Origin of the sequence: Microvirga calopogonii (assembly GCF_003347665.1) — a bacterium.
In the GTDB taxonomy this organism is placed as follows: domain Bacteria; phylum Pseudomonadota; class Alphaproteobacteria; order Rhizobiales; family Beijerinckiaceae; genus Microvirga; species Microvirga calopogonii.
Window position 1 is genome coordinate 1 of sequence record NZ_QDGA01000005.1, and the last position, 57,028, is coordinate 57,028.

Annotated in this window: 53 protein-coding genes (1 of these 53 cut by a window edge); 35 read left to right on the top strand and 18 right to left on the bottom strand. The window is 65.0% G+C overall.

The window, feature by feature from the left end; all coding sequences use genetic code 11:
• The 4 genes from DDF70_RS06900 to DDF70_RS06915 form a co-directional block, all read left to right on the top strand.
• On the top strand, positions 1 to 1,077 hold a 1,077-nt coding region (locus DDF70_RS06900; RefSeq protein ID WP_281024344.1), incomplete at its 5' end, for a DNA translocase FtsK.
• Positions 1,078 to 1,285: 208 nt separating this feature from the next.
• The gene (locus tag DDF70_RS06905) at positions 1,286 to 2,209 is read left to right on the top strand and encodes an outer-membrane lipoprotein carrier protein LolA (protein WP_245435397.1); all 924 of its coding nucleotides are present in this window, start codon (positions 1,286 to 1,288) and stop codon (positions 2,207 to 2,209) included.
• A gap of 149 nt (positions 2,210 to 2,358) precedes the next feature.
• On the top strand, positions 2,359 to 3,174 hold the full coding sequence (gene xth / locus DDF70_RS06910) for an exodeoxyribonuclease III (protein WP_114944141.1): 816 nt from the start codon (positions 2,359 to 2,361) through the stop codon (positions 3,172 to 3,174).
• Positions 3,175 to 3,261: 87 nt separating this feature from the next.
• A complete protein-coding gene (locus tag DDF70_RS06915) occupies positions 3,262 to 4,971 on the top strand; it encodes a methyl-accepting chemotaxis protein (protein WP_114944142.1) in 1,710 nt (569 codons plus the stop codon).
• Positions 4,972 to 4,983: 12 nt separating this feature from the next.
• On the opposite strand, the gene DDF70_RS06920 is transcribed toward DDF70_RS06915, so the two are convergent.
• Complete coding sequence (locus tag DDF70_RS06920) at positions 4,984 to 5,478, bottom strand: cyclic nucleotide-binding domain-containing protein (protein WP_114944143.1); 495 nt, start codon at positions 5,476 to 5,478, stop codon at positions 4,984 to 4,986.
• 3 nt (positions 5,479 to 5,481) lie between these two features.
• Positions 5,482 to 6,168 (bottom strand): response regulator transcription factor, encoded by a 687-nt coding sequence (locus DDF70_RS06925; protein ID WP_114944144.1) that lies wholly within the window; start codon positions 6,166 to 6,168, stop codon positions 5,482 to 5,484.
• A 235-nt stretch (positions 6,169 to 6,403) separates the two neighbouring features.
• Here DDF70_RS06925 and DDF70_RS06930 point away from each other — a divergent pair, with 235 nt between their 5' ends.
• Complete coding sequence (locus tag DDF70_RS06930) at positions 6,404 to 6,937, top strand: L,D-transpeptidase family protein (RefSeq protein WP_114944145.1); 534 nt, start codon at positions 6,404 to 6,406, stop codon at positions 6,935 to 6,937.
• 192 nt (positions 6,938 to 7,129) lie between these two features.
• On the opposite strand, the gene DDF70_RS06935 is transcribed toward DDF70_RS06930, so the two are convergent.
• Complete coding sequence (locus DDF70_RS06935; protein WP_114944146.1) at positions 7,130 to 8,644, bottom strand: ABC-F family ATP-binding cassette domain-containing protein; 1,515 nt, start codon at positions 8,642 to 8,644, stop codon at positions 7,130 to 7,132.
• Between the two features lie 315 nt (positions 8,645 to 8,959).
• Positions 8,960 to 9,850, bottom strand: a complete 891-nt coding sequence (locus tag DDF70_RS06940) for a LysR family transcriptional regulator (protein WP_114944147.1) — start codon at positions 9,848 to 9,850, stop codon at positions 8,960 to 8,962.
• A 117-nt stretch (positions 9,851 to 9,967) separates the two neighbouring features.
• Here DDF70_RS06940 and DDF70_RS06945 point away from each other — a divergent pair, with 117 nt between their 5' ends.
• Complete coding sequence (locus DDF70_RS06945) at positions 9,968 to 10,963, top strand: aldo/keto reductase (RefSeq protein ID WP_114944148.1); 996 nt, start codon at positions 9,968 to 9,970, stop codon at positions 10,961 to 10,963.
• Between the two features lie 207 nt (positions 10,964 to 11,170).
• Here the strand turns inward: DDF70_RS06945 and DDF70_RS06950 are convergent, their stop codons facing one another.
• The gene (locus DDF70_RS06950) at positions 11,171 to 11,857 is read right to left on the bottom strand and encodes a YggS family pyridoxal phosphate-dependent enzyme (protein ID WP_114944149.1); all 687 of its coding nucleotides are present in this window, start codon (positions 11,855 to 11,857) and stop codon (positions 11,171 to 11,173) included.
• Positions 11,858 to 11,982: 125 nt separating this feature from the next.
• Between DDF70_RS06950 and leuS the strand changes: the two genes are divergently transcribed.
• From leuS to holA, 3 genes are read left to right on the top strand one after another with little or no spacing between them, the layout of a single operon-like run.
• On the top strand, positions 11,983 to 14,604 hold the full coding sequence (gene leuS, locus DDF70_RS06955) for a leucine--tRNA ligase (RefSeq protein ID WP_114944150.1): 2,622 nt from the start codon (positions 11,983 to 11,985) through the stop codon (positions 14,602 to 14,604).
• A complete protein-coding gene (gene lptE / locus DDF70_RS06960) occupies positions 14,591 to 15,127 on the top strand; it encodes an LPS assembly lipoprotein LptE (RefSeq protein ID WP_114944151.1) in 537 nt (178 codons plus the stop codon). Before leuS ends, lptE begins: the two co-directional genes overlap by 14 nt.
• Positions 15,128 to 15,131: 4 nt before the next feature.
• The gene (gene holA / locus DDF70_RS06965) at positions 15,132 to 16,151 is read left to right on the top strand and encodes a DNA polymerase III subunit delta (protein WP_114944152.1); all 1,020 of its coding nucleotides are present in this window, start codon (positions 15,132 to 15,134) and stop codon (positions 16,149 to 16,151) included.
• A gap of 258 nt (positions 16,152 to 16,409) precedes the next feature.
• Here the strand turns inward: holA and DDF70_RS06970 are convergent, their stop codons facing one another.
• The 5 genes from DDF70_RS06970 to mnmE all read right to left on the bottom strand — a co-directional run bounded on the left by DDF70_RS06970 (position 16,410) and on the right by mnmE (position 22,281).
• Positions 16,410 to 17,291, bottom strand: coding sequence for a ParB/RepB/Spo0J family partition protein (locus DDF70_RS06970; protein ID WP_114944153.1), 882 nt, complete (start codon positions 17,289 to 17,291; stop codon positions 16,410 to 16,412).
• Positions 17,292 to 17,309: 18 nt separating this feature from the next.
• Entirely contained in the window at positions 17,310 to 18,149 is an 840-nt protein-coding gene (locus tag DDF70_RS06975; protein WP_114944154.1) for a ParA family protein, read from the bottom strand.
• The gene (gene rsmG, locus DDF70_RS06980) at positions 18,146 to 18,760 is read right to left on the bottom strand and encodes a 16S rRNA (guanine(527)-N(7))-methyltransferase RsmG (RefSeq protein WP_114944155.1); all 615 of its coding nucleotides are present in this window, start codon (positions 18,758 to 18,760) and stop codon (positions 18,146 to 18,148) included. Before rsmG ends, DDF70_RS06975 begins: the two co-directional genes overlap by 4 nt.
• An 11-nt stretch (positions 18,761 to 18,771) precedes the next feature.
• A complete protein-coding gene (gene mnmG / locus DDF70_RS06985) occupies positions 18,772 to 20,655 on the bottom strand; it encodes a tRNA uridine-5-carboxymethylaminomethyl(34) synthesis enzyme MnmG (protein ID WP_114944156.1) in 1,884 nt (627 codons plus the stop codon).
• A 315-nt stretch (positions 20,656 to 20,970) separates the two neighbouring features.
• Entirely contained in the window at positions 20,971 to 22,281 is a 1,311-nt protein-coding gene (mnmE, locus tag DDF70_RS06990) for a tRNA uridine-5-carboxymethylaminomethyl(34) synthesis GTPase MnmE (RefSeq protein WP_245435398.1), read from the bottom strand.
• Positions 22,282 to 22,389: 108 nt separating this feature from the next.
• Here mnmE and DDF70_RS06995 point away from each other — a divergent pair, with 108 nt between their 5' ends.
• The gene (locus tag DDF70_RS06995; RefSeq protein ID WP_425374060.1) at positions 22,390 to 24,555 is read left to right on the top strand and encodes a thioredoxin domain-containing protein; all 2,166 of its coding nucleotides are present in this window, start codon (positions 22,390 to 22,392) and stop codon (positions 24,553 to 24,555) included.
• A gap of 187 nt (positions 24,556 to 24,742) precedes the next feature.
• Here the strand turns inward: DDF70_RS06995 and rho are convergent, their stop codons facing one another.
• The 3 genes from rho to hemE form a co-directional block, all read right to left on the bottom strand.
• Positions 24,743 to 26,008, bottom strand: a complete 1,266-nt coding sequence (gene rho / locus DDF70_RS07000) for a transcription termination factor Rho (protein WP_114944157.1) — start codon at positions 26,006 to 26,008, stop codon at positions 24,743 to 24,745.
• Positions 26,009 to 26,373: 365 nt separating this feature from the next.
• On the bottom strand, positions 26,374 to 26,799 hold the full coding sequence (gene hemJ / locus DDF70_RS07005) for a protoporphyrinogen oxidase HemJ (protein ID WP_114944158.1): 426 nt from the start codon (positions 26,797 to 26,799) through the stop codon (positions 26,374 to 26,376).
• Positions 26,800 to 26,804: 5 nt separating this feature from the next.
• Positions 26,805 to 27,842: a uroporphyrinogen decarboxylase gene (gene hemE / locus DDF70_RS07010; RefSeq protein ID WP_114944159.1), complete on the bottom strand. Its 1,038-nt coding sequence runs from the start codon at positions 27,840 to 27,842 to the stop codon at positions 26,805 to 26,807.
• A gap of 380 nt (positions 27,843 to 28,222) precedes the next feature.
• Between hemE and DDF70_RS07015 the strand changes: the two genes are divergently transcribed.
• The 5 genes from DDF70_RS07015 to dnaQ are packed head-to-tail and all read left to right on the top strand — an operon-like array spanning position 28,223 to position 31,873.
• Positions 28,223 to 29,053, top strand: coding sequence for a pyruvate, water dikinase regulatory protein (locus DDF70_RS07015; protein ID WP_114944160.1), 831 nt, complete (start codon positions 28,223 to 28,225; stop codon positions 29,051 to 29,053).
• 4 nt (positions 29,054 to 29,057) lie between these two features.
• On the top strand, positions 29,058 to 29,675 hold the full coding sequence (locus DDF70_RS07020) for a Maf family protein (RefSeq protein WP_114944161.1): 618 nt from the start codon (positions 29,058 to 29,060) through the stop codon (positions 29,673 to 29,675).
• A gap of 12 nt (positions 29,676 to 29,687) precedes the next feature.
• Positions 29,688 to 30,536, top strand: coding sequence for a shikimate dehydrogenase (locus DDF70_RS07025; protein ID WP_114944162.1), 849 nt, complete (start codon positions 29,688 to 29,690; stop codon positions 30,534 to 30,536).
• Positions 30,533 to 31,141: a dephospho-CoA kinase gene (gene coaE, locus DDF70_RS07030; RefSeq protein ID WP_114944163.1), complete on the top strand. Its 609-nt coding sequence runs from the start codon at positions 30,533 to 30,535 to the stop codon at positions 31,139 to 31,141. The genes DDF70_RS07025 and coaE overlap by 4 nt, the downstream gene beginning before the upstream one ends.
• Before the next feature lie 12 nt (positions 31,142 to 31,153).
• The gene (dnaQ, locus tag DDF70_RS07035; RefSeq protein ID WP_114944164.1) at positions 31,154 to 31,873 is read left to right on the top strand and encodes a DNA polymerase III subunit epsilon; all 720 of its coding nucleotides are present in this window, start codon (positions 31,154 to 31,156) and stop codon (positions 31,871 to 31,873) included.
• Positions 31,874 to 32,116: 243 nt separating this feature from the next.
• Here dnaQ and secB read toward each other — a convergent pair whose 3' ends face one another.
• On the bottom strand, positions 32,117 to 32,599 hold the full coding sequence (secB, locus tag DDF70_RS07040; RefSeq protein WP_114944165.1) for a protein-export chaperone SecB: 483 nt from the start codon (positions 32,597 to 32,599) through the stop codon (positions 32,117 to 32,119).
• 262 nt (positions 32,600 to 32,861) lie between these two features.
• Here secB and DDF70_RS07045 point away from each other — a divergent pair, with 262 nt between their 5' ends.
• The 13 genes from DDF70_RS07045 to trmB all read left to right on the top strand — a co-directional run bounded on the left by DDF70_RS07045 (position 32,862) and on the right by trmB (position 45,376).
• Positions 32,862 to 33,584, top strand: coding sequence for a Tim44/TimA family putative adaptor protein (locus tag DDF70_RS07045; RefSeq protein WP_114944166.1), 723 nt, complete (start codon positions 32,862 to 32,864; stop codon positions 33,582 to 33,584).
• A 50-nt stretch (positions 33,585 to 33,634) separates the two neighbouring features.
• A complete protein-coding gene (gene mltA, locus DDF70_RS07050) occupies positions 33,635 to 34,750 on the top strand; it encodes a murein transglycosylase A (protein WP_245435400.1) in 1,116 nt (371 codons plus the stop codon).
• Entirely contained in the window at positions 34,747 to 35,316 is a 570-nt protein-coding gene (locus DDF70_RS07055; protein ID WP_114944168.1) for a Smr/MutS family protein, read from the top strand. The genes mltA and DDF70_RS07055 overlap by 4 nt, the downstream gene beginning before the upstream one ends.
• A 4-nt stretch (positions 35,317 to 35,320) precedes the next feature.
• Positions 35,321 to 35,728, top strand: coding sequence for a helix-turn-helix domain-containing protein (locus DDF70_RS07060; RefSeq protein ID WP_114944304.1), 408 nt, complete (start codon positions 35,321 to 35,323; stop codon positions 35,726 to 35,728).
• A gap of 71 nt (positions 35,729 to 35,799) precedes the next feature.
• Complete coding sequence (locus DDF70_RS07065) at positions 35,800 to 36,801, top strand: adenosine kinase (protein ID WP_114944169.1); 1,002 nt, start codon at positions 35,800 to 35,802, stop codon at positions 36,799 to 36,801.
• Between the two features lie 205 nt (positions 36,802 to 37,006).
• Positions 37,007 to 38,365 (top strand): tRNA (N6-isopentenyl adenosine(37)-C2)-methylthiotransferase MiaB, encoded by a 1,359-nt coding sequence (gene miaB, locus DDF70_RS07070; protein WP_114944170.1) that lies wholly within the window; start codon positions 37,007 to 37,009, stop codon positions 38,363 to 38,365.
• Positions 38,366 to 38,401: 36 nt separating this feature from the next.
• Positions 38,402 to 39,529, top strand: coding sequence for a PhoH family protein (locus tag DDF70_RS07075; RefSeq protein ID WP_114944171.1), 1,128 nt, complete (start codon positions 38,402 to 38,404; stop codon positions 39,527 to 39,529).
• Between the two features lie 14 nt (positions 39,530 to 39,543).
• Positions 39,544 to 40,002, top strand: coding sequence for an rRNA maturation RNase YbeY (gene ybeY, locus DDF70_RS07080; protein ID WP_114944305.1), 459 nt, complete (start codon positions 39,544 to 39,546; stop codon positions 40,000 to 40,002).
• 20 nt (positions 40,003 to 40,022) lie between these two features.
• The gene (locus DDF70_RS07085) at positions 40,023 to 41,054 is read left to right on the top strand and encodes a hemolysin family protein (RefSeq protein ID WP_114944172.1); all 1,032 of its coding nucleotides are present in this window, start codon (positions 40,023 to 40,025) and stop codon (positions 41,052 to 41,054) included.
• A gap of 101 nt (positions 41,055 to 41,155) precedes the next feature.
• Positions 41,156 to 42,790 carry an apolipoprotein N-acyltransferase gene (gene lnt / locus DDF70_RS07090; protein WP_114944173.1) on the top strand — a complete coding sequence of 545 codons (1,635 nt, stop codon included), beginning with the start codon at positions 41,156 to 41,158 and terminating at the stop codon, positions 42,788 to 42,790.
• 49 nt (positions 42,791 to 42,839) lie between these two features.
• Positions 42,840 to 43,253, top strand: a complete 414-nt coding sequence (locus DDF70_RS07095; RefSeq protein ID WP_114944174.1) for a helix-turn-helix domain-containing protein — start codon at positions 42,840 to 42,842, stop codon at positions 43,251 to 43,253.
• Positions 43,254 to 43,356: 103 nt separating this feature from the next.
• Positions 43,357 to 44,535, top strand: coding sequence for a methionine adenosyltransferase (metK, locus tag DDF70_RS07100; protein ID WP_114944175.1), 1,179 nt, complete (start codon positions 43,357 to 43,359; stop codon positions 44,533 to 44,535).
• Between the two features lie 157 nt (positions 44,536 to 44,692).
• Positions 44,693 to 45,376 (top strand): tRNA (guanine(46)-N(7))-methyltransferase TrmB, encoded by a 684-nt coding sequence (gene trmB / locus DDF70_RS07105; RefSeq protein ID WP_114944176.1) that lies wholly within the window; start codon positions 44,693 to 44,695, stop codon positions 45,374 to 45,376.
• An 8-nt stretch (positions 45,377 to 45,384) separates the two neighbouring features.
• Here the strand turns inward: trmB and DDF70_RS07110 are convergent, their stop codons facing one another.
• The 3 genes from DDF70_RS07110 to DDF70_RS07120 are packed head-to-tail and all read right to left on the bottom strand — an operon-like array spanning position 45,385 to position 48,330.
• Positions 45,385 to 46,086, bottom strand: coding sequence for an ABC transporter ATP-binding protein (locus DDF70_RS07110; RefSeq protein WP_114944177.1), 702 nt, complete (start codon positions 46,084 to 46,086; stop codon positions 45,385 to 45,387).
• Positions 46,083 to 47,330 carry an ABC transporter permease gene (locus DDF70_RS07115; RefSeq protein ID WP_114944178.1) on the bottom strand — a complete coding sequence of 416 codons (1,248 nt, stop codon included), beginning with the start codon at positions 47,328 to 47,330 and terminating at the stop codon, positions 46,083 to 46,085. Before DDF70_RS07115 ends, DDF70_RS07110 begins: the two co-directional genes overlap by 4 nt.
• Position 47,331: 1 nt before the next feature.
• On the bottom strand, positions 47,332 to 48,330 hold the full coding sequence (locus DDF70_RS07120; protein ID WP_114944179.1) for an efflux RND transporter periplasmic adaptor subunit: 999 nt from the start codon (positions 48,328 to 48,330) through the stop codon (positions 47,332 to 47,334).
• 245 nt (positions 48,331 to 48,575) lie between these two features.
• On the opposite strand from DDF70_RS07120, the gene rimP reads away from it, so the two are divergent.
• The 6 genes from rimP (at position 48,576) to truB (ending at position 55,914) form a co-directional block, all read left to right on the top strand.
• Positions 48,576 to 49,205: a ribosome maturation factor RimP gene (rimP, locus tag DDF70_RS07125; protein WP_114944180.1), complete on the top strand. Its 630-nt coding sequence runs from the start codon at positions 48,576 to 48,578 to the stop codon at positions 49,203 to 49,205.
• 12 nt (positions 49,206 to 49,217) lie between these two features.
• Entirely contained in the window at positions 49,218 to 50,837 is a 1,620-nt protein-coding gene (nusA, locus tag DDF70_RS07130) for a transcription termination factor NusA (RefSeq protein WP_114944181.1), read from the top strand.
• Positions 50,838 to 50,865: 28 nt separating this feature from the next.
• Positions 50,866 to 51,537, top strand: a complete 672-nt coding sequence (locus DDF70_RS07135) for an RNA-binding protein (RefSeq protein WP_114944182.1) — start codon at positions 50,866 to 50,868, stop codon at positions 51,535 to 51,537.
• Positions 51,534 to 54,413: a translation initiation factor IF-2 gene (infB, locus tag DDF70_RS07140; protein WP_114944183.1), complete on the top strand. Its 2,880-nt coding sequence runs from the start codon at positions 51,534 to 51,536 to the stop codon at positions 54,411 to 54,413. Before DDF70_RS07135 ends, infB begins: the two co-directional genes overlap by 4 nt.
• 149 nt (positions 54,414 to 54,562) lie before the next feature.
• Positions 54,563 to 54,997, top strand: a complete 435-nt coding sequence (gene rbfA, locus DDF70_RS07145) for a 30S ribosome-binding factor RbfA (protein WP_114944184.1) — start codon at positions 54,563 to 54,565, stop codon at positions 54,995 to 54,997.
• Entirely contained in the window at positions 54,994 to 55,914 is a 921-nt protein-coding gene (gene truB / locus DDF70_RS07150; protein ID WP_114944185.1) for a tRNA pseudouridine(55) synthase TruB, read from the top strand. The genes rbfA and truB overlap by 4 nt, the downstream gene beginning before the upstream one ends.
• A 166-nt stretch (positions 55,915 to 56,080) precedes the next feature.
• On the opposite strand, the gene DDF70_RS07155 is transcribed toward truB, so the two are convergent.
• A complete protein-coding gene (locus tag DDF70_RS07155; RefSeq protein ID WP_114944186.1) occupies positions 56,081 to 56,617 on the bottom strand; it encodes a ferritin-like domain-containing protein in 537 nt (178 codons plus the stop codon).
• A gap of 297 nt (positions 56,618 to 56,914) precedes the next feature.
• Between DDF70_RS07155 and rpsO the strand changes: the two genes are divergently transcribed.
• On the top strand, positions 56,915 to 57,028 hold the 5' end (the start) of the coding sequence (gene rpsO / locus DDF70_RS07160; RefSeq protein ID WP_009490692.1) for a 30S ribosomal protein S15. 156 nt of this gene lie beyond the right edge of the window; 114 of the gene's 270 nt are visible here — the first part of the coding sequence; it begins with the start codon at positions 56,915 to 56,917; the stop codon falls past the right edge of the window.

A 57,028-nucleotide genomic window follows, 5' to 3' on the forward strand; every position in this document is an offset into this window, starting at 1 on the left:
CTGCTCGTCGCCGGCACCACCGGCTCGGGCAAGTCGGTGGCGATCAACACCATGATCCTGTCGCTGGTCTACCGGCTCTCGCCGGCCGAGTGCCGGCTGATCATGGTCGACCCCAAGATGCTCGAGCTCTCGGTCTACGACGGCATCCCGCACCTGCTCACCCCGGTGGTGACCGACCCGAAGAAGGCGGTCGTGGCGCTCAAATGGGCGGTGCGCGAGATGGAGGACCGCTACCGCAAGATGTCGAAGCTCGGGGTGCGCAACATCGACGGCTTCAACGCCCGCGTGGTCGAGGCGAAAGCCCGCGGCGAGACCATCACCCGCACGGTGCAGACCGGCTTCGACCGCGAGACCGGCGAGGCGGTCTACGAGGACGAGGTGATGGATCTCGACGCCTTGCCCTACATCGTGGTGATCGTCGACGAGATGGCCGACCTGATGATGGTGGCCGGCAAGGAGATCGAGGGCGCGATCCAGCGCCTGGCCCAGATGGCGCGGGCGGCGGGCATCCACGTGATCCTGGCGACGCAGCGCCCGAGCGTGGACGTGATCACCGGCACGATCAAGGCGAACTTCCCGACAAGGATCTCGTTCCAGGTGACGTCGAAGATCGACAGCCGCACGATCCTCGGCGAGATGGGCGCCGAGCAGCTCTTGGGACAAGGCGACATGCTGTACATGGCCGGCGGCGGGCGGATCACGCGCGTGCACGGGCCGTTCTGCTCCGACGAGGAGGTGGAGAAGGTGGTGGCGCATCTCAAGCGCCAGGGCCGGCCGCAGTACCTGGAGGCGGTCACGGCCGAGGAGGACGAGGGCGGCGCGGCGGCCGGCGACGCGCCGGTGTTCGACCAGGGCGAGTTCGGGGCGCCGGGCGGCGACCTGTACGACCAGGCGGTGGCGGTGGTCTTGCGCGACAAGAAGGCCTCGACGAGCTACATCCAGCGCCGGCTCCAGATCGGCTACAACCGCGCCGCCTCGCTGATGGAGCGCATGGAAAACGAGGGCATCGTCGGGCCCGCAAACCACGCCGGTAAACGCGAAATTCTGCTTGAAACCCCAGGGATGGGAGAGGATTAGGGCTTCCGAGCATCGGACCCGAAAGCAGATTTGTACTTTCGGGGCCGATGCGAATCCTTTGAAATATGCATTGTTCAGAACCGAAAACCGGCGCCCCTTTTCGGCACAATGCACTAATCGGAACCTTGGCCGCTGGTCTGCGTCATTCTTTCGGGCCATGTACAATGGCCAAGCATCGGTCATGATGCTTCGAAGGAGATTGATCCGGATGCGTCCCATCCCTCTCGTCAGCCTGGCGACCGCCCTCTGCGCGGGGGCCCTGCCGGCCGTGGCACAGACGCTTCCGATCGACATGATCCTGGCTCCGACCCGCCCGGCGGCGGCCCAGGCCTTCGGTCCTTCTCTCCCTCACCTGCCGACCGCCTCGTTCCACCACGCACGTCCGGCGGTCGCCGAGATCCCGCCGTCCCGGCCCGTGATCCCGAGGCCGGCCAATGCGGAGCAGGTTCTGGCCGCAACCGCGCCCCTGCCGCCGAGCCGCCCGGCCGTGACGGAGGTCGAACGCCCGTCGGAAGCAGAGCCCGTCGCCATCGCGCCAAGACCCGTCGTGACCGCGGCGGTGGAGCCCGTGGCCCTCGGCCAGCCCCTGCCGAACAGCACGGTGGTGGAGCGGGCGAACGCCTATTTCACGAACCTGACCACGCTGGTGGCCGATTTCACGCAGATCGGCGGTGACGGACGGCGGCAGGGCGGCACCCTCTACCTCCAACGCCCCGGCAAGGTGCGGTTCGAATACGATCCACCCGCGACCCTGGAGGTGATCGCCGACGGGCGTTCGCTTGCCGTGCGCGATCGCAAGCTCGCTACCCAGGATCTCTATTCGATCTCCCAGACCCCATTGAAGTTCCTCCTACGCGAGCAGGTCAATCTCGGCCGGGACATCCGGATCACCGGCATCACCAACGACGGCGATTCGGTGCGCATCGGCCTGGAGGATTCATCGACCCTGGGCGGCACCTCGCGTATCACCCTCACTTTCGACCCCCAGGTGGAACACCTGAGCCAGTGGCGCATCGTCGACGCGCAAGGGTTCCAGACGGTGGTAGTGCTGGGCAAGACCGAGCGCGGCCGAAGGATCGACCAGGACCTGTTCAAGATCCAGTACGACATCCTCGTGGGTGGGAATAAGTAGGTCTCTCTGGTCGATGTCATGGCCGGCCTTGTGCCGATGATGACATGAGAGAACCAATCCCGGCTTTTTGGTGCGGGGATGCCGAGCTCGCCCTTCCCTCCGGCTGAAATCTGTCGTAGCCCGAGGAGGTCTTCCGAGGGGCTTTCTCCGTGCAACTGACCGTCTCGACCTGGAACATCAATTCCGTTCGCCTGCGCCTCGATCAGGTGGGCCGCTTCCTGAAGGAGCGCCGCCCGGACATCCTGTGCCTGCAGGAGACCAAGTGCCCGAACGACAAGCTGCCGCTCAAGGACCTGCAGGCCTTCGGCTATCCCTTCGTGGTCCATATGGGCCAGAAGGGCTATAACGGCGTCGCCATCCTGTCCCGCTATCCGTTCTCCGAGACGAGCGTGATGGAGATGTGCGGCCGTCAGGACGCCCGCCACATCACCGTGACCCTGAGCCGCGAGGCCAAGGCGGCGGCGGGCCTCACGATCCATAACTTCTACGTCCCGGCGGGCGGCGATATTCCCGATCCGGACCTCAACGAGAAATTCCGGCACAAGCTCGATTTCATGGCCGAGATGCGCTCCTGGGGCGGCCGCGCGAAGCCCACTTCGGGTCCGGCGATCCTGGTCGGCGATCTCAACGTGGCGCCCCTGGAGCACGACGTGTGGAGCCACAAGCAGCTTCTGGACGTGGTGAGCCACACCCCGGTCGAAACGGACGCGCTGGAGGAGTTGCGCCAGGAGGCGGAGTGGATCGACGCCATGCGGGTCCTGCGCCCCGAGCCCGAAAAGATCTATTCCTGGTGGAGCTACCGTTCGCCCGATTGGGCCGCCGCCGACAAGGGCCGCCGGCTCGATCACATCTGGCTGTCGAAGGGCATGCAGGACAGCCTGCGCTCCATCGACGTCACCCGCGAGACCCGCGGCTGGGAGCGTCCCTCGGATCACGCCCCCGTGACGGCGGTGCTGGAGCTGTGAAAGTATAGTTCCGTCCTTATGCCTTTGAGATCTTATTAACCGCTTTTTGCGAAAGGTTCTGCACGACATTCCCTAAGGTAAATAGCCGTGCAGTTCTTCGCCAATCGGAAGCTTTCCCACCTCACGACGGCCGCCATGGTGGCGTTCGTCGTCCTGACCGCCGCCGCTCTCTTCGCGGTCGTGTCCCTTCAGACCCGCTCGGACGTCCAGACCAAGGCGCTGGCCCAGCTGCAATCCAACGTGCGGACCTTCGTGGGCATCCTGCGCGGCTCCATCGACAGCCTTAACGTGAAGAAGGACGGCACGGGCGCCGTCACCGGGATCACGGTGAACGACGACGCGGTGTTCTACAGCGACGAACTCGCCGACCGGATCGCCGAGGCGACGCAGGCCCCCGCCACGCTGTTCGTGAAGGATTCCAATGGAAACTTCATTCGCCGCGCCACCAACATGCGCAATCCCGACGGCTCCCGCGCGGTCGGCACGGCCATGGATCGCAACGGCGTGATCTTCCCCGTCGTGTCGGCGGGAGGCACCTATGTGGGCAAGGCCACGATCCTCGGAGCCGACTATCTTCTGGTGAACCTGCCTGTCTTCGGCCAGTCCGGACAGGTTCTGGGCGTCCTCGGCAGCGGGTATCAGGTCACCGCGCTCGAAGCCTCGGCAAACCGCCTCATGTGGCAGATGGGGATGGTCTCCCTCGCGGCCGTCCTCATGCTGACGCTGGCGGCGATCCTGTCGGCCCGGATGCTGTTCCGGCCGATTCCGAAACTGGCTCAGACCATGAAGAGCCTGGCCCATGGGGAGACGGCCCTGACGGTCCCGTACGTGGCCTGGAAGAACGAGATCGGCGAGATGGCCCGGGCGGTGGAGATCTTCCGCGGGAACACGGTGGATCGTCAGCGGCTGGCCGCCGAGCAGGCCACCGAGAGCGACGCGAAGATGCAGCGCGCCCTGAAGCTCGACGAGCTGACCCGCCATTTCGAGGCCAATGTCTCGGCCCTAACGCAAGGGCTGGCCGCTGCGGCCTCGGAAATGGAGGCGACCGCCCAGACCATGACGGTCACGGCCGACCGGACCAACCGGCAATCCGTCAGCGTGGCGGCAGCCGCCGAGCAGACCTCGAGCAGCGTGCAGACCGTCGCGGCGGCGACCGAGGAGATGTCGATCTCGATCCGGGAGATCGCCCGGCAGGTCAACCAGTCGTCCCAGATCTCGTTCGAGGCGGTCGAGAACGCCAAGCGGACGAACGGCATCGTGCAGGCCCTGTCGAGCAGCGCCGAGCGCATCGGCGACGTGATCACGCTGATCAACAACCTTGCCGCCCAGACCAACCTGCTGGCGCTCAACGCCACCATCGAGGCGGCCCGCGCGGGAGAAGCCGGCAAGGGTTTCGCCGTGGTGGCCTCCGAGGTGAAAAACCTCGCGACCCAGACCGCCAAGGCGACCGAGGAGATCGGCTCGCAGATCGCCCAGATTCAGGGAGCCACCCAGGAAGCCGTGGGCGCGATCCATGGCATCCAGACCATCATCGACCAAATCTCGGCCATCTCGACCGGGATCGCGGCCGCCATGGAGGAGCAGGGCGCCACGACGGGCGAGATCTCGCGCAGTGTTCAGGAGGCCGCCCGCGGCACGGGCCAGGTGACGGAGAGCATCGACAGCGTGAAGCACGGTGCGGGCGAAACGGGCACTGCGGCCACGCAGGTTCTCGGCGCGGCCCAGGAACTCGCCCGCTACGCGGAAAACCTCAGCCGCGAGGTCGACGTCTTCCTGTCGGACGTGAAGGCGGCTTAAGGGGGATCCCCCTTAAGCCTCGTCCGGCGCCTTCGCGGGAATTTCCTCGCCGTCGATGGCGATGAGCTGCTGGCGGACCCGCTCCAGGCCTTCCGTGAGGCGGGCCAGCTCGTCCGCCATGGCGTCCTGGATGGCCGCGGCGGCGTCGGGGAACTCCTCCAGCACCCGGCGCATGAGGCTCGGCGTCACGCGGATGATGGCCGAGGGTTCGCGGGCGGTGGCGGTCGCGCGACGCTCGATGCGGGCGAACAGGGCCGTCTGCCCGATAAGGGCGCCGGGACCGGCCACGAAGGCCTCGGGCGAACCGTTCTCGCTGGCGTCGAGCGCGATGGCGCCGCGGCTCACCACGTAGCCGCCATCCGAGCGGTCACCCTTGCGGAACAGCACGTCGCCCTCGCGATAGGTCCGGCTTTCGGACGCGAAGGCGACGAGGCGCAGGGCATCCCGCTCCAGCAGGTTGAACAGCGGAGCCTGGCTCAAGACCGCGATATCGTCGTCGAGCGCCATGATCTAAGGGATCAGCTTGTAGCCGCCGGGCTCGGTGACCAGGATGCTCGCGTTGGACGGATCGGCCTCGATCTTCTGGCGCAGACGGTAGATATGCGTTTCGAGGGTGTGGGTGGTCACATTGGAATTGTAGCCCCAGACCTCGGTGAGCAGCGTATCGCGCCCGACCACCGCCTGACCGGCGCGGTAGAGATAGCGCAGGATCGCCGTTTCCTTTTCCGTCAGCTTGAGCTTGGAGCCCTTGTCGGTGGTGAGCAGCTTGGAGCCCGGTCGGAAGATGTAGGGGCCGATCTGGAACACCGCGTCCTCGCTCGCCTCGTATTGGCGCAGCTGGGCCCGGATGCGGGCGAGCAGCACGGCGAACTTGAACGGCTTGACCACGTAATCGTTGGCACCGGCCTCGAGGCCCATCACCGTATCGGTGTCCGATCCTTGCGCCGTGAGCATGATGATCGGGCTGCGGAAGCCGTTCTGGCGCATGACCTTGACCGCCTCCCGCCCATCCATGTCGGGCAGGCCCACATCCATGATGGCGAGATCGATCCGGTCCCCCTTCACCGCCTCAATGGCGCCGGTGGCCGTGTCGGCGGTCGCAACCTGAAACTCGTCATAAAATCCGAGCTGTTCGGCTAGGGTGTCGCGCAGGTCCTGATCGTCATCGACGACGAGGAGGCGGCTGGCATTCGACATCTCAAACCCTTCAACACGAGGAACCGCGACATGGCAGAAGCGGCCTTCCAATAGCGAAAAATCCTCAAGCCTCAAGCCGGTTCGTTCGCTCTCTTGTCGCCGCGCACGATCCGGTTCGACCATCGCCGCCCGGGTTTCGCCGGCGCAAGCCTTGAGCTTCGGATCATGCTCGACGCATAAGAGTAGTCATTCCCAGCTTGACAACAAGAGGGACCTCCCGTCCCTTCCACTGCCGATGAAACGTTCTCGCGTCAATGTCATCCGCGTCTTTCGCTCCCCGCTCGACCACCGGCGCGGGCGCCTCGAGGCCGGCAACCTCGTTGTTCCCTGCGCCCTGGGGCGTTCCGGCACGAGCCATGCCAAGCGCGAGGGCGACGGCGCCTCGCCGGTCGGGCGCTTCCGGATCCTGCAGGCCTTCTACCGGCCCGACCACGGCCCACGCCCCCGGACCGGCCTCGGCTTAAGGCCGATCCGCCCGAGCGACGGCTGGTCGGACGACGTGAGGGACCGCCGCTACAACCGGCTCGTGCCCCTGCCCTGCCCGACCAGCCATGAGACGATGTGGCGGGACGATCATCTTTACGACGTGGTGCTAGACATCGCCTGGAACCGCGGGCCGATCGTCAAGGGCCGCGGCAGCGCCATCTTCCTCCACCTCGCCCGCCCGGGCTTCCTGCCCACGGAAGGCTGCGTCGCCGTCGACAAACGCATGATCCGCCGCCTGCTGGAGCGGATCGGGCCCAAGACGCGGATCGAGATCCTGGGGTAATGCCAGTCGTCATGGCCGGCCCGGTGCTGGTGATGACATGGAGTGTATTCATCGCGGCGCTTCCCGACGTGAAGGCGCTTCCCTTAGCCCTCGTCCTTCGAGACGGTCACTGACGTGACCTCCTCAGGATGAGGTCTGAGGTGAGCCAGCAAGGCTTCATTTCCGCAACTCATGAAGCGCGTCAGCCACCCCTCACCCAACCACACTCTCATAAAACTCCTCCGGCCCATCGATCTCGCGCAGCCTGCCTCTTTCGATGAGCAGAAACCGCGTGCCGATGGTTTTGACGAAGCTGCGGTCGTGGGACACGACGATGCAGGTAGCCTGCGCGTCGAGGATTTCGGATTCCAGCTGCTCGCGGCCTGAAATGTCCACGTGGTTGGTGGGCTCGTCCATGAGATAGACGTTCGGCTCAGACAGGCGCAGGGCGAGCAGGCCGAGCCGTGCCTTCTGGCCCGGCGACAGTTTCGCGATGGATAAATCTTGCCTCTCGATGGAAAAGCCCGCTTCGGCCAGCACCGCGCGGCTGCGCTGATCGCCTAGGCGGAAGCGCGACAGGATGAAGTCGTGCGCGGTGCTCCTTTCCGGCAACTGCGCCATGTCCTGGTCCACATAGCCGAGGGCGAGGCTCGGATTGACGCGAATACCGGGCAGCCCGTCCGGACGGTTCATCGCTCCGTGCAGCAGGCGCACGAATTGCGATTTACCCGCGCCGTTGCGGCCGAGCACGACGATGCGCTCACCCTGCGCCACATCGAGTTTCGGAATCGTGAAAAGATTTCGCCCATCCGGCGCCTGCACGGTGACGGTCTCCAGCGCCACGAGAACCCGCGCATGGGTGCCGCGATTGGCAAGCCTGATCTCGCCCGGCCGCTCCTTGTGCACGGAACGCGCGGTCTGCTCCAAGGCGTCCGCGCGGCGCTTGATCTGCGCGGATTTGATCTGCGCCGCATCGCTGCCGCTGTTGATGCCCACATTGCGCAACACCGAGGCGCTTTGGCGAAGGCGCTTGACCTCGCGCAGGGTCTTGTCGCGCTGCGTCTGCGCCGCCGCATCATGCCCGTTGAGCAAGGCGCGGGCGCCACGATAGGAATGCGAGAAGACAACGGATTCCTCGGGCCGCAGGAAAAGGGTTTTCGTCGTACAGGCATCGAGGAAGTCGCGGTCGTGGCTCGCGACCACGATGGGCGCGGTATAGCTCGCCGCATTGATCCAGGCTTCCAGCTTGAAGAGCTTTTCGAGGTCGAGATGGTTCGTGGGCTCGTCGAGCAGAAGCAGATCCGGTTGGGTGATCCACGCCCGCGCGATGAGCGCGAGGCGCTGCCAGCCGCCGCTGAGCGCGCGCATCGGCAATGTGCGCAGGTCGGCGGGCGCTTTGAACTCGTCGAGCACCATGTCGACGCGCCATTCCTGACCCTCGCGCTCGTTCGCCGGCAAGGCCCGATGCAGCATGTCATGCAGGGACAGGTCGAGCAGGTTCGCGGGTACGTCCTGCTCCACGAGCGCGATGCGCAATCCTCGCGAGCGGACGATGTCGCCATGCGTCGGTTCGACAAGACCGGCGAGACATTTGAGAAGCGTCGATTTTCCGGCGCCGTTGGCGGCCACGAGACCGAGGCGGTCGCCCTCGCCGATGACGAGGTTCAAGTTCTGAAAAAGGGGTGTATGGGCAATGACGGTGACATTGCGAAGGCTCAAAGCGGCCATGGAGACATCTCATTGGTGCGGCGCGTTCGGGCAGAAGCCATCGGAAGCGCGAAAAATCTTGAACGTGTCAGGCGCCTGAATCCTTGCGGAGCCAAAAGCGCGATGAGCCGTTCAGAGCTGACCAGAATGAGATGGAGACAGAGAGAAGGCTGTCAGATCCGTTCGACGGTCGGCCCTGCAACAAGCTGCTGCAGGGCGTGCCAGGGGCCGAACTTGCGTTGATGCATTGCTTCAAACATGCAGCCCTCCCTGGTTCGAATGCCGATCGAAAATTTAAGCTTAACCGGGATGCGCCAGAGATGCAATCTCGAGACGTTATCGCCTCTTGATGAAGTCCACGAAGGCGCGCAGGGGAGCCGGCATGTGGCGGCGGCTCGGGTAGTAGAGAAAGGGCCCGGAGAACGGCTGCAGCCAATCCTCCAGCACCGGCTCGAGGACGCCGCTCTTCAGCTCCTGCTCCACGAAGCCCTCGAAGGTGGCGATCAGGCCGAGCCCCTGGATCGCCGCCGTGACCTCCAGGTCGATGCTGTTGGCGATCACCCGCGCGGTGGGCGTGATCTTGATGACCTCGCCGTCTCGCTCGAATTCCCAAGGGTGCATCACGCCGCTGGCGAAGCGATGGCGGATGCAGGCGTGGTTCAGAAGCTCCTTCGGATGCGTCGGTCGGCCATGGGCGGCGAAATACGCCGGCGACCCGGCCACGACGAAGCGCTGCACGCGCGGGCCGATGGACACGGCGATCATGTCCTTTTCCAGCCGCTCGTCGTAGCGGATTCCCGCATCGAACCCGGCCGCCAGGACGTCGACGAAGCTGTCATCGCTGATCACCTCCAGAACGATCCCGGGATGTTCAGCGAGAAAGGGGCCGATGATCGGCGGCAGCACAAGGCGGGCCACCGCCGTGGGCACGTTGAGCCGCAGCGTTCCGGTCGGTGAGTCGCGAAAGCCGTTGACGGCATCGAGCGCCGCCGCGACCTCGCTCAGGGCCGGGCCGAGGCGCTGGAGCAGCCGCTGCCCGGCTTCCGTCGGGGTGACGCTGCGGGTCGTGCGGTTGAGCAGCCGCACCCCGAGGCGGGTCTCCAGACGTCTCAGGGCTTCGCTCAAGGTGGAGGCCGAGACACCGCGCAGCCGCGCCACGCTGCGGAAGCTTCGCGCCCGCGCCACCGCCGCGAAGGCTTCGAGATCCGCCAGGTCCACATCGCTCATTGTTCGAAAATCCAAACAGCCTGTCCCGGTTATGCCGGATTATCGCACGAACCGGAAGCGGGCATGATCCGTTCATGCCAGCGGACGCCGTTGGCCGACATTTCAGGAGATCGAAGGATGCAACACCGCCGCTTGGGACAATCCGGTCCCTCCGTTTCCGCCCTCGGCCTCGGCTGCATGGGCATGTCCGGCATGTACGGACCGGCCGACCGGGCAGAGAGCATCGCTACCATCCATGCGGCGCTCGAGGCCGGCATCACCCTGCTCGATACGGGCGATTTCTACGGCATGGGCCATAACGAGATGCTGATCGGCGAGGCGCTCCGGGGCCGCGACCGCGATCAGGCGCTCATCAGCGTGAAGTTCGGTGCCATGCGCGATCCGACCGGCGCCTGGCTCGGCTACGATGCGCGTCCGCAGGCCGTCAAAAGCTTCCTCGCCTATACCCTGCAGCGCCTGCGGGTCGATTACATCGATATCTACCGCCCGGCCCGGCTCGATCCCAACGTGCCGATCGAGGACACCATCGGGGCGATCGCCGACATGGTGAAGGCTGGCTTCGTGCGCCATATCGGCCTCTCCGAGGTTGGACCCGAGACCATCCGCCGGGCAGCCAGCGTACACCCGATCTGCGACCTGCAGATCGAATATTCCCTGATCTCGCGCGGTATCGAGGACGGCATCCTGCCCGTCTGCCGCGAACTCGGCATCGGCATCACCGCCTATGGAGTGCTCTCGCGCGGCCTGATCAGCGGTCATTGGAGCAAGGGCGAGGCCAGCCCTGGCGATTTCCGCGCCCACAGCCCGCGTTTCCAGGAAGGCAATGTCGAGAAAAACCTGGCCCTGGTCGAGGCCCTCAAGCGAGTGGCGGACCGGAAGGGCGTCAGCGTGGCGCAGATCGCCATCGCCTGGGTGGCCGCGCAGGGTGACGACATCGTCCCGCTCATCGGTGCGCGCCGCCGCGACCGGCTCAGCGAGGCCCTTGGGGCGCTGGACGTGAGACTGACGGAGGAGGATCTCGCGGCCATCGAGCAAGCCGTGCCCCGAGGCTCTGCTGCGGGCGACCGCTACGCCGCTCCCCAGATGGCCATGCTCGACAGCGAGCGCGGGTAAACAGCCCGCCACGTCATCACCGGCCTCGTGCCGGTGATCTCGATGGATCGAGGTGAGGCGCTTCACAGCACCGGGATGGCCGGGACAAGCCCGGCCATGACGTGGTGGGTGTCATCCCCGGCGGCCGGAAGACGGGAAAGGGATCCACTCTCTAGCGCAACCCTATTCATGCTCTTTTCTCAGGCGCGCTCCGGCCGGAGGCTCGCCTCAGCCAACCTTCGTCCTTGGTCTTGTCCCGAAGATCGCGCTGCCCACCCGCACATGGGTGGCGCCGAGCTGGATCGCGGCGTCGAAATCGGCGCTCATGCCCATGGAGAGCCACTTTAAGCCGTGGCGCTTGGCGATGGTGTTGAGCAGGGCGAAATGGGGGGACGGCGGGTCCTCCGCCGGCGGGATGCACATGAGGCCCTCGATCTCCAGGCCATACCGGCTGCGGCAGGCTTCGAGAAACGCATCCACCTCGGTCGGGATCACGCCACCCTTCTGCGGCTCCTCGCCGGTGTTCACCTGCACCAGCAGGCGGGGTTTTTTGCCCTGCTTGGCGATCTCCTTGGCCAGCGCCTCGGCGAGAGACGGGCGGTCGAGGGCATGGATCACGTCGAAGAGCTCCACCGCCTCCTTGGCCTTGTTCGACTGCAGCGGGCCGATCATGTGGAGCTCCACGTCGGGATAGCGCTCGCGCAGGGCCGGCCACTTGGCTTTGGCCTCCTGCACGTAGTTCTCGCCGAAGACCCGCTGGCCCGCAGCAAGCACGGGCTCGATCGCCTCCGCCGGGAAGGTCTTCGAGACCGCCACGAGGGTGATCGAGGACGGGTCGCGGCCATAATCGGAGGCTGCGCGCCGGATGCTCTCCCGGACCTGTCTCAGACCTTCGACTGCGTCGTTCTCGCTCATGGGACCCTCTCAAGATCGTCTCGCATGCGCGAAACCGTTGACCGCGCGGGAGAGCTGTGTCCTAGTCCGCCGCAACCCGGCGGCGCAAGCCGCTTCGCTGATCAATGACGGATGTGACGAGAAAAATGAGGCCCGAGCGCTACAACGCCAAGGAAGCCGAGCTGAAATGGCGGAAGGTCTGGAACGACCGCGACCTGTTCAAGACGAACAACGACGATCCACGCCCGAAATACTACGTGCTCGAGATGTTTCCCTATCCGTCGGGGCGCATCCATATGGGCCACGTGCGCAACTACACCATGGGCGACGTGGTGGCGCGCTACAAGCGGGCCAAGGGCTTCAACGTGCTCCATCCGATGGGCTGGGATGCCTTTGGCATGCCGGCCGAGAACGCCGCCATGCAGAACAAGGTCCACCCCAAGGAATGGACCTATGCCAACATCGCCACCATGCGCGCCCAGCTGCAGAGCATGGGCCTGTCGCTGGACTGGAGCCGCGAGATCGCGACCTGCGACCCGAGCTATTACAAGCACCAGCAGCGCATGTTCCTGGACTTCCTGGAAAAGGGCCTCGTCGATCGCAAGACCGCGAAGGTGAACTGGGATCCTGTCGACCACACGGTGCTGGCCAATGAGCAGGTGATCGACGGGCGCGGCTGGCGTTCGGGCGCCCTGGTCGAGCAGCGCGAGCTGACCCAGTGGTTTTTAAAGATCACCGATTTCGCCCAGGACTTGGACGACAGGCTGGACACGCTGGACCGCTGGCCCGAGAAGGTGCGCCTGATGCAGCGCAACTGGATCGGCCGCTCCGAGGGCCTGCTGGTCCGCTTCGCCTTGAAGCCGGAGACGGTGCCGAACGGCGAGACCGAGCTGCAGATCTACACGACGCGTCCCGACACCCTGTTCGGCGCGAAGTTCATGGCGGTCGCGCCTGATCATCCGCTGGCGAAGGCCGCTGCCGAGAAGAATCCGGAGCTTGCAGCCTTCATTGAAGAAACCAAGCGCATGGGCACCGCCCAGGAGACCATCGACAAGGCCGAGAAGCTCGGCTTCGACACGGGGATCCGCGCCGAGCATCCCTTCGATCCGGACTGGACGCTGCCGGTCTACGTGGCGAACTTCATCCTGATGGAATACGGCACGGGCGCCATCTTCGGCTGCCCGGCGCACGACCAGCGCGACCTGGATTTCGTCAACAAGTACGGCCTGGGCAACACCCCGGTCGTCTGCCCGCCGGACGTGGACCCGGCCTCCTTCGTCGTCACCGACATCGCCTATGACGGCGAGGGGCGGATGATCAATTCCCGCTTCCTCGACGGCATGACCATCGCGGAGGCCAAGGAAGAGGTCGCCCGCCGCCTGGAATCGCAGATTCGGGGCAATCACCCGGTGGCCGAGCGCAAGGTGAATTTCCGCCTGCGCGACTGGGGCATCTCGCGCCAGCGCTACTGGGGCTGCCCGATCCCGGTCATCCATTGCGATGCCTGCGGTGTGGTGCCGGTTCCGAAAGATCAACTTCCGGTTGAACTGCCGGAGGACGTGTCCTTTGATGTGCCGGGCAACCCGCTCGACCGCCACCCGACCTGGAAGCACGTGGATTGCCCGCAATGCGGGGGTAAGGCCCGGCGCGAGACGGACACGATGGACACGTTCGTCGATTCGTCCTGGTACTTCGCACGCTTTACCGATCCGACCCTGACCGACAGGCCCACCGACCGGGCGACGGTCGATGCCTGGCTGCCGGTCGACCAGTATATCGGTGGCATCGAGCACGCGATCCTGCACCTGCTCTATTCGCGCTTCTTCACCCGCGCGATGAAGGAGACGGGGCATGCCGGCCTGGACGAGCCCTTCGCGGGCCTGTTCACGCAGGGCATGGTGGTCCATGAGACCTACAAGGACCAGAATGGCGGCTGGGTGCTGCCCGCCGACGTGCGCTTCGAGACGCAGGGTAATACGCGCAAGGCCTTCCATGTGGAGACCGGCGCTCCGATCGAGATCGGCTCCATCGAGAAGATGTCGAAGTCGAAGAAGAACACAGTCGATCCGGACGAGATCATCGCATCCTACGGGGCCGATACTGCCCGTTGGTTCATGCTCTCCGACTCGCCGCCGGAGCGCGACGTGATCTGGACCGAGGAAGGCGTGCAGGGCGCCGGCCGCTTCGTCCAGCGCGTGTGGCGCCTGATCGGTGACATCGCCGAGCGCATCGGCAGCGCCGATGGCGTTTCCGGCGATGGCCCGATTGCGCTCGCCGTCCGCAAGGCCGCGCACAAGGCCTTGGCGGCCGTCGAGGACGACGTCGAGCGCCTGCGCTTCAACCGCTGCGTGGCCCATCTCTACGAGCTGGCCAACTCCCTGCAGGACCTGTCGAATCAGGCCAAGACCAGCGACGAGCCGGGCCTGAGCGCGGCTTTCGCCGAGGCCGGGCGCATCTTCGTGCAGCTGCTGGCTCCGATGATGCCGCATCTCGCCGAGGAATGCTGGGAATCCCTGAACCAGACGGGCCTCGTGTCCGACGCCGACTGGCCGGTTCTTGACCGGTCGCTGCTGGTGGAGGACACGGTCACTCTGCCGGTTCAGGTCAACGGCAAGAAGCGGGCCGACGTGACGGTTGCCCGCGATGCCGATCAGGCTACAGTCGAGGCGGCTGTGCTCTCGCTCGAGGCCGTGCAGAAGGCCATGGAAGGGAAGCCCGCCCGCAAGATCATCGTGGTTCCCCAAAGGATCGTGAATGTCGTCGCTTAAGTTCAAAGGCCTTGCCCACATGGTTGTCGTGGCAGGCCTGTCTCTTGGCCTGTCCGCCTGCTTCCGTCCGCTTTACGGCCCGACGGCCTCGGGCGAGTCGCTCCAGACGGTGCTCGCCTCCATCGACGTGCCGATGGTGGATTGGCCGCCGTCGCTCGCGAATGCCGGCCATTACCTGCGCAGCGAAATGATCTATGCCCTCAACGGCTCGGGATCGGATACGCCCAAGCGCTACATGCTCGCCCTCAAATTGAGCGAAAACCGGTCGAGCCCTGTCGTCGACAGCCAGACCGGCACAGCCAGCTCCGTCATCGTCGCCGGCACCCTGACCTATACCCTCACGAGCCTGGACGGAAAAACCGTGGTCTCGCAGGGCACGGCGACCTCGTCCACGAGCTTCGACCGCTTCACTCAGCGCTTCGCCAACATCCGGGCGGGACGCGACGCGGAAATCAGGCTCGCCAAGGATCTGGCGCAGCAGGTGAAGACCCGGTTGTCGGCGGCGCTCGCAACCACAAGCTGAGCCGATGGTTGCCGTCAAAGCAGGTGACGTGGATGGAGCGCTGCGGCGCCCCGATCCGCGGATCGGCGTGTTCCTGTTCTACGGGCCCGACACGGGCCTAATCAACGAGCGTGCCCGCATGGTCGCCGAGCGCTCGGTGGACGATCCCTCCGACCCCTTCCAGCTCATCCGGATCGACGGCGACGACATCGCCTCAGACCCTGCCCGCCTTGCCGACGAGGCCGGGACCATGGGCCTGTTCGGCGGCAAACGCGCCATCTGGGTGAAATCGACTTCGCGCAACATCGCGCCGGCGGTTGATGCAGTCCTGAAAGGCGAGCTTCAGGACGCGGTGATCGTCATCGAGGGAGGCGACCTGCAGAAATCCTCGCCGCTGCGGACGCTCTGCGAGCGTTCGCAGAAGGCGCTTGCCCTGCCCTGCTATGCCGACACGGGCCGCGACCTCGGCACGGTCGTCGACGAGACCCTGAAGGCCGGCGGCTTTTCCATCCAGCGCGAGGCGCGCACGGCTCTGATCGCGAGCCTCGGCGGCGACCGGCTGGCCACACGCGGAGAACTCTCCAAGCTCATGCTTTATGCCCACGGCCAGCGCGAGATCAGCCTGGAGGATGTGGACGCGATCATGAGCGACGTGTCGAGCCTGGCCATGGACGCGGTGGTCGATGCCGCGTTCGGCGGCGAGGGAACGGGTCTGGAAACCGGCTCCCGACGTCTTGCCGCCGAGGGTGTCAACGCGGCCGTGCTGCTCGGCGCCGCGCTTCGCCATGCCCTGATGCTGCTGACGGCACGTCTTTCCGTTGAGGAAGGCCGGCCGATCCCGGCCGTCATGGAAACCATGCGCAGCCTGCATTTTCGGCGCAAACCCCTGGTGGAACGCCACCTTCAACGCTGGACGAGCGACAGTCTCAGGAACGCGATCGCGCTTCTTCAGGCCAGTCTTCTGCAAACCCGCCGCCTCTCCGACCTGGACGATACGATTGCGGCGAAGACCTTGCTGGATATTGCGCGGGCGGCACGGCGCTAAGCTGTCCTCTATCCAAGAGCACCCCTCTTGTCATGGCTTGGCTCGTCCCGACCATTCCAACGCGGTGAAGCTTGACGTTTACTTAATGACGTGACGGATGTCATTCCGGGGCCGCGCAGCGGAATCCGGAACCCATAATCGCTGACCGAACAGGAAGAGGCGTAACGCTGCTCAGTCTGACTTGCGCTGCTGTGTTTATGGGTCCCGGGTTCGGCTCTGAAGAGCCGCCCCGGAATGACACGAGCACGCCTGAAAATTTTACGGATTCAACCGCCGGCACAGGCCGTCGAGCTGCTCAAGGGTCTTGTACTTTATGCGCAATTCGCCGCCCTTGGCCTTGTGGTCGATGCTGACGGTGAGGCCGAGCACATCCTGCAGGGCTCTCTCGAGGGCGCGGGTGTCCGGGTCCTTTTCGGCTTTGGCCGCCTTTTCCGCCTTGGCCTCCGCCTTTTCGGGCGTCGCGTTGTCGTTTTGCGCGATCTCCTCGACCTGACGTACGCTCAGGCCCTCGTCGAGAACGCGCTTGGCCACCTGGACCGGGTCCTTCACGGAGAGCAGCGCACGGCCGTGTCCCGCCGTCAGCTTGCGCTCCATCAGGAGCTTGCGTACGCCGGGCGGCAGATCGGCCAGGCGCAGCATGTTGGCGATGTGGCTGCGGCTCTTGCCGATAATCTTCGAGAGGTTCTCCTGCGTGTAGGAAAACTCGACCATCAGGCGCGAATAGCCTTCCGATTCCTCGATCGGGTTGAGATCGGCGCGTTGGACATTCTCGAGGATCGCGTATTCGAGGGAGGTCTTATCGTCGATGGTGACGATGACCACCGGCACCTTGTGCAGGCCCGCCTTCTGCGCCGCGCGCCAGCGACGCTCGCCGGCGACAATCTCGTAATTCTCCGCATTCCCCACGGACCGCACCACGATGGGCTGGATAATGCCGCGGTCTTTGATCGACTGGGTCAGCTCCTGCAGATCTTCGTCATCGAAAACCTTGCGCGGGTTGCGCGGATTCGGGCGCAGGAATTCTACCGGCACGTGGCGCGGGACGAAGCCCTTGCGCTCGAGGTTCCCCATCTCGTCGCCGACCTCCCCGATCAGGGCGGCCAATCCACGACCCAAGCGCGACTTACCTTCTTCTGCCATTGTCTCTCTCAAATATTTTTATGCCGCGCGCAGAGCGCGTTCACGCTGAATGACTTCGGACGCCAAACGGAGATAGGCCTGCGAGCCCGCGCATTTCAGATCGTAGAGCAGGACCGGCTTGCCATGCGACGGCGCTTCGGACACGCGAACGTTACGCGGGATCATGGTCTCGTAGACCTTGCTGCCCATGAACTCACGCACATCGGCCACGACTTGGCCCGAGAGGTTATTGCGCGGGTCAAACATGGTCAGCACCACGCCGTGGATCGACAGGTCCGGGTTGAGGGCCGAGCGGACCTGCTCGACCGTCTTGAGCAACTGGCTGAGACCTTCCAAGGCAAAAAATTCGCATTGGAGCGGGACCAGAACGGCGTCAGCAGCCACCAAGGCATTGATGGTCAAAAGATTGAGCGATGGCGGGCAATCGATCAAAATATAGGTAAAAGGTTCACTTACCTCGAAGCCTGAAAGTCCCTGAATCGCGGAGCGAAGCCGGTGCGACCGGTTCCGCTCGTTTGCGATCTCCAACTCAACTCCGAGCAGGTCGAGAGTCGACGGCGCGACCGACAGGCCGGGCACCACTGTTTCGGTGATCGCCTCGGACAGCGACGCTTCTCCGGCGAGGACGTGATAGGTCGAGACCTGACGGCTCTTGCGATCAATTCCCAGCCCGGTCGAGGCATTGCCCTGCGGGTCGAGGTCGACGATCAGCACCTTCTCGCCGATGGCGGCCAGCGCCGTGCCAAGGTTGATCGCTGTCGTGGTCTTGCCGACGCCTCCCTTTTGGTTGGCAAGCACGAGAACGCGCGGCGTCACGCCACGCGCGCCTGCTTCGGATCCGTTGCGGTCGGTCATCATGAATGGCTCTCGATGGAGGTTATGCGAAGAATCCTGGCTTCGGAATCGGTCAGGCTCGGCAGGATCTCTGCCGCGAATGTCCACTTTTTCCGCGCCTCGGTCAATTCCGTCTCGACGTCCCGCCCTTTGGGAAACAGGCCCATTGTCCCCGCTTTCAACAAGGGGGCGGTCCAATCCAGCAACATGGCGAGCGATGCCAAGGCGCGAGCGGAGACCACATCAGCCTTGCCGATAAAACTCGGCACGACGGTCTCGAGCCGCGCTTCGTGCACTGTTGCCGACACGCCGGTCAGCCGGGCGATGTGACGGAGGAAGGCACATTTACGTGAATTGCTCTCGACGAGATGGACATTGAGCCGCCTCTCCGCCCCCGCGATGGCGAGCACCAGACCGGGGAAGCCGGCACCTGAGCCGAGATCCAGCCAAGTCCTGGCATCCGGGACAAGGTCGAGAAGCTGGAGCGAGTCGACGATGTGGCGGTCCCAGATCTGGGTCAGGGTTGCCGGACCGACGAGGTTCTTGATCGCCTGCCAGCGGCGAAGCTCGCGTTCGAGCAATTCCAGCTTCTCGAATGTTTCACGTGAAACATTCAGGTCTGATGCGGTTACCATGGCGGAAGAACTCACGACAGAGACTCGATCAAACGACCACCACGTCCCGAACCTTTGCGGGCATGCGCGGCCAGGAGCGTCAGGGCGGCGGGCGTGATGCCCTCGATCCTAGCAGCCTGACCCAGGGTCTTCGGACGAATGAGATCGAGCTTGGCCTTGATCTCGTTCGACAAGCCCGGAAGCCCCTGAAAGTCGATACTCTCCTCCAGCACGACACCTTCGTCGCGGCGATAGGCGGCAATGTCGGCCTGCTGACGGTCGAGATAAACTGCATAAGTCGCGTCCGTCTCCAGACGCTCCCGCACTGAAATGGACACTCCGGAAAGCTCCGGCCAGACATGCGCGAGGTCGCTCCAGCCGATACTCGGATAGGACAGGAGCTGGTAGGCCGAGCGGCGAACGCCGTCCTGGTTCAGCTCGAGACCATGGCGAGACGCCTCCCGAGGCGTCAGGGTGAGGCTCTCCAGACGCTGCCGGGTCTGCCGGATTTCGGTCTGCGACTGCTGGAAATGCTTCTCGCGCGATGAACCGACGCAGCCCAGTTCCAAGCCTTTGCCGGTCAGCCGCTCGTCGACATTGTCGATGCGCAGGCTTAACCGGTACTCGGACCGGGAGGTGAACATCCGATAGGGCTCGCTCACGCCTCGCGTGATCAGGTCGTCGATGAGCACGCCGATATAGGACTCAGCCCGATCGAACGCCACACCGTCCTGGCCAGAAGCTCGACGGGCCGCATTGAGGCCGGCCACCAATCCCTGCGCGGCTGCTTCCTCATAGCCTGTGGTGCCGTTGATCTGTCCGGCCAGGAAGAGACCCTGAACCGCCTTCGTCTCGAGCGCGGCGGTCAGGTTGCGCGGGTCGACATAATCGTACTCGATGGCATAGGCAGGCTGGAGCATGCGGACCTTCTCCAGGCCCGGGATATGCTGCAGGAAGGCGAGCTGCACATCCTCCGGCAGAGAGGTTGAAATGCCGTTCGGATAGACCGTGATATCGTCAAGGCCCTCGGGTTCGAGGAAGATCTGGTGTCCGTCCCGGTCGCCGAACCGCACCACTTTGTCCTCGATGGAGGGGCAATAGCGGGGTCCCCGGCCCTGGATCTCGCCGGAATACATGGCAGAGCGATGCAGGTTATCCCGGATCAGCGCGTGGACCTTCTCCGTGGTCCGGGTGATGCCGCACTCGATCTGGGGGTTCTCGATCCGATCGGTCAGCAGGGAAAACGGCACCGGCTCTTCATCGGCCGCTTGCTTGTCGACCCCCGCCCAGTCGATAGTGCGGCCATCCAGACGGGGCGGAGTGCCGGTCTTCAGCCGCCCGAGGGTAAAGCCAAGACGCTCGAAGGTCTTCGGCAAGCCCAGGGACGGGCGCTCTCCCATGCGGCCTGCCGGAATCTTCTTCTCACCGATATGGATCAGGCCCGACAGGAAGGTGCCGGTGGTGATGATCACGGATCCAGCCGCAAGGGTCCGTCCGTCCGCCAGGAGGAGGCCGGCGATACGGCCATGCTGGACCACGAGATCGTCGGCCTCTCCTTCGACGATGGTCAGGTTCGGCGTCTGCAGCAGCTCGGCCTGCATGGCTCGGGCATAAAGCTTGCGGTCAGCCTGAGTGCGAGGGCCTCTTACGGCGGGGCCCTTGCGGCGGTTGAGCAGGCGAAACTGAATGCCGGCCCGGTCGGCGACACGCCCCATGACTCCGTCGAGGGCATCGATCTCCCGCACGAGATGGCCCTTCCCCAGGCCACCGATGGCCGGGTTGCAGGACATGGCGCCGATTGTGGTCAGCTTGTGCGTCACGAGGGCCGTGCGTGCGCCCATACGAGCGGCTGCAGCGGCCGCCTCCGACCCCGCATGTCCGCCGCCCACGACGATCACATCGAACACCTGACTCATAAAATTCTCCATCCCGGAGCATCGGACCCGGACTTGCAGACCCGGGATCGGTCCGACGCTCCCTCTCGCACCGAACCCGTAACGCGGCACGAAAGTGTGAAAGTACCTGTTCTGCACGATGCGCTTGGGTCTATTTGCCCGCCCGATAGAGGTCAAAAGGGCAAAATGTTTCACGTGAAACATTCTGGGCCCGACCTTCGTCGTGCACATCCCATGCACAGGATATGCCAGCACGATTCAGCATTGTTCCACCGATTCGTGAACAGCTGAAATCCGTCTCTCACCGATTCGATTCAGAGTTACCGAGCGTGTCTGTTACTTGCCGATGCAAAAGCTGGAGAACAGCCGGTCGAGCACGTCCTCCACATCGACACGGCCGGTAATCTCCCCAATGGCCCGGGCGGCCAAGCGGGCCTCCTCGGCAGCCAATTCGACAGGACCGTGATTGACGAGCATGACACGGGAGCGCTCAAGGGCCGCATGGGCCCGCTCGAGAGCCTTGCGGTGACGCTCACGGGTGACGATGGCATCGCCCTGCCCCATCAGCGCGGCGGCTTCTTCCTCCAAGCGGGCGATCAGTTCCGGCAATCCTTCCCCGGTCGCAGCCGCGATCCTCAGGTCGCAACCCTGCTCCTCCCGGGCCAGGTCCGACTTCGTCGCCACCCGCAGCAGACGCCGGGCCGGGGGCGGAGTGCTCTCCTCGCCTTCCGGCGGCACGAGCCAGAGCACCAGGTCGGCGTTCTCCGCCCGGGCGCGGGCCCGAGAGACACCCTCCTGCTCGATCACGTCGGCGCTCTCCCGCAAGCCTGCGGTATCGACGATGATCACCGGCAGTCCCCCGAGATCGCAATGAACCTCGATCACGTCGCGGGTGGTGCCGGCAATCGGCGATACGATCGCCACGTCCCGCCGGGCGAGCGCATTCAGCAGGGTCGACTTTCCCGCGTTCGGCGGCCCCGCCAGGACGACCGTGAGACCTTCGCGCAGGCGCTCGCCGCTCCGGTTCGCCATGGCCTGTCCGATCTCGCGGTGCACCCGGTCGATCATCTGCAGGATCTCCGCTTCGAGATCCTCCGGCACATCGCCCTCATCGGAGAAATCGAGGCTCGCTTCGAGAAGAGCCAGAACCTGCAGAACGCTCTCGCGCCAGCCCTCGGCGGCATTCCCCAGTCGCCCGCCGAACTGGCGCATGGCCTGTCGACGCTGCGCCTCCGTCTCGGCATCGATGATGTCGGCGAGACCCTCGACCTGGGCGAGGTCCATCCGTCCATTGAGGAAAGCCCGGCGGGTGAACTCGCCTGCTTCCGCCGCGCGGCAGTTTTCCAGGGAGCCGAGGGCGCGCAACACGGCCGCCCTGGTCGCCAGGCCACCGTGGATCTGAAGCTCGGCCTGGTCCTCACCGGTGAAGCTCCCCGGCCCGGGCATCCAGAGGATCAGCGCCTGATCGAGCTGCTCACCGCTCGCGGGATCCCTCAGGGTGCGTACGACCGCCCGACGGGGTTCCGGCAGCCTGCCGGCCATTCGCTCCAGAATGGTGCGACTTTCCGGCCCGCTGATCCGGATCAGGCACACGGCGGCGCGGCCGTGACCAGAAGCGATGGCGAAGATCGTGTCGTCGGAACGCATAGGGATGAACCTCGTCATCATGAGAGGATTTAAGGTTGATGAAGTCTTAAAGCCGTGAGCCGCGATCCAGGCCGCTTGGCCTGGAAGGCCGATGCCGGAGCAGACACCATGAACCGCCTGAGCGAGGCCAGCTCCCCTTACCTTCTGCAGCACAGGGACAATCCTGTCCATTGGTGGGAATGGGGTCCCGAAGCCCTGGCAGAAGCCAGGCGGCTTCACAAGCCGATCCTGATCTCCATCGGCTATGCCGCTTGTCACTGGTGCCACGTGATGGCCCATGAGAGTTTCGAGGATCCCGACGTGGCCGCGGTCATGAACGAGCTCTTCGTCAACATCAAGGTCGATCGCGAAGAACGGCCTGATGTGGACCACGTGTATATGAGCGCCCTGCACCTCCTGGGCGAGCCCGGCGGCTGGCCGCTCACCATGTTCCTGACCCCGGAGGGCGAGCCGTTCTGGGGCGGCACCTATTTCCCGAAGGAGCCGCGTTTCGGTCGGCCGGGCTTCGTCGCCGTCCTGCGCGAGATCGCGCGTCTGTACCATGCGGAACCGGAACGCATCCTCAAGAACCGGGACGCGATCAAGCAGCATCTCGCAAGGACCGACAAGAGCGACGGCGGCACCCTCGGCCTCGACGATCTCGACCGCTTGGGTACTCGCCTCGCCGAGCTGATCGACACGGAGAACGGCGGGCTGCAGGGGGCTCCGAAATTTCCCAATCCGCCGATCCTCGAATTCCTCTACCGCTATGCCGGTCGCACCGACGACGGAGAAGCGAAGAGACGGTTCCTCCTCACTCTGGAGCGGATGGCGCTCGGCGGCATCCACGATCATCTCGGCGGCGGCTTTGCCCGCTATTCCGTCGACGAGCGCTGGCTCGTGCCGCATTTCGAGAAGATGCTCTACGACAACGCCCAGCTTCTGGAGCTCTATGCCCTCGCCTTCGTGGAGACCGGCCGCACCCTGTTCAGGGACGCGGCCGAGGGGATCGTCACCTGGCTCCAGCGGGAGATGACCACTCCCGAAGGTGCTTTCGCGTCCAGCCTCGACGCGGATTCCGAAGGCGAGGAGGGCCGCTTCTATGTCTGGAGCCTCGGCGAGATCCAGGACGTTCTAGGAGAGGAGGATGCGGCCTTCTTCGCCAAGGTCTACGACATCACCGAAGCGGCAAATTTCGAGGGCCGCAATATCCCGAACCGGCTCGTCTCCGGGGAAGCGCCGCGAAGCGTTGAAGAGCGGCTCGCCGTCATGCGTGCAAAACTTCTGGAGCGGCGCTCGACCCGGGTCAGACCCGGCCTCGACGACAAGGTGCTGGCGGACTGGAACGGGCTCATGATCGGCGCGCTGGTGCGGGCCTCTCCTCTGCTCGACCGGCCCGAATGGATCACCCTCGCCCGGCGGGCCTATCGTTTCATCACGGAAGCGATGACCCGCGACGGCCGCCTTGGTCACTCCTGGCGCGGCGATGCGCTGATCTTTCCAGGTTTCGCCCTCGACCACGCGGCCATGATGCGGGCGGCGCTGGCACTCTTCGAGACGACATCCGACCGCGCCTATCTGCGAGATGCAGAGATGTGGCGCGACCGGTTGCTCTCCGATTACCTGGACGAAGAGACCGGTGCCCTCGCCATGACGGCCAGGGACGCGGACCCTCTGGTGGTCCGGCCGCAGCCGACCCAGGACGATGCGGTCCCCAACGCCAACGGGCTCTTTGCCGAAGCCCTGGTTCGTCTGACGCAGCTCACCAAGACCGACAGCGATACTCAACGGGCCTCGGATGTCTTGAGCCGGCTCATAGGGATCGCCCGCTCGGCCCCGCTGGGCCATACGTCGATCCTCAACGCCCTCGACCTGCACCTGCGGGGCCTGACCATCCTCGTCACGGGAAACGATGCCGACGCCCTGTTCGACACCGGGCTGACAATCCCCTACCCGATCCGCAGCGTCCGCCGTCTGCAAGCAGACGACGCCCTCGACGACAATCACCCGGCCAAGGCCCTCGCCTCCTCCAGCACGGAGCCACGAGCGCATCGTGCGGACCCAGCGGGCCGCGCTAGCGAAAAGTGGACCCAGTTTTCCGCCCCAACGATGCGCTCCTCCAAAAATGGAGCATCGGATCGGATCCCAAAAGTGCATCCCACTTTTGGGTCCGATGCTCGAGCCCTCGTCTGTGCCGGGATGCGCTGCTCGCTGCCGGTGACGGATGCGGATGGGTTGAAGGCGCAGGTGCGGGCAATGCTGAGCGCCGGCACCGGTTCGGCTTCGAAGGGATGAGGCGTCAGGAAAGCGGCGATTTTTTTCTTCTTCTCGAACCGCCTGGGCTGCGCAGGCTCGCTCCTGATCTCGGCCGTTGTGACGCTGATCATCCTGTGGCTCATGGACGTGTTGTGAGCGCAAACAAAAACCCCACCCTCTCGACTTGAGAGGATGGGGTCAAATTTCCGCAGGCGGACGTTCCGCCTCAGGTGTTCATCGAATCGAAGAATTCCTGGTTCGACTTGGTCTGGCGCAGCTTGTCGAGCAGGAACTCGATGGCATCGACCGTGCCCATCGGATTGAGGATGCGGCGCAGCACGTACATCTTCTTGAGGGTGTCCGACGGGACCAGCAGCTCTTCCTTGCGGGTGCCCGACCGGGTGATGTCGATGGCCGGAAAGGTGCGCTTGTCGGCCACCTTGCGATCGAGGATGATTTCCGAGTTGCCGGTGCCCTTGAACTCTTCGAAGATCACCTCGTCCATGCGCGAGCCGGTATCGATGAGCGCGGTGGCGATGATGGTGAGCGAACCGCCCTCCTCGATATTGCGCGCCGCACCGAAGAAGCGCTTCGGGCGCTGCAGGGCGTTGGCGTCGACACCGCCGGTGAGCACCTTGCCGGATGACGGCACGACCGTGTTGTAGGCGCGGCCCAGACGCGTGATCGAGTCGAGCAGGATGACCACGTCGCGGCCGTGCTCCACCAGGCGCTTGGCCTTCTCGATCACCATCTCGGCCACCTGCACGTGGCGGGTCGCCGGCTCGTCGAAGGTGGAGGCCACGACCTCGCCCTTCACGGAGCGCTGCATGTCGGTCACTTCCTCCGGGCGCTCGTCGATGAGCAGCACGATGAGGTAGCACTCGGGATGATTGGTGGTGATCGACTGCGCGACGTTCTGCATCAGCACCGTCTTACCGGTGCGGGGCGGCGCCACGATGAGCGCGCGCTGACCCTTGCCGATGGGCGACACGATGTCGATGATGCGCGGCGAGAAATCTTTCCGCGTCGGATCGTCGAGTTCGAGCTTGAAGCGCTCGTGCGGGAAAAGCGGCGTCAGGTTGTCGAAGTGAACCTTGTGCCGGATCTTCTCCGGATCCTCGAAATTGATCGTGTTGACCTTGAGCAGGGCGAAGTAGCGCTCGCCCTCCTTCGGACCGCGGATCGGGCCATCCACCGTGTCGCCGGTCCGCAGGCCGAACTTCCGGATCTGGCTCGGCGAGACATAGATGTCGTCGGGGCCGGGCAGATAGTTCGAATCGGCCGAGCGCAGGAAGCCGAAGCCGTCCTGCAGCACCTCGACAACGCCGGCGCCGATGATTTCCACCTCGCGCGCCGCCAGCTGCTTGAGGATGGCGAACATGAGCTCCTGCTTGCGCATGGTGCTCGCGTTCTCGACCTCGAGCTCTTCGGCGAAGGCAATGAGTTCGGTGGGTGTCTTGGATTTAAGGTCTTGAAGCTTGATTTCCCTCATCGGGGAACACTCTCGGGGTAAAATCGCGGGCAGAAAGAGCTGTACGCGGTGAGATCGGGGATGTTTTCGACAGGGCCGCTCAGTTCACGAGGGTGACTTGAGAGAGAGCCCTTCGGGCCCCGTGCAGCGCACCTGTCTTTAGAGGAAGAGAACTCTTATTTAGCCCTATTCGGGCCCGGGCTCAAGAGGCTTTAACGGATGGACCTCCAAAAGGGTCATTTCGGGCGAAGCTTGGCGAAAACCAGAACCTTATGACAATGGTGGCGCTGAGGCCCCCTCTCCCTGAGGGAGGGGTGATGAACGCCGCTCTCGTCCCGCGATCCCGGATCGGCTACGCCGTCCGGGATGACACTGTCTCGAAGACGTCAAAACGGCTTCACGATCACCAGGATCACGATGCCGATCAGGAGCACCGTCGGAACCTCGTTGAGGATGCGATAATACTTTGCCGGCTTCGTGTTCTTGTCAGCGGCGAATTCCTTGAGCCGGCGCACATAGACGCCGTGCAGGCCGGACATGATGAGCACGAGCAGCACCTTCGCGTGCAGCCAGCCGGAGCGGTACCAGCCACCGTCCCAGATCAGATACAGGCCCAGCACCCAGGTCACTGCCATGGCCGGGTTGATGATGGCCTTGAGCAGGCGCCGCTCCATGATCTTGAAGGTCTCGGACTGGATCGAGCCCTTCGGGGCGTCGCAATGATAGACGAAGAGGCGCGGCAGATAGAGCATGCCGGCCATCCACGCGATGACGGCGATCACGTGGAACGCCTTGAGCCAGAGATAGAGCATGACGTTCAGGCCCCCCGCACGCGAGCGATCATCTGGGCGACGTGCTCGATCGGCGTCTCCGGCAGGATGCCGTGCCCCAGATTGAAGATGTGCGGGCGTCCGCGCACCGCGTCCAGAATGCGGTCGATACCGTCAGTCAAAGCCGCTCCGCCGGCGATCAGCGCAAGGGGATCGAGATTGCCCTGGGTCGCGACACTGTTCGGCAGGGTCGGCAGCACGACGGCCGGATCGAGGGTCCAGTCGAGGGCGAGCGCGTCGCCGATCCCGGCCGAAGCGAAACGGTGGAGATTGGCGCCGCCACCGCGCACGAAGACGATCGCCTTCGCCCGGGGACGGGCGCTTTTCAGGCCCTCCACCATCCGCCGGATCGGATTCAGGGACAGCCGATCGAAGAGAGCGGGCGGCAGGGCCGACCCGAAACTCTCGAAGATCTGCACCGCCTCGGCGCCAGCGTCGATCTGGCGGATGAGATAGGCGGTCGAGGCGCGCACCAGCCTGTCGATCAACGCATCCATGAAGACCGGGTCACGATAGGCGGTGAGCCGGGCGGGCGCCTGGTCGGGGGTGCCCTTGCCGGCGATCATGTAGCTCGCCACGGTCCAGGGCGCGCCGCAGAAGCCGAGCAGCGTCGTCTCCTTGGGCAAGCTCTTGCTCAGACGGTCGAGGGTCTCGAAGACCGGGTCGAGCCGCTCCAGCGGCAGCTCCTCAGAAAGCCGCGAGAAATCTGCCTGCGAGGTCACCGGATCGAGCTTGGGTCCCTCGTTCTCGACGAAGCGCACGTCCTGTCCCAGGGCATGGGGAATGACCAGGATGTCGGAGAACAGGATCGAGGCATCGAAGCCGAAACGGCGGATCGGCTGAAGCGTCACCTCCTCGGCAAGCCTCGGCGTGTAGCAGAGGTCGAGGAAGGAGCCGGCCTGCTTCCGGGTCTCGCGGTATTCCGGCAGATAACGGCCGGCCTGACGCATGATCCAGATCGGGAGCGGCCAGACCGGCTCGCCGTTCAGCACGCGCAGGATCGCTTTGGTGGGACGCTCGCTCACAGGCCCTCTCTTAAAAATATAATCTTTGAATCTAAGAATCTGATGTTTCTCTTGGGCCGTGAATCGCAAAGCCGCAAGCCCGTCCACAGACGGTCCACACGGCCCGAGCCGTTAACGGGTCATTAACGGATGGGGCGGGGATGTCACAATCCTTTCCGAATTCTTAAATCTTAACAGCCCGTTAACGAAGATTAACCAGATCTGAATCGAATTCTTGGTGCTGATTCGTGCCGGATTCTCCCAAATCGGTCTCTTGAGACTCGCACAACGACGAGCCTTGTTGATGGATCGGGGCGAATCCCACAGGCCTCTCGGCTGGACCTCCGGACTCAGGCGTTTTATCCACACTGATCGACTCCTCTCCATGGAGGGCCTCCGCCGTGGGCCGCAGCTATTTTCATCTTCATCTCGTGTCGGATTCGACCGGCGAAACGCTGATCACCGTCGCCCGCGCGGTGGTGGCGCAATACGAGGGCGTGGCCGCCATCGAGCATGTCTATCCGCTCGTGCGCTCCAACACGCAGCTGGAGCGCGTGATCAGCGAGATCGAGACCGCACCGGGCATCGTTCTCTATACCCTGGTGGAGCAGGATCTGGCCCACCGGCTCGAGGAGGTCTGCCGCAACACGGGGTCGCCTCATCTGTCCGTGCTGGAGCCGGTGCACGCCCTGCTCTCCTCCTATCTCGGCACCCATTCGACGGCCCGGCCCGGCGCGCAGCACATGCTGAACGCGGAATATTTCAAGCGCATCGACGCGATGAACTTCACGCTGCTGCACGACGATGGTCACCTGCCGCACGACCTCGATGAGGCGGACGTGATCCTGGTGGGTGTGAGCCGCACCTCGAAGACGCCGACGGCCGTCTATCTCGCCAACCGCGGCCTGAAGACGGCGAATATTCCTCTCGTTCCCGGCGTGCCGCCGCCGGCGGTCCTCGAAACGGCGAAGAAAGCGTTGATCGTCGGCCTCGTGGCGACTCCGGAACGGATCGTGCAGATCAGGCAGAACCGTCTGCTCAGCCTCAACGCGGACGACGATACGTCCTATGTGGATCGTGACGCCGTTGCGGAAGAACTCGCAGCTTCGCGGCGGCTCTTCGCCCGCAACGGCTGGCCGGTGATCGACGTGACCCGACGCTCCATCGAGGAGACGGCGGCCGCCATCATCGATCACTATCGCGACCATCGCCTGCGCTTCATTGCGGAATAGATTCGTGCCGGTACTCTGGACCCATGCCGAAAAGCTTCTCCTCGCCTCCACGAGCGCGACGCGGCTTGCCTTGCTAGTGAGCGCGGGACTTCCCGTCGAGACCCAGAATTCCGGCATCGACGAGCGGGCCGTCGAGGACGCGGCTGCCCATGAGGCGCTCGATCCGCCGGCGCTCGCCGGGCACCTCGCGGCGGAAAAGGCGCTTGCGGTCAGCCGCCGCCATCTGGAACGGGTCGTCCTCGGGGCGGATCAGGTTCTCGAATGCGAGGGTGCGGTGTTTCACAAGCCTGCCAATCGCGAGGCGGCCAAAGCTCATCTCATGGCCCTGTCGGGCCGTCGCCACGCCCTGCATTCGGTCGGGGCCATCGCAGTCGGCGGGCAGGTGATCGAGCGCTTTGCCGCAAGCGCCCATCTTACCATGCGGCCCCTGACCGAGCAGGCCATCGATCTCTATCTCGACCTGGCTGGACCGGATGTGCTCAAAAGCGTCGGCGTTTACCAGCTCGAAGGATTCGGCATTCATCTCTTCGAGTCGGTCGAGGGGGACCATTCGACGATCCTGGGGCTCCCTCTCCTTCCGCTTCTCGCCTCCCTGCGCCGTCTCGGCAGCCTCGCCCTTTAAGGATTTGACGTCATGACGAAGGCCTTCGTCGTCGGCCATCCGATCAAGCATTCCCGCTCGCCGCTGATCCACGGCTACTGGTTGAAGCAGTATGGGATCGACGGCTCCTATGAGCGCATCGATGTAGCGCCTGTGAAGTTCGGGGACTTTCTGAAGGACTTCCGGTCGCAGGGCTTCGCCGGCGGCAACGTCACCATTCCGCACAAGGAAATGGCTTTCCTGAGTGTCGAGCGTCGGACGGAACGGGCCGAGCGTGTCGGAGCCGTGAACACCCTCTGGTTCGAGGACGGGGTGATCTGGGGCGACAACACCGACGTCATCGGCTTCATGGCCCATCTCGATGCCAGCCTGGGGAAAGGCTGGGAACAGGATGTGGACACCGCTCTCGTGCTCGGCGCCGGTGGGGCAGCGCGTGCCGTGGTGGCGGGGCTCCAGGACCGGCCGCTGAAGCGAATCCTCGTGGCGAACCGCACCCTATCGAAAGCCGAAGACCTGGTGCGCGACCTGAGACCGGGCAGTTCAGTCGCTCTTGAGACCTCGGCGTGGGAAGCCCTTGGGCGCGTCATCCCGCATGCCCAACTTATCGTCAACACCACGTCGCTCGGCATGGCGGGCCAGCCTCCCCTCACGCTCGATCTGTCCCGGGTGCCGCGCAACGCGGCCGTGGCGGATATCGTCTATGTTCCGCTCGAGACTCCGCTCCTCTCGGCTGCGGCCGCGCAGGGTTTGAGAACCGTCGACGGCTTGGGCATGCTGCTGCATCAGGCCGTGCCGGGCTTCAAGCGCTGGTTCGGCGTGACCCCGGAGGTGACCCCCGAACTGCGGGCGCTGATCCTGGCCGACATCGAGGGTCACCGATGACCTTCGTGCTCGGCCTTACCGGTTCCATCGGCATGGGAAAATCGGCCACAGCCGATCTCTTCCGCAGGCTCGGCGTGCCGGTCCACGATGCCGACGCCACCGTGCATGGGCTTTATCGCGGCCGCGCCGCTCCGCTGATCGAGAAAGCCTTTCCCGGCACGGTCGCGGACGGGGCCGTCGACCGGCCCAAGTTGGGGGCCATGGTTCTCGACAACCCGGAAAGCATGAGGCAGCTGGAGGCCATCGTGCATCCGCTGGTGCGGGACGAAGAGGAAAAATTTCTTGAGAAAGCGTCGGTTCTCTCGCCTATCGCTGTCCTGGATATCCCCCTCCTGTTCGAGACCGCGGGGGAAACGCGTTGCGATGCGGTTCTGGTGGTCACCGCGCCGGCTTCCGTCCAGCGCGACCGCGTCATGGCCCGCCCGGGAATGACGGAAGAGAAATTTCGTGCCATCCTGGCCAAGCAGATGCCGGACGCCGATAAGCGAGCCCGCGCTCATTTCCTGATCGACACCAGTCGCGGCTTTGACTCGGCCGAGGCGCAGGTGCGGTCGATCCTCGCTTGTCTCGCCGGGCGGCCCGGGCGGCGTCACCATTTTCGATGAAGAGTTTTCCTGATGTTGCGTGAAATCGTTCTCGATACCGAAACCACCGGCACCAGTCACGCCAACGGCGACCGGGTGATCGAAATCGGCTGCGTCGAGCTGCTCAACCATATCCCGACGGGCAAGAGCTATCACGTCTACATCAATCCCGAATGCCCGGTTTCGCCCGGCGCCTTCGCGGTCCACGGGCTCTCCGACGAGTTCCTCAAGGACAAGCCCGTCTTCGCGGCCATCGCCGATGAATTCGCCGAGTTCGTCCGCGATGCGCGGCTCGTCATCCACAACGCCGCCTTCGACATCGGCTTCCTCAACGCGGAATTCGCCCGCACCGGACACCCGCCGTTCAACCTGCCCGACGTGGTTGACACGCTCTCGATGGCGCGGCGCAAGCATCCAGGCGCGGCGAACAACCTCGATGCCCTCTGCTCGCGCTACGGGATCGACAATTCCAGGCGCACCAAGCACGGGGCACTCCTCGATGCGGAGATCCTGGCCGAGGTCTACATCGAGCTGATCGGCGGGCGGCAGGTCGGCTTCGACCTCTCGCTCCAGCCTGCCGCGCGGACGGCCGCAGCCCGCCAGGCCGCGGCCGCTCGCGATGCGCGCCCCCGCACCCTGATCTCGCGCCTGACCGAGGCCGAGCGCGCGGCCCATGACGCCTTTATTCAGCAGCTCGGACCCAATTCGCTCTGGCGCGAATATCTCGGCGAGACCACGCCGGAAGCTTCTTAACCAAACCGACTTCGACGTTCGTCCTCAGAGGGATCGACCGTTTCCACGTCATGGCCGGCCCTGTGCCGGCCATCTCGATTACTTGAAGCGCCGCGCTCTACAGAGGCGGCGTCACCGGCACAAGACCGGTGACGCCGAAGATGGTGAACGGTCTGCCAAGCTCTGAGAAGCTCATTGCGCAAAAAATCGGGCGAGACGGAAGCCCGCCTCGCCCGATCTTGAAACCGTCGATGGTTCGAACGCTTACGACAGCGTCGGACCGCCGCCGTTCTGCTGGGCCTGCACTTCGGCGGCGCGCTGGCGGTAGAGGGCGACGAAGTCGATCGGGTCGATGTAGAGGGGCGGGAAGCCGCCGTTGCGCACCGCATCGGCCACGATCTGGCGGGCGAAGGGGAACAGCAGGCGCGGGCACTCGATCATCACCACCGGGTGCAGCTGCTCCTGCGGGATGTTCTGGATCCGGAACACGCCCGAATAGGTCAGCTCGAAGGCGAACAGCACGTCCTTGCCGCCGATCTTGGCATCGCCCTCGAGGGTCAGGTCGACTTCGAAATCGGCCTCGGCGAGCTGCTTGGCATTCACGTTGACCTGCAGGTTGATCTGCGGGCCTTCCGACTGCTGCTGCAGAGACCGGGGGGCGTTGGGGTTCTCGAAGGAAAAGTCCTTGCAATACTGCGCAAGGGCGTTGAGCGCGGGCGCTCCGTTGTTTGCCGGGTTCTCGGCCATGGGTTCATGCTCCCTCAGGGGTGTCTTGTCGGGCCCGGACGAAACACGTCGTCAGGCAAAGCGCCGGCTCGCTTCGGGCCATGGATCTTCGCGCTATCAGCTTCTCCAACATGAAGCAAGATTTCAGCCGACTCATTCGCTTGTCGGGGGGAGAGGTGGATGTTACGACCTCAAGACCCCATATGCGAAGGATGACACCTTCGCCTCCTCCATACAACGCCTGGCGACAACCGGGCACGGGCAGGCTCACAACGGATCGACGATGCAGGATTCCTTCGACATCACGACCCTCATTTTTATCGTACTCGCCGTTTTCGTGATTTGGCGTCTGCGCTCCGTCCTCGGGCAGAAGACCGGCAACGAGCAACCGCCTTTCGACCCGATGTCGCGCCGGGATGCGCCCCTGCGTCCGAGCAATGCGCCGGCCGAGCCCGATCACAATGTGGTGCGCCTGCCCGGCGCCAACGGAGCCCGTCCCGCGACCGATGTCCCTCCGGCCGAGCGCTGGAAGGGTATTGCCGAGCCCGGCACGCCGAAGGCCCAGGCTCTCGACGGCATCGCCCGCGCGGAGCCAGGATTTGATCCGGCCGAGTTCCTGGAAGGCGCCAAGTCAGCCTACGAAATGATCGTGACCGCCTTCGCGCAGGGCGACCGCAAGACCCTCAAGGATCTTCTCTCCCGCGACGTCTACGAAGGTTTCGAGCGGGCGATCACCGAGCGCGAGCGCCGGGGCGAGACGGTGGAGACCACTTTCGTGTCCATCGACAGGGCCGAGATGGCCGGCGCCGAGCTGCAGGGGAAGACGGCCCAGATCGTCGTGCGCTTCCTCTCCAAGCTCATCACGGCGACCCGCGATTCCTCCGGCAACGTGGTCGACGGCAGCCCCGAGACCGTGGCCGACGTCACCGACGTGTGGACCTTCGCCCGCACCCTCGGCAGCCGTGATCCGAATTGGCAGCTCGTGGCGACCGAAGCGGGGCAATGAGGCATGCCGGGCGGGCCCTCCTTGCTTGCTCTCTCGTCTGGGCGCTGACCATGTCCGCTGGCGTAGCATCGGCGCTGGCCGATCAGGCGCGTCTTGAGCCCTTGCCCTTCCAGGATCTCGCAGGCTGGGAAGCGGACGATCACGCTGCCGCCTTCGGGGCCTTTCTGCGCTCCTGCCGCGCCCTGGAAGCCAGTGCTGCCGAGCTGCGCCCGGCCCAAGCGCCGCAAGCGGACCTCCTGGCCGTCTGCCGCGAGGCCTTGAAGACGCCCGGTCTCGACAGAACCGAGGCAAGGCGCTTCTTCGAGACGCATTTTCAGCCCGTTGCCGTCACGCCCCATTCCGGCAACGGTTTTCTCACCGGCTACTACGAGCCGGAATTCCAGGGCTCGCGCAGGCCTGACGCCATCTATCGGGTCCCCCTGCTCGACCGGCCTGAGGATCTCGTCACGATCCTGCAGGGGGAAACCCTGCCCGGCCTCGACAAGGGCCTTCAGGCGGCCCGGCGCACCAAGGATGGCTACGAGCCGTATCCTGACCGCGCCGCCATCGAGGAGGGAGCCTTAGGGACGCTCGCTCGCCCCATCGTCTACCTGCGTGAGCCGGGCGAGGCCTTCATCATTCATGTCCAGGGCTCGGCCCGGATCCGTCTCGACGACGGTTCGGTGATGCGCGTGGCCTATGCCGGGCGCAACGGGCGGCCCTACACCTCCATCGGCCGCCTTCTGGTCCAGCAGGGCGCAATGGATCTGGAGACCATGACGCTCGAAAAGCTCATGGGATGGCTCAAGACCCATCCGGAGCCGGCCGAGGCCCTGATGCGGCAGAACCAATCCTACATCTTCTTCCGCGAGGCGCGTGAGCTCGCGTCGGAAGACGGCCCCATCGGCGGCGCCGGCACTCCGCTTGTGCCCGGGCGGAGCCTCGCCGTGGACCGCTCCCTGTGGGCCTATGGCCTGCCGGTCTGGCTCGACGGGCAATTGCCCCTGACGCTCGACGCGGCCGAGCCCTTGCGGCGGCTGATGATTGCCCAGGACACGGGCTCGGCCATCATCGGCCCGGCGCGGGGCGATTTCTTCTTCGGCAGCGGCGAGGAGGCGGGGCGTCGCGCCGGACTCCTGCGTCATGCCGTGCGTTTCGTGGTTCTGCAGCCCAAACCCCGTTCATGACCAAGAGAAGCCGCACCCGCCAGCTCAGCTCCGAGGAGAAGCGGCTCTGGTCTCATGTGGCCAGGCACGTGAAGCCCATGAAGGGCAAGCGCCTTCCGACCGAACCCGAGCGTGAGGATAAGCCCGCCACGGCCCCTGCCCCACAGGTCGCGGCCCCCGCCGTCGTTCTGCCCCCGCTCCCGCCTCCAGCGAAACCCGCCCTCCCCCCGCTCGCCCCGGTGGAACGCAAGACCCTTCAAGCCCTCCGTCGGGGCCGCAAGGAGGTAGACAGCGTCATCGACCTGCATGGAATGCGCCAGGAAGAGGCCCATTTTGCCCTCCTGCGCTTCCTCCATCGGGCGCAAGGCTCCGGCTACGGGCTCGTCCTCGTGGTCACCGGCAAGGGCGGCGCGGCCGTGACCAGCGGCCTGTTCGAGGAACGGGGGGTGCTGCGGCGCATGGTGCCGCACTGGCTGCGCCTGCCCGACCTGCGTCATGTGGTGATCGGCTTCGAGGAGGCCTCTCCCCAGCATGGCGGATCCGGTGCAATCTATGTCAGGCTCCGCCGGCGGCGGGGCGCGGGATAGCGACATGACTCCCTTCGGTGAACGGGTGCGGCAGCTGCGCCGGGAGCGCGGGCGGATGTTGAAGGACATGGCCGCCCATCTCGGCGTGTCGAGCGCCTATCTCTCGGCCCTGGAGCGCGGAGAGCGCGGCAAGCCCACCTGGGCTCTCATCCAGGGTGTCCTGCAATATTTCCACATCATCTGGGACGAGGCCGACGAGCTGACGCGCCTCGCCGATCTTTCTGACCCCAAGGTGAAGGTCGATACGGCGGGCGGCGATCCGAAGGCGACCCTGCTGGCCAATCGCCTCGCCCGCGAAATCCGCTCCCTGTCGGAAAGCGACCTTGAGGAGATGCTCGGTATTCTCGACAGGGCCCAGACCCGCGAGAGGCGGGCGCCCGTGCCGATCCAGGCCGTGCAGGACGCGGTCTGATCGGACGCAAGCCTTGACCGCCGGGTCGGTCGATGCGAAAGCGCCCCGTCATTTCATAACCCCGGTGGCTCATGTCCCAGACCCGCATCGACGTCCTCACCCTCGGCAACGCCATCGTTGACGTGCTCGCCCACACGGACGAGGCCTTCCTGCTCCAGAAGAAGGTGCACAAGGGCGCCATGCAGCTCATCGACGAGGCCCGCGCCGAGGAGCTCTACGGCGATATGGGCCCGGCGGTCATCGTATCGGGCGGGTCGGGGGCCAACACGGCGGCGGGCGCCGCCTCCTTCGGCGTGAAGGCCGGCTTCATCGGCAAGGTGAAGAACGACGAGACGGGCAAGCTCTTCGCCCACGACCTCAAGGCCATCGACGTCCATTACGACGTGACGCTCGCCGAGGACGGTCCTGCCACGGCGCGCAGCTTCATCCTGGTGACGCCGGACGGCGAGCGCACCATGAACACCTATCTGGGCGCCTGCCAGAACCTCACGCCCGACGACGTGAACCCGGAGACGGTGCGCGCTTCGAGCATCGTCTATCTCGAAGGCTATCTCTGGGATCCGCCGGCCGCCAAGGAGGCTTTCCGCAAGGCGGTGGCAATCGCCCACGAGGCCGGCAACAAGGTGGCGCTCACCCTCTCCGACGCCTTCTGCGTCGACCGCTACCGCGACGAGTTCCTGGGCCTCATGCGCGACGGCAGCCTCGACATCCTCTTCGCCAATATCCACGAGCTGCAGAGCCTCTACGGCACCTCGGATGCCGATACCGCCCTGGCGGCGCTTCGTGAGGAAAACGTGCTCGGCGCCATCACCCGCTCGGCGGAAGGCGCGCTGATCGTGACCCGCGGCGAAACCAAGGCCGTGCCCGCCTTTCCCGTGGAGCGCGTCGTCGATACCACAGGCGCGGGTGATCTCTTCGCGTCCGGCTTCCTCGCCGGTCTCGTCAACAACCTCGACCTCACCGACTGCGCCCGCCTCGGGGGCCTGGCGGCCGCCGAGATCATCAGCCACCTGGGCGCCCGCCCGCAGGCGAGCCTGCGCCAGCTGGCGCAGCAGGAAGGACTGCTGGGCTAAGTTCGACTTTGACGCTCTTCTTTCCTGATTAGGAGGGCAGGAAGAGCCGTACCACGCATCCGATCCCGGGTTGGGCCGCACCGCCCCGGGATGCAGCCAAGGAAATCGGAATCTTGGGCCAAACCGCCGCTATTCTCTTGCAAGCATAAAAGGATTAAAAGGCCCCATCCTTCACCGCCCGATCGCAAGCACACAGGCCGACCTCGTGAAAAAAGTCTTCGTCAAATCCTATGGCTGCCAGATGAACGTCTACGATGCCGAGCGCATGGCGGACATGCTGGCGACGGAAGGCTACAGCGAAACCAAGGCCATGGAGGAGGCGGATCTCGTCATCCTCAACACCTGCCACATCCGCGAGAAGGCCGCCGAGAAGGTCTATTCCGAGCTCGGCCGCGTGCGCGAGCTCAAGAAGGAGCGCGAGGCGACGGGTCAGGAAACGAAGGTCGTCGTAGCCGGCTGCGTCGCCCAGGCCGAGGGCAAGGAAATCCTGCGCCGGGCGCCCGCCGTCGACGTGGTGGTCGGCCCGCAGAACTACCACAACCTGCCCGCACTCCTGAAGAAGTCGCGCGCAGAGCGGGTCGTCGACACGGAATTTCCGATCGAGGACAAGTTCGACCACCTGCCCGCCCCTTCCAAGGCCAAGACCCGGAGCCGCGGCGTATCGGCCTTCCTCACCATCCAGGAAGGCTGCGACAAGTTCTGCACCTTCTGCGTCGTGCCCTATACCCGGGGTGCGGAAGTCTCGCGCCCGGTCGCCAAGATCCTCGACGAGGCCCTGCGCCTCGCCGATGCGGGCGTGCGCGAGCTGACGCTGATCGGCCAGAACGTGAACGCCTATCATGGCGAGGGTCCCGACGGCTCCGTCTGGTCGTTGGGCCGCCTGCTCCACCGCCTGGCCGAGGTGCCCGGCATCGCCCGGCTCCGCTACACCACCAGCCACCCGCGCGACATGGACGACGAACTGATCGCGGCCCATCGGGACTTGCCCGCCGTGATGCCCTATCTGCACCTGCCGGTGCAGTCCGGCTCCGACCGCATCCTCGACGTGATGAACCGCAAGCACACGGGCGACGAGTACCGCCGCCTGATCGAGCGCATCCGGGCGGCCCAGCCCCGTCTCGCCCTCTCGTCCGACTTCATCGTCGGTTTCCCGGGCGAGACGGATGCGGAGTTCGAGGAGACCATGCGGCTCGTGGCCGATGTGGGCTTCGCCAGCTCCTTCTCGTTCAAGTACAGCCCCCGCCCCGGCACGCCGGCGGCGGAAATCGACGCCCAGGTGTCCGAGGCCGTGAAGGCCGAGCGCTTGGCGCGGCTTCAGAATCTGCTGGAAATGCAGCGGCAGGCCTTCAACCACGGAACCGTGGGGCAGACCCTCGACGTTCTCTTGGAGAAGCCGGGTCGTCATCCGGGCCAGATGGCAGGCAAGTCGCCTTATCTGCAGGCCGTGCAGATCGAGACCGACCGCCACGCCGTCGGCGAGATCGTGACGGTGCGGATCACCCAGGTCGGTTCCAACAGCCTGTTCGGGGAAGTCGCCCGGCCCGGCACACAAGCCGCGGCCTAGTCTCTTGTCCGGCAGGACCCCATATCCGTTCGCCGCATGTCTTGCGGCGAACATTCAGAGGAGAGGCATTTGAGCCCAGCGGACAACGCGACCGCACGAGCCAAGGGACGAAACGCCACCAGCTTGCACCCCGGCGTCGTGGAAGAGGCGGAGATCATTCTCACCTTCGACGACAACCGCCTCGCCAGCCTCGTCTTCGGACAATACGATCAGAATCTCGCCCATCTGGAACGGCGCCTGAACGTGACCGCCATCGCCAACGGCAACCGGGTCACCGTCAAGGGCACGCCCGAGGGTTCGGAGATGGCGCGCCGGGTTCTGGAAGGGCTCTACGAGCGCGCCCGCCAGGGCGGAGCGCTCGGGCCGGGCGACGTGGATGGCGCCATCGAGGAGAGCACCCTGCAGGGCAGCCTCTTCCCGGCGGCCGAAGAGCAGCCGGCCACGGGTCTCACCGCCTTCGACCAGATCTCCACCCGCAGGCGCGGACCCGTGCGGGCCCGCAATGCTTCGCAGAACACCTACATCAAGGCGCTCAAGACGAACGAGCTCGTCTTCGCCGAGGGCCCGGCCGGCACCGGCAAGACATGGCTAGCGGTGGGCTATGCGGTTTCGCTCCTCGAACAGGGGCAGGTGGACCGCCTGATCATCTCCCGTCCGGCCGTGGAAGCGGGCGAGCGCCTCGGCTTCCTGCCCGGCGACATGCGCGAGAAGGTCGATCCTTATCTTCGCCCGATCTACGATGCGCTCTACGATTTCATGGAAGCGCGCCACGTGGATCGCGGCCTGCAGACCGGCATGATCGAGATCGCGCCCCTCGCCTTCATGCGCGGGCGTACGCTCACCAACGCCTTGGTGCTGCTCGACGAGGCGCAGAACACCACGTCGATGCAGATGAAGATGTTCCTGACCCGCCTGGGCGAAGGCTCGCGGATGATCATCACCGGCGATCCGACGCAGATCGACCTGCCGCCAGGTCAGAAATCCGGCCTAGTCGAGGCGGTGCGCATCCTGCAGGGGGTCGAGGGCATAGCCCGGGTGACCTTCAAGGAAGCCGACGTGGTGCGCCACGATCTCGTGCGGCGCATCGTGACGGCCTACGACAAGGCAGCCCGCGAGGCACCGGCGGAGCCGCCGCGACAGGATTATCGGGACCGCAGACCGTGATCACGCTCGACATCATGATCGAGGCGGGCGATTGGGACCGCCTCGAGGACGCAGAGGCCTTGGCGCAGAAGGCGGCCGAGGCGGCCCTGTCCGTCACCTATGAAGCGGACGGCGAGTTCGAGGCGAGCGTCATGCTCGCCGACGATGCCCAGATCCGCGAGCTGAACCGGACCTGGCGGGGCAAGGACAAGCCCACCAACGTGCTTTCGTTTCCGGCACCCGAGCAGCCGGGCTCAAACGGTCCTCGCCATTTGGGCGACATTGCATTAGCCTACGAAACGCTGGTGCGCGAATCCGAGGATGAATCCAAGGAGCTCTCGCATCATTTTGCCCATTTGATCGTCCATGGTGTCCTGCATCTCCTCGGCTACGACCACGAGGTCGAGGCGGAGGCGGAAATCATGGAAGGTCTTGAGGTAAAGGCGCTTGCCACCCTCGGCATCGCCGATCCCTATCGCGATATGGCAGCATGAACGGCTGACAACCCAAAGCAATGAACGAAGATCGAAGTCGTAGCGAACGACCTGTCCGAACCCTGACCGAGACAGACGACACACGCGACCACTGGTACGACCGGGTTCTGACCCGACTCGGCCTGAAATCCCGCGAATCCATCCGTCACGATCTTGAGGATGTCCTCGCCGAAACCGTCGAGGACACGGATTTTTCGCCCCAGGAACGGGCGATGCTCAAGAACGTGCTCTCCTTCCACCGGATTCGGGTGGAGGATGTGATGGTGCCCCGCGCCGACATCGTGGCGGTGGCGGCCGATACCAATCTCGGGGAGCTCCTGAGCCTGTTCCGCACGGCCGGCCACTCCCGCCTGCCCGTCTATGGCGAGACCCTGGACGATCCCAAGGGCATGGTCCATATCCGCGACTTCCTCGATTTCATCGCCATGCGGGCCGATGGTGGCGCCTCCGAGGCCGGATCGAGCGATGAAGCTAGCCTGCCGAGCCTCGGGCAGATCGACCTGTCGATGGCGCTCTCCTCCGCCAACATCCTGCGCCCGGTCCTGTTCGTGCCGCGCTCCATGCCGGCGATCGACCTTCTGGTGCGCATGCAGGCGACGCGCACGCACATGGCCCTGGTCATCGACGAATACGGCGGCACCGACGGGCTCGTGTCCATCGAGGATCTGGTCGAGATGGTGGTGGGCGACATCGAGGACGAGCACGACGAGGACGCGACCCTCACCATCGTGCCGGCGGCCGACGGCACCTACATCGCCGATGCCCGCGCGAGCCTCGACGAGGTCAAGGACGTGCTGGGTCTCGACCTGACCGAAGAAGAGGGCGCCGAGGATATCGACACCATCGGCGGCTTCATCGTGACGCTCGCCGGTCGCGTCCCGTCCCGCAGCGAGGTCATCGAGGGCCCGTCCGGTCTGGAATTCGAGGTCCTCGATGCCGATCCGCGGCGGGTGAAGCGGCTGCGCGTCCATCGCCGCACTTTCGCGCCCGAGGCGGAGGCCGCGGACAGCCAGGCGAATGCCCCGCGCCCTGAAAGCGCTGCCGCGGAATGATGCGCCTGGCCGATCACGTCATCTCCGAGCCTCGGACCCAAAAGGGGCCTCCACTTTTGGGTTTCATCCGATGCTCCGATCCTCGGGAAGCGCATCGCTGAATGCGGAAAACAGGAACCACTTTTCGCTGGCGCGGCGCTTCGGGTCCGCGCGATGCGCTCGCGAGAGGGTGGCGTCGCTGGCTGACGGCCTTTGCGGCGGGGGCCGTCGGAGCCCTGGCCATGCCACCCTTCGGCATCCTGCCTGCTCTCGTTCTCTCTCTCGTTCCCGCGGTGTGGCTCTTGGACGGCACTGTCAAGGACGGTCCCTCCCGGTGGGCTCCCTTCATGTCGGCCGCCCTCCTCGGCTGGTTCTGGGGCTTCGGTTATTTCGTCGCCGGCCTGTGGTGGCTCGGCGCGGCCTTCCTCGTGGAGGCGGACCAGTTCGCCTGGGCCATGCCCTTCGGCGTCCTGGGCCTTCCCGCCCTGCTCGCCTTCTTTCCCGCCTTCGGCTTTGCGCTGTCCCGCCCGTTCTGGCTGCCCGACGCCTGGCGTATCATCGCCCTCGCCTTCGGCCTGACGATCAGTGAATGGCTGCGCGGCCATCTCTTCACCGGCTTTCCGTGGAACAATCCCGGGATGGCTCTCGGTCAGAACCTTTGGCTCATGCAATCCGCCTCGCTGGCGGGCCTCTACGGCCTGACCTTCCTGAGCATCGCCATCTGTGCCGCGCCCGCCGTCCTGCTCACGGGAAGGACCGGGCGCGCCCGTTGGACGGCTCCCATCCTCGCGGCGACCCTGCTCCTCGGCCTTGCGGCCTTCGGCGCTTGGCGCGTTCCGTCGGAGGCATCGGCGCTGGTCGAGGATGTGCGCCTTCGTATCATGCAGCCCAACCTGCCGCAGGATGCGAAGTTCAACCCGCGCAACCGGGACGCCATCATGCGGCGCTACCTGACTTTGAGCGCAAGTCCTGGCCGGGACGGCAAGGCCGCTGCACCGACCCACATCGTCTGGCCCGAATCGGCCTTTCCGTTCCTGCTCCATCGCGACCCCGCCTCTCTCGCACAGATCGCCGCGCTCCTGGGGCCCGGTTCCACGCTGATCACAGGCGCCGCCCGGATGGACGATCCTTTGCCCGGCGAGGCGGTGGGCAAGTTCTACAATGCCATCCAGGTGATCGACGAGAAGGGCACGATCCTCGGCGCCTACGACAAAGTGCATCTGGTGCCCTTCGGCGAATATGTGCCGAAATTTCTCGATGCCCTGATCCGGGCCGCAGGCTTGCGCCAGTTCGTGCATATTCCCGGCGGCTTCGAGCCGAGCGAGAAGCGCGCGACGCTGTCCATACCGGGTCTCCCGCCGGTTGCCGCGACGATTTGTTACGAGGCGATCTTTCCGGGAGAGATCGTTGCCGAGGGGACGCGGCCGAACCTGATCCTGAACGTGACCAACGATGCCTGGTTCGGACAGACGCCCGGGCCTTATCAGCACTTCGCCCAAGCGCGTCTGCGGGCCGTCGAGGAGGGCCTCCCTCTGGTAAGGGCAGCCAATACGGGAATCTCGGCCGTCATCGACCCATTCGGTCGGATCATCGACAATCTTCCCTTGGGAGTTGAAGGAGTCCTTGACACTTCTCTTCCGGTTGCCGAGCCCCTTACTCTTTATAGGAGGGTTGGCAGGTTTTCTTTGACGGCCACGCTTGCGATCTGCTTAATCCTCTTGATTGCACGTCGCAGGCACCAATCATCCCTAAACTAAGTAATTAAGCCTCGGCAGTGCGTCGTGATCGGCAAGGGGACAGGCCAAAATGAAGAAATCGACGGGCACCATCGATAAGGAAATCGGGAGTAGAGTGCGCATGCGCCGAGTCTCGATTGGAATGAGCCAAGAAAAACTGGGCGATATGCTTGGCCTGACCTTTCAGCAAGTTCAAAAATACGAAAAGGGCATGAATCGGATCAGCGTCGCCCGCCTCGTCGATATTGCCAAGATCCTCAATGTCGACATCGATTTCTTCTTCGATGGTATCAGGAGCGGCAAGGCCGAGCCAGGCTTCGCCGAAAGCAACGCCCCGTCCTATGTGGCCGATATGATGTCGACCCCCGAAGGCCTTCAGCTCATCCGGACTTTCGCAGGTATCAAAAGCCCGAAAGTCCGCAAAAGCATCGTTCAGCTCGTCAATGCCCTCGCTGCCCAAGAAGAGGTAGAGCGTTCGTCATAAAGAACACGTTCGCTTGACCTTTCATCCGGCCTACGGCATGAGCATATTTTGAAGCCTGTGGCCGACCGCGGGCACCAGATTGATTGCCTGAAGGAATTCCACCGTGCGGCGTTCTAGCTATCTTTTCACGAGCGAATCGGTTTCCGAAGGACATCCGGACAAGGTCTGCGACCGGATCTCCGATGCCGTCGTCGATGCCTATTTGGCGGCCGAGCCGGAAGCCCGCGTGGCCTGCGAGACGCTCGCCACCACCAACCGGGTCGTCATCGCTGGCGAGGTGCGGGGGCCCGATTCCATCACCAAGGACAAGGTGATCGAGCTTGCCCGCGATGCCATCAAGGATATCGGCTACGAGCAGGAAGGCTTCCATTGGAAGACCGCCGACGTCTCGGTCTATCTTCACGCCCAGTCGGCCCATATTGCCCAGGGCGTCGATGCCGCCGGCAACAAGGACGAGGGCGCGGGCGACCAGGGCATCATGTTCGGTTATGCCTGCACCGAGACGCCTGACCTGATGCCGGCGCCCATCTACTACGCCCACAAGATCCTCGAGAACCTGACCGCTGCCCGCAAGGGCAAGTCCGGCGACGCGGCCAAGCTCGGCCCGGACGCCAAGAGCCAAGTCACGGTGCGCTACGAGAACGGTAAGCCCGTCGCGGCAACCCAGATTGTTCTGTCCACCCAGCACCTGGACGAGAACCTTTCCTCCGACGACGTGCGCGCCATCGTCGAGCCCTATATCCGCCGGACCCTGCCCGAGGGCTGGATCTCGGCCCAGACCATCTGGCACGTGAACCCCACCGGCAAGTTCGTGATCGGCGGCCCCGACGGCGATTGCGGCCTCACCGGGCGCAAGATCATCGTCGATACCTATGGCGGCGCGGCGCCGCACGGCGGCGGTGCCTTCTCGGGCAAGGATCCGACCAAGGTGGACCGCTCGGCCGCCTATGCCGCGCGCTATCTCGCGAAGAACGTGGTGGCCGCGGGCCTCGCCGAGAACTGCACCCTGCAGCTCTCCTATGCGATCGGCGTGGCCAAGCCCCTGTCGATCTACGTGGACCTGCACGGCACCGGCAAGGTGGACGAGGGCAAGCTGGAGGCCGTCCTCATGGACGCCATGGACCTCTCCCCGCGCGGCATTCGCACGCATCTCGGCCTCAACAAGCCGATCTACGCCCGCACATCCGCCTACGGCCATTTCGGCCGCAAGCCGGATACCGATGGGGGCTTCTCCTGGGAGCGCACGGACCTCGCCGACAGCCTCAAGGCGGCGTTCCGCTAAACTCGAACGCAGCCGACCGGCTGTCTTTCGGCCATAATAAGACCTCACCACGAGAGCCGGTTCCCCGGAAGGAGGACCGGCTCTCGATGCATGAACCAGCCCGAGAGGCCGGATCGATCATCGAGCACATCGTGCGTTCTTCAGGAGCATCTGTCCCATGAGCGAAGCATCGGAACGGGCCGGCGCCTTCTTCGGGCGACGGAAAGGAAAGAAGCTTCGCTCCGGCCAGGACGAACTGGTGCAGAACCTGCTGCCGGCGATCCGCGTGATTCCGGGCAGCGCGCCCTCCGGTCAGTTTCCCAATCCGCAGGCCCGGGAAACATGGCTCGAAATCGGCTTCGGCGGCGGCGAGCATCTTGCCGCCCAGGCCAGGTCCCATCGCGACATCAATTTCATCGGCTGCGAGCCCTTTGTGAACGGCATGGCGAAGCTTCTCGCCGTGATCGAGCAGGAGCGCCTCGACAACGTTCGCGTCTGGGACGACGACGTCACGGACCTTTTGCCGACGCTGCCCGATGCATCCTTCGACCGGGTCTACATTCTCTATCCCGATCCATGGCCCAAGCGCCGCCAGCGCAAGCGCCGCCTCGTCTCGGACGAGACCCTCGAGGTACTCGCGCGCGTGATGAAGCCGGGCGCCGAGCTGCGCTTTGCCAGCGACATCGACGACTACATCGGCTGGGTCCTCGCCCGAGCCATACGCTCCCCGCATTTCCGCTGGACCGCTGCTCGTGCCGATGATTGGCGCAAGCCTTACGAAGGCTGGCCGGGCACACGCTACGAGGCCAAGGCGATCCGGGAGGGCAGGGTGCCGAGCTACCTGACATTCGTGCGGGTTTGAGGCGGCTTTCACACCGTTGCTTCAGCCACGCGCTCGTCGCTCACCACCCTCCCGTCGACGAGATGAATGCGCCGGTCCACACGAGCGGCGATGTCCATGTCATGGGTGACGGCAATGACCGTCTTGCCGTGCTTGCGGACGAGATCGCGCAGGATGGCGAAAACCTGCTCCGAGTTCTTGCTGTCGAGGCTGCCGGTCGGCTCATCGGCCAGGACCACATGAGGATCGTTGGCGAGAGCGCGAGCCACGGCCACCCGTTGACGCTGGCCGCCGGAAAGCTGGTCCGGCCTCTTATCGAGATGACCCGCCAGACCGAGATCCTCCAGGAGGCTCGCGGCCCGGTCGTGCATCTCGGCCGATGACAGCCGACCCGCCTTGCGCATGGGCAGTTCCACGTTCCGCAGGATCGTGAACTCCGGCAGCAGGAAGTGGAACTGGAACACGAAGCCGAGCATCTCGAGCCTGAGCCGGGCCAGAGCGTCATCGTCCAGGGCGGATGTATCCTGCCCACCGATCCTCAAGGTTCCGCTCGTCGGACGATCGAGCAGGCCGAGCAGATACAGGAGCGAGGACTTGCCCGAGCCGGACGGGCCGGTAATCGCAATGAATTCCTGATCCCCGACGCTCATCGACACGTCGCGCACGAGAGTCACGGGTACAGTCGCGGGCAGGATCCGGGTGAGATGATCGGCTTCGACGAGAAGCGTCATGTGGCTCCCCGAATGATGTCGACGGGATTGAGCCGTGCCGCCTGGCGGGCCGGCAGATAGCCTGCGACGCCTGCAGAGATAAGAGCGAACGCCGAGGCGATCACGTAGTGCCACGGGCTCCAGAAGAGGGGTAGGCGGGTCATTTCGTGTCCGACGCCCGCACCCGAAAGCTTGAATTCCACCTGCGACAGGGCAAAGCACAGGAGGAAACCGACAAGCCAGCCGACCGCCGAGCCGGCGAAGCCGAGGGCTAAGCCCTCGATCAGGAAAAGCCGGCGCATGTTGCCTTGCGTGAAGCCGAGGGATTTCAGGATCGCGATGTCGCGCGCCTTCTCGTGGGTGATGGTGGAGATGATGTTGAAGATCCCGAAGCCCGCCACGAGGAGGATCGCGCCCACCACCGTGTACATCACCACGTTGCGTACAACCAAAGCCTCGAGGAGCGATTCGTTCGCCTCCTGCCAGGGCACCGCTTTGTAGCCGAGCTCGGCCTCCGCCTGACGGGCCACGCGCGGCGCAGCATTCGGATCGTCCAAGCGCAGGCGAATGTCGTTGATGGCATTGGGACGCTCGCTCAGAATCTGTGCGTTCTTGAGCAGCACATATGTCTCGCCTTCGTCCCGCGCATTGGTGCCGGTATGAAACTGCCCGACGATCCGGAAGCCTCGCGACTGCCCGGTCGGCGCAACGACCTGGATCGTGGTGCCTGTCGAGGCGCCGAGCCTCTGCGCGAGTCGGTCCCCGACGACGATGTTGTTGCCGCCGGCCCTGAGCGCCTCGAACCCGCCCACGAGGAAATCGCCGGCAACGGACGAGACCTGAGCCTCGACCTCCGGCTCGATCCCGATCAGGGTCACACCCACGTCGCGGCCGGCGTAACGCACCACGCCCTGCGTCCGCAGGCTCTGGGCCATGCGGCCCGGCACCCAGGCCCGCAAGGAGGCCGTGGCGGCGGCGGGATTGAGGATGCCGCGCCGGTCCTCTTTCGGGCGCAGGCCCTCGAACTGCGCAGCGGCGAACAGATCCTCCGCAGGTTGCCGTCGCGGGGCGCGATGCTCGTCGGTGATCTGGACATGAGGCATGGTGTCCACGAGCTGGGCTATGAAATCCTTCTCCGTGCCCTGCATCAGCGCCGCCATGGCGATCGAGAAGCCGACCCCGAGGGCGACCCCGAGGATTGCCACGACGGTCTGCCGACCTCGTCCGGCGATATGGGTCAGGGCGAGTTCCAGGATGAGACGCATGTCATCCTCGCTTTTCCATGACCTTCGCACCGTCAGGCAAACCGTCCGGGTAAGGTGCGATCACCCGGTCCGAATCGGCAAGCCCCTCCTGGATCTGCGTGTTGCTGGCGCCGCGGATTCCGGTTTTGACGTCTCGCTTTCGGGCCACATCGCCGTCCAGCACGAAAAGGCTGCCGCCGCGAAGGGCATTCGTGGGGACGAGAAGCGCTCCGGACGAGACCCGCACGATCACGTTGACCTCCACCGTCATGCCGATGCGCAGGGGCGTATCGTCGGGCAGGGCCAAGTGGACCCGGTAGGTTTTCGCCACCGGGTCGCCCTTTGGCGTAATCGAATCGACCCTCGCCTCCAGAACCTGATCGGGAAAGGCATCCGCCTTGATGACTGCCCGTTGGCCGACAGCGACCCGCGGGATGTCCTCTTCGTTCACATCGGCCTCGATCTGCAGGGGCTTGGGCTCCCCGACCCAGAACAGCACGGTCCCGGGTTCGGCCACCTCCCCGACCTCGCCATCCTGGCGTAGGACGACCCCGCTCATCGGCGCCCGCAGGACGTAGGATTCGAGCCGTGTTTCCTGACCGGCAATGAGGGCTTGGATCTGACCCAGTTCGCTGCGGGCCCGGTCGAGGGCCTGGTCGCTGGCGACCCGCCGCTCCACCAGGGCGGCGATACGATCGTAATCCGCGGCGGTCAGCTTCTGCCGCGCCTTCAACTCCGCAAGCGTGGCTTCCGGCTGGCGGCTGTCGAGGCGGGCGAGCACTGCTCCCCGTTCCACCGATTCACCCTCGCAGTTGCAAAGCTCGACGATCCGCTCCCGCAGGAGTGGCGCCACCTTGGCCCAGGTGCGTGGCTCCACGACGCCTGTGGCATAGACGATCTCGGCCGCGTCTCCCCGTTTCGGTGAAACAACGGCCACCTCGGGCGGCCGGCTGAAATACCAATAGGCTGCCCCGGCCGCCAGCAACGCGATCCCGAGAAAAAGTAGTCGGGAGGTCTTCAAGACATCGTCCTCCGAAGGAGGTCGTGCCTATCATAGCTCAGGGCGAGCAGCGACTGCGTAGCTTTCCGGAGGTATCGGCGTCGCGGCGGTTTTCAGGCAATACTCACGGGACCCTTGCTTTTTTTGACTTGAATCGGTATATCTCTGACGTCAGCTCTGGTTGCAGCGTCAAGCTGCTAGTCGAGAGTGGGCCCCCCGGGGTCCGCTCTTTTTTATTGCTTGGACGCCGGAGCGTGCGGAGAGCCATGACAAACGAACGCGACAAGCGACTGATTACGGAAAGCGGCGTCGCCGCCCGGGTGGCGGCCATTGTCGAGCCTGTGATCGAGGATCTGGGCTTCAATCTCGTGCGGGTGCGGGTCACCGGCCAGAACGGATGCACCGTGCAGGTCATGGCCGAAAGGCCGGACGGCACCATGTCGGTGTCGGATTGCGAGACCGTCAGCCGGGCGATTTCGCCGGTTCTCGACCTTGAGGATCCGATCGCCACGGCCTATCACCTGGAAATCTCCTCCCCAGGGATCGACCGCCCGCTCGTGCGCGCCAGCGATTTCGAGCGCTGGAGCGGCTACGATGCGAAGGTGGAGATGGCCGTGCCGGTGGAAGGCCGCAAGCGCTTCCGCGGCCTCCTGCGGGGCATCGAGGACGGGATGCTCGTGATCGAGCTGCCGGATGTGAAGGAAGGTCTTGAGCCCATCGCCCGCGCGCCCCTGACGGATATCGGCGAGGCGCACCTCGTTCTGACCGACGAACTCATCCGTGAATCGCTGCGCCGCGGAACGGCGCCGACCACGGACGATCTTGATGAAGACACGGATGTGGTCGATGCGCCCGAAGAGTCGCAGGACCCGACCGATCAGACAAAACCGAACTAAGGAGCGACCTCGATGGCTATCAGTGCCAACAGGCTGGAACTCTTGCAGATCGCCGATGCGGTCGCGCGCGAAAAGGTGATCGACAAGCAGATCGTGCTCGACGCCATGGCGGACGCCATCGCCAAGGCAGCCCGGTCCCGCTACGGTGCCGAAACCGACATCCATGCCGAGATCAATTCGAAGACCGGCGAGCTGCGCCTGGCCCGTCACCTCCTCGTGGTCGACGACGGCGCGGTGGAGAACGATTCCCGCGAGATCGCCCTCGCCGAGGCCCGCACGCGCCACAATCCGGCCGCCCAGGTGGGCGACGTGATCGCCGACACCCTGCCGCCCTTCGATTTCGGCCGTATCGCGGCCCAGTCGGCCAAGCAGGTGATCGTGCAGAAGGTGCGCGACGCCGAGCGCGACCGTCAGTATCAGGAATACAAGGACCGCATCGGCGAGGTCGTGAACGGCGCTGTCAAGCGCGTCGAGTACGGCAACGTGATCGTCGATCTCGGGCGTGGCGAAGCGATCATTCGCCGCGACGAACTCATCCCCCGCGAGACCTTCCGCCCGGGCGACCGCATCCGCGCCTATCTCTTCGACGTGCGCCGCGAGGCCCGTGGGCCGCAGATCTTCCTGTCGCGCACCCATCCGCAGTTCATGGCGAAGCTCTTCGCCTCCGAAGTGCCGGAGATCTATGATGGCATCGTCTCGGTGCAGGCCGTCGCCCGCGATCCGGGCTCCCGCGCCAAGATCGCCGTGACCTCGCGCGATTCCTCCATCGACCCGGTCGGCGCCTGCGTCGGCATGCGCGGCTCCCGCGTCCAGGCGGTGGTGGGCGAATTGCAGGGCGAGAAGATCGACATCATTCCCTGGTCCCCCGATCAGGCGACCTTCATCGTCAACGCCCTGCAGCCGGCCGAAGTGGTCAAGGTGGTGCTTGACGAAGAGGCCGACCGCATCGAGGTGGTGGTGCCCGACGACCAGCTCTCGCTCGCCATCGGCCGCCGCGGTCAGAACGTGCGTCTCGCCTCGCAGCTCACCGGCTGGGACATCGACATCCTGACCGAGGCCGAGGAATCCGAGCGCCGTCAGAAGGAATTCGCCGAGCGTACCGAGCTGTTCATGAACGCCCTCGACGTGGATGAGGTCGTAGGCCAGCTCCTGGCGTCGGAAGGTTTCCGCTCCGTCGAGGAAATCGCCTATGTGGACGCTGCCGAAGTGGCCTCCATCGAGGGCTTCGACGAGGACACCGCCGCCGAGATCCAGAGCCGCGCACAGGAATACCTGGCCCGCATCGAGGGTGAGAACGAGGCCCGCCGCAAGGAGCTCGGCGTCGCCGACGATCTGAAGGAGATCGACGGCGTCACCACCGCCATGCTGGTGGCCTTCGGCGAGAACGACATCAAGTCGGTCGAGGACCTGGCCGGCTGCGCCACCGACGATCTCGTCGGCTGGACGGAGGGCAGGGGAGCCGACGCGACCCGCTACAAGGGCGCGCTCGACGGCTTCGACGTCTCCCGCGCCGATGCGGAGAACATGATCATGGCCGCCCGCGTGAAGGCGGGCTGGATCGAACAGCCGGAAGAGACGGTGGAGACCGAGGGATCGGCCGAAGAGGCTGAGACCGAGGCCCAACCGTCCTGACGGCGATGGCAAAGCGAGGTCAGCACCTGTGCCGCGGCATGAACCGGAGCGCACCTGCATCGTTACCCGCGAGGCGAAAAGCCCCGCGGAACTGATCCGCTTTGTCCTGGGGCCGGACCATCAGGTCGTGCCCGATCTTCGGCATAAACTGCCGGGCCGCGGCGTCTGGGTCACGGCCCGGGCAGACATGGTGGGAGAGGCGGCTAAACGTCGCCTCTTTTCCCGAGCCTTCAAGACCGAGGCGAAAGCCTCCGAGACCCTCGCCCAGGACGTCGAGCGCATGCTCAGGGACGATCTTCGCCAGGGTCTGTCGCTGGCCAACAAGGCCGGCACGGTGATCACCGGCTTCTTCAAGGTCGAGTCGGCGATCACGGATAAGCCCATCGTCGCCCTTATTCATGCCGCAGAGGCGGCCGAAGATGGGCGAAGAAAATTGGCGAACCAGTTGCGAAAACGCCTCGGCGAGGCAATATCTAGCTTTCCGGTCATCCAAGAACTGTCGAATGACGAATTGGATTTGGCATTAGGCCGGTCACATGTGATACATGCTGCCCTCGTCGCGGGCGCTGGGAGCGACGGCTTTCTGAACCGCTGGCATCGTTACCGCTCCTTTGGCGGCATCGAGGCCGATCGAACTGGCCTCGGAAACGGGACCGGCGAACCCACGACTATGAAACCCGCAGGAACTGAGGCGGAATGACTGATACGAAAAACCAGGGCGACAAGACTCTCCATGTGTCGTCCAAGACGCTGTCGCTGAAGCGACCTGTCGAGCAAGGCACGGTGCGCCAAAGCTTTTCCCATGGCCGGTCCAAATCGGTCGTGGTGGAGACGGTCAAGCGTCGCCCTGCTGTCGGTCCCGGTAGCGGGGCCAAAGATGAAAGGCCCGCGCCCCAACAGGCCGCGGCACCCGTCAGCGCGCCCAAGCCGGCTGCTCCGGCTCCGAAGCCAGCAGCGCCCGCCCAGGGCGGCCGTCCGCAGCGCAGCGCTCCGAACACCCCCCGTTCCGGCGGCATGGTGCTCCAGACGCTCTCCGAGCAGGAGCGCGATGCGCGCATGAACGCGCTGGTCGATGCCCGTCGCCGTGACGAGGAAGATCGCCGCCGCCAGGCCGATGAGGCCGCCCGCCGCGCCGAGCGCGAGGCCGCCGAGGCCAAGGAGCGCGAAGCGGCAGAGGCCCGCAAGCACGAGGAAGAGGAACGTCGTCGTCAGGACGAGGAGCGCAAGCGCCGCGCCGAAGAGGAGGCCCGCCGCCGTCTCGGCGAAGAGGCTCCGCGCCAGGCTTCCGCGCCGGCTCCGGCCGGGCGTGCGCCCGCGCCGCGCACCGACGCTCCCCGGTCCGACCGGCCCCGTTCGGACGGCCCCCGGCCCGCAGGCCGCTTCGACGGCCCGCGTCCTTCCGGCCCGCGCTCCGACGGTCCCCGTCCGGGCGGCTTTCAGCGTCCCGGCGTCGGCACCACGGGTGGCCGTCCGCCGAGCCTGAACCACATGGCGCGCCCCGCCGCGCCGGTCGCGCCCGAGCCGGAAACCGCAAAGCCGAATGTCCGCTCGACCCCGCAGGTTGCAGCCCGCGCCGTCGAGGCCGATGACGAGGAGGGTGCACGCACCATTCGCCGTCCCGGCGTCGCGGCGAAGCCCGCGGCCCTGCCGAAGACCCCCAAGACGGCCCCCGGCGAAGAAAAGCGCCGCGGCCGCCTGACCCTGGCCAACGCGACCTCGGGCGAGGAAGAGCGTACCCGCTCGCTCGCCTCCTTCCGCCGCCGCAACCAGCGTCTCATGGGTCACCGGCAGGTGGAGCAGAAGGAAAAGATCGCCCGCGAGGTGACGATCCCCGAGACGATCACCATCCAGGAGCTCGCAAACCGCATGTCGGAGCGCGCCGTGGACGTGATCAAATTCCTGATGAAGCAGGGACAGATGCACAAGATCACCGACGTGATCGATGCCGATACCGCGCAGCTCGTCGCGGAGGAGCTCGGACACACGGTGAAGCGCGTCGCGGAAGCGGACGTGGAAGAAGGCCTCTTCGATACGCCGGATACGGACGACAACCTCTCGTCCCGTCCTCCGGTCGTGACCATCATGGGCCATGTCGACCACGGCAAGACCTCGCTGCTCGACGCGATCCGCAAGACCAACGTGGTGTCCGGCGAAGCCGGCGGCATCACGCAGCATATCGGTGCCTACCAGGTGACCTCGCCGCTCGGCGGCAAGATCACCTTCATCGATACGCCCGGTCACGCGGCCTTCACGGCTATGCGCGCCCGCGGCGCCAAGGTGACGGACATCGTCGTGCTGGTGGTGGCGGCCGATGACGGCGTCATGCCGCAGACCATCGAGGCGATCAATCACGCTCAGGCGGCCGGCGTGCCGCTGATCGTGGCGATCAACAAGGTGGACAAGCCCGACGCCAACCCGCAGCGGGTTCGCACCGAGCTGCTGCAGCATTCCATCGTCGTCGAGTCGATGGGCGGCGAGACGCTCGAGTTCGAGGTGTCGGCCAAGACTGGCACCGGCCTCGAAAGCCTGCTCGAAGGCCTCCAGCTCCAGGCCGAGATCCTCGATCTCAAGGCCAATCCGGAGCGTTCGGCCGAAGGCACCGTCATCGAGGCGAAGCTCGATCGCGGTCGCGGTCCCGTGGCCACCGTGCTCGTCCAGCGCGGCACCCTGCACACCGGCGACATCGTGGTGGCCGGCGCTGAATGGGGTCGCGTGCGTGCTTTGATCAACGACCTGGGCGCGAACGTGAAGGAGGCAGGTCCTTCGGTTCCGGTCGAGGTCCTGGGCTTCAACGGCACGCCCGAAGCCGGCGACCGCGTGGCGGTGGTCGAGTCCGAGGCTCGTGCCCGCGAGATCACCGAGTACCGCGCCCGTCAGAAGCGCGAACGCGCCGCCGCCCGCATGGGCTCGGCCGGACGCACGCTCGTCGACATGATGCGCGATCTCAAGGCCGGAGCGGGCCGCAAGGAATTCCCGCTCGTGGTCCGGGCGGACGTGCAGGGCTCGGCGGAAGCGATCGTGGGAGCTCTCGAGAAGGTCGGCAACGAAGAGGTCGGGGCCCGCGTGGTTCAGGCCGGCGTCGGCGGCATCTCGGAATCCGACGTAACGCTGGCGGAAGCCTCCGGCGCCATCATCCTCGGCTTCAACGTGCGTGCCCACAAGGAAGCGCGCGAGGCGGCCGAGCGCGCCGGCATCGAGATCCGCTACTACAACATCATCTACGACCTCGTGGATGACGTGAAAGCGGCGATGTCCGGTCTGCTCGCCCCGACCCTGCGGGAAGAGCGGCTCGGCGAGGCCCAGGTCCTCGAGGTGTTCAACGTCTCGAAGGTCGGCAAGATCGCCGGCTGCCGCGTCCTCGACGGCGTGGTCCAGCGCGGCGCCCATGTCCGCCTGATCCGCGACAACGTGGTCATCCACGAAGGCCGGCTCTCGCAGCTCAAGCGCTTCAAGGACGATGCCCGCGAAGTCACCTCGGGCCAGGAATGCGGTATGTCCTTCGAGAACTACCAGGACATGCGCGTCGGCGATCTCATCGAGTGCTATCGCGTGGAAGAGGTGAAGCGGACGCTGTAAGCCGCCGCTTCGCGCTCATCCCTGAACAATCTGAGATCACCGGGCTTGTCCCGGTGATCTCGCTTTCATGGACAGAGTTCCTGCCGAACCGAGGTGGCCGGCCACCGGCACCTCGCACCTGTGTCCGGTCCAATCCCGGAGAAATAAAAATGGCTAAACGTTTCGAACAAACCACCGGGCCTTCCCAGCGCCAGCAGCGCGTTGCCGAGCTCATACGACATGCGCTTGCCGAGGTTCTCTCCCGCGGCGACCTGCAGGACGGCGTGCTGACGAAGAACGTCATCACCATTCCCGAAGTGCGCATGTCGCCCGATCTCAAGCTCGCGACCGCCTATGTCATGCCGCTCGGCGGCAAGGACGAGGATGCGGTGATCCGTGCGCTGGAGAAGAACAAGAAGGTCCTGCGCCAGGAGGTCGCCCGGCGCGTCAACCTGAAATTCGCCCCCGACCTGCGCTTCCGCCGCGACGAAAGCTTCGACGAGGCCGCGCGGATCGACTCGCTGCTGCGCTCGGAGCGCGTCGCCCGCGATACGGCGAAGCCGGCAGCCGACATCGCCGACGACGACAGCGAGCAGGAATCATGAGCGAAGAACGCCCGCAGCGGAGGCCGCACGGCAACCGACCGAAGAAGCGCGACGTCAATGGATGGATCATCCTCGACAAGGGCGTCGGCATGACCTCGACCCATGCGGTTGCCATGGTCAAGCGGGGTCTCTCCGCCAAGAAGGCCGGCCATGCCGGCACCCTCGATCCGCTCGCCTCCGGCATCCTGCCGATTGCGCTCGGTGAAGCCACCAAGACGGTGCCCTTTGTCATGGACGGGCGCAAATCCTACGTCTTCACCGTGGCCTGGGGTTCGGAGACGACGACCGACGACACCGAGGGCGACGTGGTCGAGACGACCGACAGGCTTCCGGACCCTGCCGAGATCGAGGCCTTCCTGCCGCGCTTTACCGGACAGGTCCAGCAGGTGCCGCCCCGATTCTCCGCCATCAAGATCCAGGGCGAGCGCGCCTATGATCTCGCCCGCGACGGCGAAGTCGTAGAACTGCAGCCGCGTACCGTGGAAATCGACCGGCTGGCCCTGATTCATCACCAGGGCAATCGCTCCGTGATCGAGGCCGATTGCGGCAAGGGTACCTATGTCCGTGCCATCGCACGCGATCTCGGCCGCGCCTTGGGATGCCTCGGCCATATCGCGGCCCTGCGGCGCACCCGCGTCGGGCCGTTTACGGAGCACGACGCCATCTCTGTCGACAAGGTCCCCACCGATCCGGCGGCCCTACGCCCGGTGGAGATCGCGCTCAGCGAGATCCCCTCCATCGCGGTGAGCCGGGACATGGCAGGACGCCTGATGCGCGGCCAGTCCATCATCCTGCGCGGCCGCGAGACGCCTCTGTCCGGCAAGGTCTACGCCACCTGCAACGGCGTCCTCATCGCGGTCGGCGACGTCGAGCGCGGCGAGCTGGTGCCGCACCGGGTCTTCAACCTGGGTGGCTGAAACCCTGCTCCCCGTCATTCCGGGGCCGTGAAGCGGAACCCATAACCGCTGACAATACAGGAAGACGCCTAACGGTGGTCATGCCTTCTTGATACGTTGTGTTATGGGTTCCGGGTTCGCCTGCGGCGCCCCGGAATGACAGCGAGGGGCGTGTCCGACGCGGACTTTACCGGTCCGCCTTCAAACCCTGCGCCTCGCGCATGAGGTATTTCTGCGTGATCGGCACGATCTGGTCGCGGATCAGCTGCGCGGTTTTCTGCTCTTCGCGAAGGGTCTCCTCGAGAGCCGGGATGAACCGCTGGTGCCCGGACACCTCGGCCATGGCGATCAGCGACGTATAGGCGGCGATCTCGAAATTCTCGAAGGCGTGGTTGGCGAAGGTGTTCTTGATCACCTCGTCGGCCATCGGCATGTGGCCGGCGGCGGCCATGTTGGCCATGAATTGGGTGGCCATGTCCTTCAGGATAGACCGGTCCTCGCCGAACGTGTGCAGGATCTCGTCAAGACGGCGGATCTGACCTTCCGTCTCGGCGATGTGCGTCTTCAGGATCTGCGACATTTCCGGATAGTTCTCGAAACGCTCGATCTGGCGCTGCATGAGCTGGAGCGCTTCCTTTTCGAGGGCGTGAGCGTTCTGGACGCCGGTGATGAAGACGTTCTTGACGGTCTCGGAGGACGCGAGATCGGCTGTGGTGGCAACCATGCTGCGGGCTTCCTATATTGGGGATGTCTGGTTGACCAACCATGGCCACCAGAACTTGTTCCGCCAGGAACCCGCCCGGACGGCGCATCCTATTGCTCTGCTTGGGAAAAACGATTTCTCTGGCACTCGGGTGCTTTTCGTGTATGGTGCGCCATCTTTTCGGACGAAACGATCCGAAAGACGCGTCCGAACTCGGACCGCGCTGGACGACATCCCGGCCCGGCCCTTCCGGATGCCCCGGACCCGAAGCCCTGAAGGCCCAAGGTCTCCTGACGAACCAACCTGAAAGGATTGACGATGTCGATTACGGCTGAGCGCAAGAACGCGCTTGTTAAGGAATTCGCCCAGAAGGCTGGCGACACCGGCTCCCCCGAGGTGCAGGTTGCCATTCTGACCGAGCGGATCAACAAC

Coding starts and splice junctions, on each gene's coding strand:
- DDF70_RS07045 (WP_114944166.1), top strand. CDS start 32,862: ATGCAGGATTCCTTCGACATCACGACCCTCATTTTTATCGTACTCGCC.
- DDF70_RS07055 (WP_114944168.1), top strand. CDS start 34,747: ATGACCAAGAGAAGCCGCACCCGCCAGCTCAGCTCCGAGGAGAAGCGG.
- mnmE (WP_245435398.1), bottom strand. CDS start 22,281: ATGCGTTCCGACGACACGATCTTCGCCATCGCTTCTGGTCACGGCCGC.
- DDF70_RS06995 (WP_425374060.1), top strand. CDS start 22,390: ATGAACCGCCTGAGCGAGGCCAGCTCCCCTTACCTTCTGCAGCACAGG.
- DDF70_RS07025 (WP_114944162.1), top strand. CDS start 29,688: ATGACGAAGGCCTTCGTCGTCGGCCATCCGATCAAGCATTCCCGCTCG.
- mltA (WP_245435400.1), top strand. CDS start 33,635: ATGTCCGCTGGCGTAGCATCGGCGCTGGCCGATCAGGCGCGTCTTGAG.
- hemJ (WP_114944158.1), bottom strand. CDS start 26,799: ATGCTCTATCTCTGGCTCAAGGCGTTCCACGTGATCGCCGTCATCGCG.
- DDF70_RS06950 (WP_114944149.1), bottom strand. CDS start 11,857: ATGAGCGAGAACGACGCAGTCGAAGGTCTGAGACAGGTCCGGGAGAGC.
- DDF70_RS06940 (WP_114944147.1), bottom strand. CDS start 9,850: ATGAGCGATGTGGACCTGGCGGATCTCGAAGCCTTCGCGGCGGTGGCG.
- DDF70_RS07065 (WP_114944169.1), top strand. CDS start 35,800: ATGTCCCAGACCCGCATCGACGTCCTCACCCTCGGCAACGCCATCGTT.
- DDF70_RS07095 (WP_114944174.1), top strand. CDS start 42,840: ATGAAGAAATCGACGGGCACCATCGATAAGGAAATCGGGAGTAGAGTG.
- nusA (WP_114944181.1), top strand. CDS start 49,218: ATGGCTATCAGTGCCAACAGGCTGGAACTCTTGCAGATCGCCGATGCG.
- DDF70_RS06970 (WP_114944153.1), bottom strand. CDS start 17,291: ATGGCAGAAGAAGGTAAGTCGCGCTTGGGTCGTGGATTGGCCGCCCTG.
- secB (WP_114944165.1), bottom strand. CDS start 32,599: ATGGCCGAGAACCCGGCAAACAACGGAGCGCCCGCGCTCAACGCCCTT.
- DDF70_RS06930 (WP_114944145.1), top strand. CDS start 6,404: ATGAAACGTTCTCGCGTCAATGTCATCCGCGTCTTTCGCTCCCCGCTC.
- infB (WP_114944183.1), top strand. CDS start 51,534: ATGACTGATACGAAAAACCAGGGCGACAAGACTCTCCATGTGTCGTCC.
- trmB (WP_114944176.1), top strand. CDS start 44,693: ATGAGCGAAGCATCGGAACGGGCCGGCGCCTTCTTCGGGCGACGGAAA.
- rbfA (WP_114944184.1), top strand. CDS start 54,563: ATGGCTAAACGTTTCGAACAAACCACCGGGCCTTCCCAGCGCCAGCAG.
- DDF70_RS06925 (WP_114944144.1), bottom strand. CDS start 6,168: ATGTCGAATGCCAGCCGCCTCCTCGTCGTCGATGACGATCAGGACCTG.
- DDF70_RS07060 (WP_114944304.1), top strand. CDS start 35,321: ATGACTCCCTTCGGTGAACGGGTGCGGCAGCTGCGCCGGGAGCGCGGG.
- holA (WP_114944152.1), top strand. CDS start 15,132: ATGGTTGCCGTCAAAGCAGGTGACGTGGATGGAGCGCTGCGGCGCCCC.
- DDF70_RS07110 (WP_114944177.1), bottom strand. CDS start 46,086: ATGACGCTTCTCGTCGAAGCCGATCATCTCACCCGGATCCTGCCCGCG.
- DDF70_RS06945 (WP_114944148.1), top strand. CDS start 9,968: ATGCAACACCGCCGCTTGGGACAATCCGGTCCCTCCGTTTCCGCCCTC.
- lnt (WP_114944173.1), top strand. CDS start 41,156: ATGCGGAAAACAGGAACCACTTTTCGCTGGCGCGGCGCTTCGGGTCCG.
- DDF70_RS07115 (WP_114944178.1), bottom strand. CDS start 47,330: ATGCGTCTCATCCTGGAACTCGCCCTGACCCATATCGCCGGACGAGGT.
- DDF70_RS06920 (WP_114944143.1), bottom strand. CDS start 5,478: ATGGCGCTCGACGACGATATCGCGGTCTTGAGCCAGGCTCCGCTGTTC.
- rho (WP_114944157.1), bottom strand. CDS start 26,008: ATGAGGGAAATCAAGCTTCAAGACCTTAAATCCAAGACACCCACCGAA.
- mnmG (WP_114944156.1), bottom strand. CDS start 20,655: ATGAGTCAGGTGTTCGATGTGATCGTCGTGGGCGGCGGACATGCGGGG.
- truB (WP_114944185.1), top strand. CDS start 54,994: ATGAGCGAAGAACGCCCGCAGCGGAGGCCGCACGGCAACCGACCGAAG.
- leuS (WP_114944150.1), top strand. CDS start 11,983: ATGAGGCCCGAGCGCTACAACGCCAAGGAAGCCGAGCTGAAATGGCGG.
- dnaQ (WP_114944164.1), top strand. CDS start 31,154: ATGTTGCGTGAAATCGTTCTCGATACCGAAACCACCGGCACCAGTCAC.
- rsmG (WP_114944155.1), bottom strand. CDS start 18,760: ATGGTAACCGCATCAGACCTGAATGTTTCACGTGAAACATTCGAGAAG.
- DDF70_RS07085 (WP_114944172.1), top strand. CDS start 40,023: ATGAACGAAGATCGAAGTCGTAGCGAACGACCTGTCCGAACCCTGACC.
- DDF70_RS06935 (WP_114944146.1), bottom strand. CDS start 8,644: ATGGCCGCTTTGAGCCTTCGCAATGTCACCGTCATTGCCCATACACCC.
- DDF70_RS07075 (WP_114944171.1), top strand. CDS start 38,402: ATGTCTTGCGGCGAACATTCAGAGGAGAGGCATTTGAGCCCAGCGGAC.
- rimP (WP_114944180.1), top strand. CDS start 48,576: ATGACAAACGAACGCGACAAGCGACTGATTACGGAAAGCGGCGTCGCC.
- DDF70_RS06905 (WP_245435397.1), top strand. CDS start 1,286: ATGCGTCCCATCCCTCTCGTCAGCCTGGCGACCGCCCTCTGCGCGGGG.
- DDF70_RS07155 (WP_114944186.1), bottom strand. CDS start 56,617: ATGGTTGCCACCACAGCCGATCTCGCGTCCTCCGAGACCGTCAAGAAC.
- lptE (WP_114944151.1), top strand. CDS start 14,591: ATGTCGTCGCTTAAGTTCAAAGGCCTTGCCCACATGGTTGTCGTGGCA.
- ybeY (WP_114944305.1), top strand. CDS start 39,544: ATGATCGAGGCGGGCGATTGGGACCGCCTCGAGGACGCAGAGGCCTTG.
- DDF70_RS06975 (WP_114944154.1), bottom strand. CDS start 18,149: ATGATGACCGACCGCAACGGATCCGAAGCAGGCGCGCGTGGCGTGACG.
- coaE (WP_114944163.1), top strand. CDS start 30,533: ATGACCTTCGTGCTCGGCCTTACCGGTTCCATCGGCATGGGAAAATCG.